The sequence below is a fragment of the Aliidongia dinghuensis genome, from assembly GCF_014643535.1.
Taxonomy (GTDB): Bacteria; Pseudomonadota; Alphaproteobacteria; order ATCC43930; family CGMCC-115725; genus Aliidongia; species Aliidongia dinghuensis.
Genome location: NZ_BMJQ01000006.1, coordinates 338,111 through 383,774, shown reverse-complemented (window position 1 = coordinate 383,774; position 45,664 = coordinate 338,111). Strand labels below are relative to the sequence as shown.

40 protein-coding genes and 1 pseudogene (1 of these 41 only partly in view) are annotated in these 45,664 nt (G+C 67.2%); 15 read left to right on the top strand and 26 right to left on the bottom strand.

The features are described from left to right. From IEY58_RS14070 to IEY58_RS14050, 5 genes and pseudogenes are all read left to right on the top strand, one after another. Nucleotides 1-111 (top strand): annotated as a pseudogene (locus tag IEY58_RS14070) (IS5-like element ISNeu3 family transposase); the annotation flags it as partial. A gap of 178 nt (nt 112-289) precedes the next feature. After that, nucleotides 290-607, top strand: a complete 318-nt coding sequence (locus tag IEY58_RS14065) for a DUF1330 domain-containing protein (RefSeq protein ID WP_189046733.1) — start codon at nt 290-292, stop codon at nt 605-607. A gap of 4 nt (nt 608-611) precedes the next feature. Beyond that, a complete protein-coding gene (locus IEY58_RS14060; protein ID WP_189046731.1) occupies nt 612-1,811 on the top strand; it encodes an aminotransferase-like domain-containing protein in 1,200 nt (399 codons plus the stop codon). A 171-nt stretch (nt 1,812-1,982) separates the two neighbouring features. Continuing rightward, entirely contained in the window at nt 1,983-2,651 is a 669-nt protein-coding gene (locus IEY58_RS14055) for a haloacid dehalogenase type II (protein ID WP_189046729.1), read from the top strand. Nucleotides 2,652-2,680: 29 nt separating this feature from the next. Then, nucleotides 2,681-3,955 carry an NAD(P)/FAD-dependent oxidoreductase gene (locus IEY58_RS14050; protein ID WP_189046727.1) on the top strand — a complete coding sequence of 425 codons (1,275 nt, stop codon included), beginning with the start codon at nt 2,681-2,683 and terminating at the stop codon, nt 3,953-3,955. Nucleotides 3,956-3,982: 27 nt separating this feature from the next. Here IEY58_RS14050 and IEY58_RS14045 read toward each other — a convergent pair whose 3' ends face one another. Genes IEY58_RS14045 through argE form a run of 4 tightly spaced genes read right to left on the bottom strand, consistent with a single transcriptional unit; the run spans nt 3,983 to nt 8,996 of the window. Then, nucleotides 3,983-5,440: an NAD-dependent succinate-semialdehyde dehydrogenase gene (locus tag IEY58_RS14045; RefSeq protein WP_189046725.1), complete on the bottom strand. Its 1,458-nt coding sequence runs from the start codon at nt 5,438-5,440 to the stop codon at nt 3,983-3,985. Between the two features lie 22 nt (nt 5,441-5,462). Next, nucleotides 5,463-6,926 carry an aldehyde dehydrogenase family protein gene (locus IEY58_RS14040; RefSeq protein ID WP_189046723.1) on the bottom strand — a complete coding sequence of 488 codons (1,464 nt, stop codon included), beginning with the start codon at nt 6,924-6,926 and terminating at the stop codon, nt 5,463-5,465. A gap of 25 nt (nt 6,927-6,951) precedes the next feature. Continuing rightward, nucleotides 6,952-7,875, bottom strand: a complete 924-nt coding sequence (locus tag IEY58_RS14035) for a 2-hydroxyacid dehydrogenase (RefSeq protein ID WP_189046722.1) — start codon at nt 7,873-7,875, stop codon at nt 6,952-6,954. Further along, nucleotides 7,872-8,996, bottom strand: a complete 1,125-nt coding sequence (argE, locus tag IEY58_RS14030; protein WP_189046720.1) for an acetylornithine deacetylase — start codon at nt 8,994-8,996, stop codon at nt 7,872-7,874. Before argE ends, IEY58_RS14035 begins: the two co-directional genes overlap by 4 nt. Before the next feature lie 261 nt (nt 8,997-9,257). Between argE and IEY58_RS14025 the strand changes: the two genes are divergently transcribed. Beyond that, nucleotides 9,258-10,154, top strand: coding sequence for a GNAT family N-acetyltransferase (locus IEY58_RS14025; protein WP_229743718.1), 897 nt, complete (start codon nt 9,258-9,260; stop codon nt 10,152-10,154). Nucleotides 10,155-10,201: 47 nt separating this feature from the next. On the opposite strand, the gene IEY58_RS34800 is transcribed toward IEY58_RS14025, so the two are convergent. Beyond that, nucleotides 10,202-10,546: a GNAT family N-acetyltransferase gene (locus tag IEY58_RS34800; protein ID WP_407648398.1), complete on the bottom strand. Its 345-nt coding sequence runs from the start codon at nt 10,544-10,546 to the stop codon at nt 10,202-10,204. Between the two features lie 359 nt (nt 10,547-10,905). Between IEY58_RS34800 and IEY58_RS14015 the strand changes: the two genes are divergently transcribed. From IEY58_RS14015 to tri1, 3 genes are read left to right on the top strand one after another with little or no spacing between them, the layout of a single operon-like run. Then, nucleotides 10,906-11,385 carry a DcrB-related protein gene (locus IEY58_RS14015; protein ID WP_189046713.1) on the top strand — a complete coding sequence of 160 codons (480 nt, stop codon included), beginning with the start codon at nt 10,906-10,908 and terminating at the stop codon, nt 11,383-11,385. 14 nt (nt 11,386-11,399) lie between these two features. After that, complete coding sequence (locus IEY58_RS14010) at nt 11,400-12,731, top strand: PAAR domain-containing protein (protein WP_189046711.1); 1,332 nt, start codon at nt 11,400-11,402, stop codon at nt 12,729-12,731. Continuing rightward, nucleotides 12,728-13,825, top strand: coding sequence for an ADP-ribosylarginine hydrolase Tri1 (gene tri1, locus IEY58_RS14005; RefSeq protein WP_189046709.1), 1,098 nt, complete (start codon nt 12,728-12,730; stop codon nt 13,823-13,825). Before IEY58_RS14010 ends, tri1 begins: the two co-directional genes overlap by 4 nt. Nucleotides 13,826-13,850: 25 nt before the next feature. On the opposite strand, the gene tssG is transcribed toward tri1, so the two are convergent. From tssG to tssA, 8 genes are all read right to left on the bottom strand, one after another. Continuing rightward, a complete protein-coding gene (gene tssG, locus IEY58_RS14000; protein WP_189046707.1) occupies nt 13,851-14,957 on the bottom strand; it encodes a type VI secretion system baseplate subunit TssG in 1,107 nt (368 codons plus the stop codon). A 58-nt stretch (nt 14,958-15,015) separates the two neighbouring features. Next, nucleotides 15,016-16,833: a type VI secretion system baseplate subunit TssF gene (gene tssF / locus IEY58_RS13995; protein WP_189046705.1), complete on the bottom strand. Its 1,818-nt coding sequence runs from the start codon at nt 16,831-16,833 to the stop codon at nt 15,016-15,018. Continuing rightward, nucleotides 16,826-17,317, bottom strand: a complete 492-nt coding sequence (gene tssE / locus IEY58_RS13990) for a type VI secretion system baseplate subunit TssE (RefSeq protein ID WP_189046703.1) — start codon at nt 17,315-17,317, stop codon at nt 16,826-16,828. Before tssE ends, tssF begins: the two co-directional genes overlap by 8 nt. Before the next feature lie 5 nt (nt 17,318-17,322). Further along, nucleotides 17,323-18,117: a type VI secretion system accessory protein TagJ gene (locus tag IEY58_RS13985; protein ID WP_189046701.1), complete on the bottom strand. Its 795-nt coding sequence runs from the start codon at nt 18,115-18,117 to the stop codon at nt 17,323-17,325. Nucleotides 18,118-18,178: 61 nt separating this feature from the next. Next, nucleotides 18,179-19,648, bottom strand: a complete 1,470-nt coding sequence (gene tssC / locus IEY58_RS13980; protein WP_189046699.1) for a type VI secretion system contractile sheath large subunit — start codon at nt 19,646-19,648, stop codon at nt 18,179-18,181. Nucleotides 19,649-19,653: 5 nt separating this feature from the next. Continuing rightward, nucleotides 19,654-21,147, bottom strand: coding sequence for a type VI secretion system contractile sheath large subunit (gene tssC, locus IEY58_RS13975; RefSeq protein ID WP_189046697.1), 1,494 nt, complete (start codon nt 21,145-21,147; stop codon nt 19,654-19,656). Beyond that, nucleotides 21,144-21,650, bottom strand: a complete 507-nt coding sequence (tssB, locus tag IEY58_RS13970; protein WP_189046695.1) for a type VI secretion system contractile sheath small subunit — start codon at nt 21,648-21,650, stop codon at nt 21,144-21,146. The genes tssC (IEY58_RS13975) and tssB overlap by 4 nt, the downstream gene beginning before the upstream one ends. 163 nt (nt 21,651-21,813) lie before the next feature. After that, nucleotides 21,814-22,911, bottom strand: a complete 1,098-nt coding sequence (tssA, locus tag IEY58_RS13965; RefSeq protein ID WP_189046693.1) for a type VI secretion system protein TssA — start codon at nt 22,909-22,911, stop codon at nt 21,814-21,816. A 256-nt stretch (nt 22,912-23,167) separates the two neighbouring features. Here tssA and tssH point away from each other — a divergent pair, with 256 nt between their 5' ends. The 4 genes from tssH to IEY58_RS13945 all read left to right on the top strand — a co-directional run bounded on the left by tssH (nt 23,168) and on the right by IEY58_RS13945 (nt 27,835). Beyond that, nucleotides 23,168-25,846, top strand: coding sequence for a type VI secretion system ATPase TssH (gene tssH / locus IEY58_RS13960; RefSeq protein ID WP_229743717.1), 2,679 nt, complete (start codon nt 23,168-23,170; stop codon nt 25,844-25,846). A gap of 238 nt (nt 25,847-26,084) precedes the next feature. Continuing rightward, a complete protein-coding gene (locus IEY58_RS13955) occupies nt 26,085-26,561 on the top strand; it encodes an Hcp family type VI secretion system effector (protein WP_189046690.1) in 477 nt (158 codons plus the stop codon). 93 nt (nt 26,562-26,654) lie between these two features. Continuing rightward, nucleotides 26,655-27,503, top strand: coding sequence for an RNase A-like domain-containing protein (locus IEY58_RS13950; protein WP_189046688.1), 849 nt, complete (start codon nt 26,655-26,657; stop codon nt 27,501-27,503). Between the two features lie 11 nt (nt 27,504-27,514). Continuing rightward, the gene (locus tag IEY58_RS13945) at nt 27,515-27,835 is read left to right on the top strand and encodes a contact-dependent growth inhibition system immunity protein (RefSeq protein WP_189046686.1); all 321 of its coding nucleotides are present in this window, start codon (nt 27,515-27,517) and stop codon (nt 27,833-27,835) included. Nucleotides 27,836-27,883: 48 nt separating this feature from the next. On the opposite strand, the gene IEY58_RS13940 is transcribed toward IEY58_RS13945, so the two are convergent. From IEY58_RS13940 to IEY58_RS13895, 10 genes are all read right to left on the bottom strand, one after another. Further along, nucleotides 27,884-29,086: a serine/threonine-protein kinase gene (locus IEY58_RS13940; RefSeq protein ID WP_189046684.1), complete on the bottom strand. Its 1,203-nt coding sequence runs from the start codon at nt 29,084-29,086 to the stop codon at nt 27,884-27,886. Next, on the bottom strand, nt 29,076-30,584 hold the full coding sequence (gene tagF, locus IEY58_RS13935; RefSeq protein ID WP_189046682.1) for a type VI secretion system-associated protein TagF: 1,509 nt from the start codon (nt 30,582-30,584) through the stop codon (nt 29,076-29,078). Before tagF ends, IEY58_RS13940 begins: the two co-directional genes overlap by 11 nt. Further along, nucleotides 30,566-34,111 (bottom strand): type VI secretion system membrane subunit TssM, encoded by a 3,546-nt coding sequence (gene tssM / locus IEY58_RS13930; protein ID WP_189046680.1) that lies wholly within the window; start codon nt 34,109-34,111, stop codon nt 30,566-30,568. Before tssM ends, tagF begins: the two co-directional genes overlap by 19 nt. Then, complete coding sequence (gene tssL / locus IEY58_RS13925) at nt 34,108-35,454, bottom strand: type VI secretion system protein TssL, long form (protein ID WP_189046678.1); 1,347 nt, start codon at nt 35,452-35,454, stop codon at nt 34,108-34,110. The genes tssM and tssL overlap by 4 nt, the downstream gene beginning before the upstream one ends. 4 nt (nt 35,455-35,458) lie before the next feature. Beyond that, on the bottom strand, nt 35,459-36,796 hold the full coding sequence (tssK, locus tag IEY58_RS13920) for a type VI secretion system baseplate subunit TssK (protein WP_189046676.1): 1,338 nt from the start codon (nt 36,794-36,796) through the stop codon (nt 35,459-35,461). A 39-nt stretch (nt 36,797-36,835) separates the two neighbouring features. Continuing rightward, nucleotides 36,836-37,306 carry a type VI secretion system lipoprotein TssJ gene (gene tssJ, locus IEY58_RS13915; protein WP_189046674.1) on the bottom strand — a complete coding sequence of 157 codons (471 nt, stop codon included), beginning with the start codon at nt 37,304-37,306 and terminating at the stop codon, nt 36,836-36,838. A gap of 111 nt (nt 37,307-37,417) precedes the next feature. Beyond that, complete coding sequence (gene tagH / locus IEY58_RS13910) at nt 37,418-38,923, bottom strand: type VI secretion system-associated FHA domain protein TagH (RefSeq protein ID WP_189046672.1); 1,506 nt, start codon at nt 38,921-38,923, stop codon at nt 37,418-37,420. A 60-nt stretch (nt 38,924-38,983) separates the two neighbouring features. Further along, complete coding sequence (locus IEY58_RS34360) at nt 38,984-39,511, bottom strand: hypothetical protein (RefSeq protein WP_229743715.1); 528 nt, start codon at nt 39,509-39,511, stop codon at nt 38,984-38,986. A 212-nt stretch (nt 39,512-39,723) separates the two neighbouring features. Then, nucleotides 39,724-40,014: a hypothetical protein gene (locus tag IEY58_RS13900; protein ID WP_229743714.1), complete on the bottom strand. Its 291-nt coding sequence runs from the start codon at nt 40,012-40,014 to the stop codon at nt 39,724-39,726. Nucleotides 40,015-40,219: 205 nt separating this feature from the next. Beyond that, on the bottom strand, nt 40,220-41,437 hold the full coding sequence (locus IEY58_RS13895; RefSeq protein WP_189046670.1) for a hypothetical protein: 1,218 nt from the start codon (nt 41,435-41,437) through the stop codon (nt 40,220-40,222). Nucleotides 41,438-41,767: 330 nt separating this feature from the next. Between IEY58_RS13895 and IEY58_RS13890 the strand changes: the two genes are divergently transcribed. Together IEY58_RS13890 and IEY58_RS13885 are read left to right on the top strand one after the other, a co-directional pair. Continuing rightward, nucleotides 41,768-43,489: a type VI secretion system Vgr family protein gene (locus IEY58_RS13890; protein ID WP_189046668.1), complete on the top strand. Its 1,722-nt coding sequence runs from the start codon at nt 41,768-41,770 to the stop codon at nt 43,487-43,489. 9 nt (nt 43,490-43,498) lie between these two features. Beyond that, entirely contained in the window at nt 43,499-44,017 is a 519-nt protein-coding gene (locus IEY58_RS13885; RefSeq protein ID WP_189046666.1) for a hypothetical protein, read from the top strand. Between the two features lie 46 nt (nt 44,018-44,063). Here the strand turns inward: IEY58_RS13885 and IEY58_RS13880 are convergent, their stop codons facing one another. The 3 genes in view from IEY58_RS13880 to IEY58_RS13870 are tightly spaced (at most 31 nt apart) and all read right to left on the bottom strand, a layout consistent with a single transcriptional unit that may run on beyond the window. Next, a complete protein-coding gene (locus IEY58_RS13880) occupies nt 44,064-44,504 on the bottom strand; it encodes a DoxX family protein (RefSeq protein WP_189046664.1) in 441 nt (146 codons plus the stop codon). 31 nt (nt 44,505-44,535) lie between these two features. After that, entirely contained in the window at nt 44,536-45,390 is an 855-nt protein-coding gene (locus IEY58_RS13875; protein ID WP_189046662.1) for an intradiol ring-cleavage dioxygenase, read from the bottom strand. Continuing rightward, nucleotides 45,383-45,664, bottom strand: partial view of a maleylacetate reductase gene (locus tag IEY58_RS13870; protein WP_189046660.1) — the end only. Its footprint extends 795 nt past the window's final position; only the last 282 of its 1,077 coding nucleotides appear in the window; the start codon falls outside the window, past its right edge; its stop codon occupies nt 45,383-45,385. The genes IEY58_RS13875 and IEY58_RS13870 overlap by 8 nt, the downstream gene beginning before the upstream one ends.

Below are 45,664 nucleotides of genomic sequence, written 5' to 3'. Positions count from 1 at the left end.
TTCTTCAACAAGCTCAAGCACTTCAGGCGCATCGCCACCAGATATGACCGCAGAGCTATCTATTTCCTCGCCGCCCTGCATCTCGCCAGCGCGATGATCTGGATGCGCTGAATGTCGATTCGTCCTAGGATCCGGCGATCGATGGGGTCCAGCTGCATGTTGGAGAGAATCCCTAAAAGATCGAATTCTATTAGACGAAAATAGCGCCATACTGTGTCCATGCGCAAATCTTTGCAGGGACACGCCAAGACTGAAGCAGCTATTCTCTATCGGAAACGAGGAGAGCGCCATGGCTGCCTATCTCATTGTCACCATGACCATCCATGATCCGGAGACCTACCGGAAATACACGGCACTGACGCCGGCCACGCTGGCGCGATACGGCGGCCGCTTCCTCACGCGCGGCGATGAGGTCTCGACGATCGAAGGCCCGGCCTTTACCGAGCGGCTGGTCCTTCTTGAATTCCCGGATCGTGCCGCCGTCATGGCCTGGTATCACGACGCTGACTACCAGAGCGCCGCGGCCTTCAGGCACGCCGCATCGACCGGCCGGATCATCCTGCAGGAAGGCCGCGACAACACCGCCACCCCCGACCCCTTGGTCTGACGCCATGCAACGCCCTGCCTTCGCCCGCTGGCTTGCTCAGACCAACGACGTCACGCAAATCTTCCTGTCTGCCGGGCAGCGGCCCGACCTGATCAACATGGCAGGCGGCTTGCCCGACCCGGCGGTCTGGCCGGTGGCCGAGCTTTCCGCCTTTGCGGCCTCGGCCGTCAGCGACCATCCGACCGAGACGCTTGGCTACGGTCCAATCGAGGGGCTTCCGGCGCTCCGCGACGCGCTCGCGGCACGGTTCAGTACCCCGGAGCTGACGCTCACCCGCGCGAATATATTGATCACGACGGGCGGCATGCAGGCGCTCGACCTGATCGGCAAGGTCCTGCTGGAGGAGGGCAGCCTGATTGCAGCCCAGACGCCGGCCTACTTGGGCGCGCTCGACGCCTGGCGCCCGCACGCGCCGCGCTATCGGACGATGCGGCTCGAGGATCCGGACTTTGCCCCGGCCACCGCCTTCGCCGGGGCGCAGTTCGCCTATACCGTCCCGAACTTCTCCAACCCCACGGGGCGTCTCGTGGGGCTGGACAGCCGGCGCGCCATGGTCGCCGCCGCCGAGACCACGGGCACCTGGCTGGTTGAGGACGATCCCTATGGCGCGCTCTATTACGACGGCGCGCCGCTGCCCCGGATGTTGACCCTGTCCGGTGTCGGGCAGACCGGCACCTACGCCGGGCCGGTGGTCTATCTCGGCACCTTGTCGAAGGAGCTGGCGCCGGGCTTCCGCATCGGCTGGATCATTGCGGCGCCGGAGATGATCGCAGCGCTGACGGCAGCCAAACAGGGCGCCGACATGTGCACCAGCGGCCTATGCCAGCAGATCGCCCTCAAGGCCTTCGAAAGCGGTCTCACCGACCGCATCCTCCCGGATATCCTGTCGCTCTATCGCAGCCGGCGCGACGCGCTGGGCGACGCCATGGCCAGCCATCTGGCCGCCCATCTCGACTGGCAGGTGCCGGTCGGCGGCATGTTCTTCTGGGCGACGGCGAAGGATCCGGCACTTGATACCGACCGCCTGCTGAGGCAGGCCCTCAAGCATGGCGTCTGCATCACGCCCAGCAGCGTGTTCGATCCCCATGGCGAGGACCGGCGCTCGATCCGCATCAATTTCACCCTGAACGCGCCGGAGCGGCTCGCCGAAGGCATCCGGCGGCTCGCGAACGCGATCGAGGCGACGCTGGCACAAACGGACTGAGCCGCCTCCGTCCATCGCGCGGGGGAGACCGAACACTGTGCCGAACGGGCGGCAGGAAACGACACAATCTGCGTTCCGGGCATAAGGATTCGGTCAATCCCGCCGCACTTCTCAGCCGTAGGATGACACCAGCAGAAACGTGGTTGGCTTCCTTGCTGAGGACGAATGCAGATGGCCGCAATCCGCCCCAAATACATCACCTTCGACTGCTACGGCACGCTCACCAATTTCCAGATCGCGGACGTCGCGCGCGAGCTTTACGCAAGCCGGCTCGACGACGCGCAAATGCAGAAGTTCATCGAGGATTTCACCGCCTATCGGCGGGACGAGATCCTGGGCGACTGGAAGCCTTACGGCCAGGTCATCCACAATGCGCTCGAGCGCACCTGCAAGCTGAACGGTGTCGCCTTCCGGCCCGAGGACGGGAAGCTGTGCTACGAGCGGGTGCCGACCTGGGGACCGCATCCGGACGTGCCGGCCGGCCTCGCCAAGGTCGCCAAGGAATTTCCGCTGGTCATCCTGTCGAACGCGTCGAATTCGCAGATCATGTCGAATGTCGAAAAGCTGGGCGCCCCCTTCCATGCCGTCTACACGGCAGAACGGGCTCAGGCCTATAAGCCGCGCTTGAAGGCATTCGAATACATGTTCGACATGCTGGGCTGCGGTCCGGAGGACGTGCTGCATTGCTCCTCGTCCTTCCGCTATGACCTGATGTCGGCGCATGACCTCCGCATCAAGAATAAGGTCTGGGTCAATCGCGGGCACGAGCCGGCCAATCCTTATTACGGCTATGTCGAGATTGCCGACATTTCCGGCCTGCCTGGCGTCGTCGGCCTCTGAAGACGGCTTATAGCGAGGGCTCTGGGCCGATGAAGTTCCTGTCCTACTGGCACGACACCGCGCCGGCCTTCACCGGGGCGGCGCCGGGCCCCGTCGAGGGACATTATGACGTCGCCGTCATCGGCGGCGGCTTTACCGGCCTCGCCGCGGCACGCCAGCTGGCCAAGGCGGGTGCCAAGGTGGTCGTGCTGGAGGCGGAACGTGTCGGCTGGGGCGCCTCGGGCCGCAACGGTGGTCACCTCAACAATGGCCTCGCCCACAGCTATCCGGCGGCCAAAGCGGAGCTGGGCAAGGAGCGTGCGATTGCGCTCTACAAGGCGTTCGACGCCAGCGTCGATACCATCGAGGCGCTGGTCGCCGAGGAAGGCATCGACTGCAATTTCCGGCGTGCCGGCAAGCTCAAGCTGGCGTCGAAGCCCAAGCACTTCGATGCGATCGCCCGCAACTTCGATGAGATCCATGCCGAAGTCGATCCCGACACGGCGTTGCTGTCGGCTGCGGATCTCGCATCCGAGGTCGGTTCGCCGTTCCACGGCGCGATGCTCTACAAGAAGAGCGGCATGATGCACATGGGCCGCTACGCCGTCGGCCTGGCGGAGGCGGCCCGTCGCCATGGCGCCACGATTTTCGAGCGGGCCGCCGTCACCGCCCAGAAGCACGCCGGCGGCCGGCACCAGCTGACGACGGCGCGGGGCAGCCTCAGCGCGGATAATGTCCTCGTCGCGACCGGCGCCTACACGACGGCGAATTTCGGCTATTTCAGACGGCGCATCGTCACGGTCGGCAGCTTCATCATTGCGACGCGGCCTTTGAGCGCCACGGAAATCGCCGCCACCATGCCGGGGAACCGGACCTGCGTCACGTCGATGAACGTCGGCAACTATTTCCGGCTCTCGCCGGACGACCGGCTGATCTTCGGCGGCCGCGCCCGCTTCTCGGCGGTGTCGGACCATCAGTCGGACGCGAAGGGCGGCGCCATCCTCAAGGCCACGCTGGCTGAGATGTTCCCGCAGCTCGCCAGTGTCGAGATCGACTATTGTTGGGGCGGCCTGCTCGACATGACCCAGGACCGCTATCCGCGCGCGGGCTATCACGACGGGGTCTGGTACGCCATGGGCTATTCGGGCCATGGCGCGCAGATATCGACCCATCTCGGCATGATCCTGGCCGACGCCATCCTGGGCCGGGAAGACCGCAATCCGATGAAGGGCGTCGACTGGCCGGCCATCCCCGGCCATTTCGGCAAGCCCTGGTTCCTGCCGCTGGTCGGGCTCTATTACAAGACGCTCGATCGCTTCCAATAGGCCAAATCGTTAAGGCGGTCGTCTCGGTCAGACGAGGCCGCCCATGTGGAAGCTCTTCGTTTCCAGATATTCCTCGATGCCGGCCTGGGCCCCCTCGCGGCCGAGGCCGGACTGCTTGATGCCGCCGAACGGGGCGACCTCGGTCGAGATCGAGCCGGTGTTGAGGCCGACCATGCCGAATTCAAGCGCCTCGCCGACCCGCCAGGCGCGCCGCAGGCTCTCGGTGTAGAAATAGGCCGCGAGCCCGAACGGCGTGCCGTTGGCGATCGCGAGCGCCTCCTCCTCGGTTTCGAAGCGGAAAAGCGGGGCAACGGGCCCGAAGGTTTCCTCATTCGCGAGCAGCATCTCGGTCGTAGCGCCGGTCAGCGCGACAGGCGCCACATATTGTTCGCCCGGGGGGAGAGCGTGTGCGGTCGTCGCGATCTTCGCCCCTTTGGCCAGCGCGTCCGCCACATGCCGGCTGATCTTGTCGACGGCGGCCCTGTTGATCATCGGCCCGATCGCAACGCCGGCTTCGGTGCCTGGGCCAACCTTCATCGCGTTCACATGCGTGCTGAGCTTTCTGGCAAAGGCGTCATAGACACCCGACTGGACCAGAATGCGGTTGGCGCAAACGCAGGTCTGGCCGCCGTTCCGGAATTTCGAGGCGATGGCACCTTCCACGGCGAGGTCAAGATCGGCGTCGTCGAACACGATGAAGGGCGCGTTGCCGCCGAGCTCCAGACTGAGGCGCTTCACGCTGCCCGCGGCACCGCGCATCAAGAGCGAGCCGACGCGCGTCGAGCCGGTGAACGAGATCTTCCGCACGGTCTCGTTCACCATGATCTCGTTGCCGATCTCCGTCGGCATGCCGGTCACGATATTGATGACGCCGGCGGGGATGCCCGCGCGCTCTGCCAGCACGCCCAAGGCCAGCGCCGAATAGGGTGTAAATTCCGACGGCTTGATCACCACGGTGCAGCCGGCGGCGAGCGCCGGGGCCACCTTGCGGGCGATCATCGCATTCGGGAAGTTCCAGGGCGTGATGATGCCGCACACGCCGACCGGCTGTTTCAGGACGACGATGCGGCGATCCGGCGTGGGCGAGGGGATCGTCAGGCCGTTGATGCGGCGCGCCTCCTCGGCGAACCATTTGACGAAGGCGGCGCCATAGCGGATCTCGGCCTTGGCTTCCGCGAGCGGCTTGCCCTGTTCCGTGGTCAGGATCAGGCCGAGGTCGTCGGCATGCGCGATCATCAGGTCGTGCCAGGCCTCGAGCAGTGCCGCGCGCTCGGCGTGGGTCTTCCGCTTCCAGCCCTGATAGGCGGCGCCGGCCGCTTCGATCGCCGCACGGGTTTCGTCGCCGCCCATGTCCGGGACGGTGCCGACGACATCCTGCGTCGCTGGGTCGATCACCGCGACCGTCCTGCCGGATGCGGCCGCGGTCCATTCGCCGCCGATGAGACCCCGCTGGCGAAAGAGGCCAGCGTCTTTCAGATTTCGCATTGGATGTCCTCTTGATCAGCCCTCACAGGCCGATGAGCACGCTCTTGCTCTTGCGGTTGGCGAGATAGGCTTCACGCCCGAGATCCTTGCCGATGCCGGACCGCTTGTAGCCACCGGTCGGCAGGATATGGTCGCGCGACCGGCTGTAGCGGTTGATCCAGATGGTTCCGGCCTGGATCTGCCGGCTCAGGCGGATGGTGCGCGAGAGGTCGCTGGTGTAGAGGCCGGCGGCAAGCCCGTAGGTCGGGTGATCGGCGAGCGCCAGCGCCTCCTCCTCGTCGCGGAAGGTCTGGACCGTCAGCACGGGCCCGAAAATCTCCTCCGTGACCGCCGGGGACGACGGATCGACATTGGCAATCAGCGTCGGCTGGTAGAAATAGCCCTCCCGGTCGATCGGCCCGCCGCCGGTCAGGCAGTCGCCGCCGGCGGCGAGTGCCGCCTGGACGATGCCGTCGATCCGGCTGAGCTGCCGCTCCGAGATGATCGGCGAATATTGCGAGGTCTCGTCCCAGGTCGGGCCGGGGCGGACGTTCTTCATGCGCGCCGCCACCGCTTGCGTCACGGCTTCCGCGACGCTCTCCTCGACGAGGAGCCGGCTGCCGGCGACGCAGGCCTGGCCGGCATTGGCAAGGATGCTGGTGGCGATGGCACTCGCCGCCCGTTCGAGATCCGCATCGGCGAACACGATCTGCGGGCTCTTGCCGCCAAGCTCCAGGGTCATGGGCTTGATGCCGGTGCGGGCGATATTGGCCATGATCGCGGCGCCGGCGCCGGTCGAGCCGGTGAAGCTTACCTTGGCCACGTCTGGATGGCCGGCGATGGCTGCGCCGGTTGTCGGGCCGTCGCCCAGCACGATGTTGATAAGGCCGGCCGGCACGCCCGCCCGGACCGCGAGCTCGGCCAGGTAGACGGTCGAGAACGGCGTCATCTCGGACGGCTTCAGGACCACGGCATTGCCGGCGGCGAGTGCCGGCCCGAGCTTCCAGGCGGCGGTCGCAACGGGCACGTTCCAGGGCGCGATCGCACCGACGACGCCATAAGGCTCGGTCATGATCATGCCGAAGCTCTTGTCGTCCGTCGGCACGAGGTCGCTCGTCTCCTTGTCGGCGAATTCGGCGAAGAAGCGGATCTGCTCGGCGGTGACGGCGATATCGCCCGCGACGAGCAAGCCCACGGGCCGGGTCGACGACAGCGCCTCGATCTTGGCGAGCGTTTCGGCCTCGGCCTCGATCAGGTCCGCCCAGGCCTGCAGCACCTTGGTTCGTTCGCGCGGGCGGACGCCGGCCCAATTGCTCGTCTTCAAGGCCGCCTTGGCGCTCTCGACCGCCTGGTCCACGATCTCGTCGCCAGCCAGCGGGCAGCCGGCATAGGCCTTGCCGTCGGACGGGCGGCGCATGTCGATCGTGCCGTCGGCCGCGATCAGCCGGCCGTCGATGAAGTGGCCGATCGGCAGCGGCAACGTATCGGGATCGAAGCTCAGGCTCATGGGACGTCCTTTCGGCAGCGTTCGGTCAATAGCCGCGCCGGCGATCGACGAGTCCGATCGGGTCGAGGCCGGCGCGGTAGCGCTTGACGTTCTCGACCACGGCGCGGGCGGCGGTCGCCGCCTGGGTGATGCTGGCGACATGCGGGGTCAGGATGATCTTCGGGTGTTGCCAGAAGGCATGGTCCTCCGGCAGCGGCTCGGGGTCCGTCACGTCGACGACGGCGCCCGAGAGCCGGCCGCTGTCGAGGGCGGCGATCAGCGCGTCATGGTCGAGCTGTGGCCCGCGGCCGACGTGAACGAGCGCGCTTCCGGCCGGCAGCCGCGCGAAGAGCTCGGCATTGAGGAAGCCGCGCGTCTCATCCGTCAGCGGCAGCAAGCAGATGAGGATGTCGGCCTCGGCCAACATCGCCGTGAGGCCGGCAGCACCATGGTGGCAGGCGACGCCGTCGATCGCCCGCGGGCTTCGGCTCCAGGCGGCGAGCCCGAAGCCGAACGGCTTCAAGCGCTCCAGCACCGCTTGGGCAAGCATGCCGAGGCCGAGGATGCCGATGCGGCGCTCCGCCGCTTGGATCTGCGGCAGAGGCCGCCACTGCCGAGCGCGCTGCTGGGCGAAATAGGCCGGCATGTTGCGGTGGAGCATGAGGACCGCGCACGCCGCATATTCCTGCATCATGCGCACGATGCCGTCCTCGACCATGCGCACGACCTTGACATGGGCCGGCACAAGATCGAGGCGCAGCTGGTCGACACCGGCGCCGATCGAAAACAGCACTTCGAGATTGCGGTAGCGGGCAAGGTCCGCCGGGACCGTCCAGGTGATCAGGTAGCGCACGGCATCCGGATCGACCGCGGCGGCGTCCATCGCGAAGGGCACATCCGGCAGCGCCTCGGCAAAGGCCTCGGCGAAGACGGCGCCGCGCGTGGCATCCGAATTGAAAAGGAAGGTCATGCGGCACACCGGTGGCCCAGCGCCTCGATCATCCGCTGGCAGGCGGCGAGCTCGCTCGTCAGGATGAATTCGTCGGGCTTGTGCGCGCGGCCGATGTCGCCGGGGCCGCAGATGATCGCCTCGATGCCGGCCGCCTGGTAGAGCCCGGCCTCCGAGCCATAGCTGACGGCGGCGAGCGGCGCCTGGCCGGTCAGTTCCGCCATCACGCCCGCCAGCGACGCGTCCGACGCGAGCGACAGGGCGGGGTAGGCGCTCATGTGCGTCCATTCCGCGTCGACGCCCCTGGAGTGGAGCGCATCGACCGTCGCCTTCACGGGTCTCAGGAGGCCGGCTGGATCGACGCCCGCGATGGCGCGCGCCTCGACCTCGAGCGCGCAATGATCCGGGATGATGTTGATCGCCTGCCCGCCGGCAATGGTGCCGACCTGGAGGGAGGAATAGGCCGGCTCGAACGTGGGATCGAACGGGCCGTGCGTCAGCCGCTCCGCTTCCGCGACGGCCGCATTCAGGACTTCCGCCATCGCGTGAATGGCATTGCGGCCGAGATCGGGGCGCGACGAATGGCCGGCTGAGCCGCGGATCGTCACCCGGGCCGCGGTCTTGCCCTTGTGGGCGCGCACTGCGCGCAGGCTGCTCGGCTCGCCGATGATCGCGCCCAAGGGCTTGGCGCAGAGCCCGGGCAGGCGGGCGATCAGGTGTGGCGCGCCCTGGCAGCCGGCCTCTTCATCATAGGAGAACGCCAGATGGATCGGCCGGCCGATCCGCATGCCCGCGAGCTTCGGCACCGCGGCCAATGCCGCTGCGATGAAGCCCTTCATGTCCGTGGTGCCGCGCCCATAGAGCCGGTCGCCTGCCAGCCGCAGTGTGAAGGGATCAGAGCTCCATTCGGGCTCCTTGGCCGGCACTACGTCCATATGGCCGGACAGCACATAGCCCGGCACCGTGGCCGGGCCGATCGTGGCGAAGAGATTGGCCCGGTCGCCCTCCGGCCCGGTGAGGACGGAAACCCGCGCGCCGTAGCCCTCGAGATAATCCTTGATCCAACCGACGATCGCATCGTTCGGCGTGCCGACGACGGAGGGGAAACCGATCAGCCGGTCCAGAATCTCGATGACGGTCATCAGCACCCTCACGGCGATGCGAACAAGAGCTGAAGCGGTTCGGCACAGGACGAACGGCATTCATCACCCCTTGAAAATTCAAGGCATTGCCGCGCCATTAGATGCCGAATGCGAAACTGATTCGGTTTATTGTTGCGCCGCTTTGCGCCATTCCAGCGAATTGTGCCGGGGCGGCGGCCTATCCTTTGTGCTAATGGGACGGGGCTCGGCACCGGCATGGGCCCGGCCCTCTGGTCAGAATACCGCGTGGGGAGGTACCAAGTGCGGCCGTCCGACAGCCTGAACGTCGACGCCTTTGCGACGCGGGTCGACGACATCCGGGATGTGGAACTGGAACGGCTGCACGCCTTGTCCATCTCCGTCGGCTGGCCGCACCGGGCCGAGGACTGGCGATTTGTGCTGGAGCTCGGCAAAGGCATCGTGGCACTCGACGAGATCGGACGGGTGATCGGGTCGGCCATGTGGTTTACCCATGGCGCGGACTTCGCGACCATCGGCATGGTGATCACTCTGCCGCGCCTGCAGACCAACGGCACCGCCCAATGGCTGATGCAGCATGCCTTGACTGAACTGGCCGGGCGCGATTTGCGGCTGAACGCGACGCGCGCCGCCCGGCGGCTCTATCGGTCCCTGAATTTCCAGCCGGAAAAGACCGTGTTCCAGTGCCAGGGCACGGTACGGCTCACCGGCGACGGGCTCGATACCGCCGTGAACGGGCAGGTGGTGCCGCTAGAGCGCAAAGACCTGCCGGCCGTGATCGCCAGCGACGCGGCGGCATTCGGCGTGCAACGGGACATCCTCGCCGAGCGGCTGTTCGAGCAATCGACCGGCTACGGCCTGTTCCGAGACGGCGTGCTTGCCGCCTTCGCGCTCTGCCGGCCGTTCGGTCGCGGCCATGTCATCGGCCCCGTCGTGGCGGCCAACGACGACGACGCGATCGCCGTCGTGAGACCGCATATCGCGGCGCACGACGGCATGTTCCTACGCCTGGACACGCATTTCAGCACGGGCGACTTCGCCACGCTGCTTTCCCAAAGCGGCCTGCCCGTCTACGACACGGTGCTGACGATGTCGCTCGGCAAGCGCCTGGCCGACTTCGTGCCAAGTGGGCCTGCCCCGCTCGTGACCTACGGCCTCGTGAGCCAGACGCTCGGGTGACGGACTGCCGGGATCGCAAAAGTGTGAGGCCGACCTGCGCGGCAAAGCTACAACACCAGCCTCCACATGTTCGTTGGGCCGTCGTCCGGGCCATCGCGTTGGCCTACTCGGCAAAATCCATTCTTTTCAAGCACGCGTTCGGACGAAGGATTCGCAGCGGCTGTCTCAGCGACCAGAGCCTCTAATGCGCCCTCTTTCCGGGCCGCTTCGATAATCGCTTGGACTGCAAAGGTTGCGTATCCGAGATTCCTCCGGCTCGCAGCGATCCCGTACCCGATCTCGGCTTGGCCTTCCGACGGGGGAGCCTTGTAGCTACACAATCCGACAACTTCGGTGTCTGCGACCACCATCCACGCGCCGCGGCATCCAGCCTCTGCGAGCCGTCTGGTCATCCGGCGAACCAAGTTAAGGACGAATGGTTGGTCAACGCCGCCAGCGGTCGGTATAAGCCCGCCTCGCGTCGGGGCGTTTTCGCTGAGAAGCCAGTCGAAGTCCGCGTCCTGCAACTCAATCAACTTTACCATTTTCTTTCTTTCGACAGGCCTCGCGAATTCGTCGGGAGCGAAGCGCCCGGCTAAATGCCCGGCGAGGCCCTCCAGCACCTCGATCCGATGCCGGATCATCAGCCGGCTGAGCTTACGCGTTTAAATTGTCGACGGCTGGAACCTTCTGTCTGAGCGGGTTGTTCCTCACCGCGGGCATTCGCCCCCATCCTCCCGCCCTGTTCCCCTTGGCAGTCGTTGGATCCGCGATGAGCGACACGGAACATCCGCTCTATTGGCTGAATGAAGGAACCCTGCCGGTCGACGTCCCCGGCGACTGGGAAGATCACACGATCAACGTGCTGCGCGTGCCGGGCCACGGCCATGCCGCGACCAGCCTCGTCGTCACCCGGGAAAAGCTGCCGCTCGGCTGGACCGTGGCGGGCTACGTCCACGACCAGATGCGTCGCCTGGCGGCGGAGCTCAAGGAATTCCAGGTGACCGCGACCGTGCCCATCCTCTATCCGGACCAGCGCTCAGAGGCGATCTGCGCCCGGTGGCGCGCGCCCGAGGGGCCGATGGACCAGGTTATCTGCTGTGTTTCGGCCGGCGGGCAGCGCCTCGTGATCTTCACCGCCACCCATCCGGCGCCCATGCCGGACCCGCTCCGGCGACGGCTGCTGCAGATCATCGCCGGGTTCCGCCCGATCGCCGCGGCGGTCCCGGCGGCCGAAACCGCCCAGGGCTGAGCGCCGGAACGCCCATGGCCGAAATCGGCGCCGCCCGCTTCGACGACCCGGTCGCCCATACCCATGCGCTGGGCGGCTTCATCGCGGGGGCACTCGTCGGCGTCGCGGCCGCGATCGGCGTGGCGCTGGTCGTGGGCGCCGTGGCAACGGCGGTCGCCGCCGAGGTCGCGACCGCCGGGCTTGCGACGCCGCTCGTCGCCGGTGCCGCGGTGACGGTGGGCGAACTCGCCGTCAACCTGGTCGTCGGCGGCTGGCTCACCAGCAAGGCCGAGGAGATTGGCGAGAAACTGGGCGGCGAGAGCTTCGGCTCGCCCAGCGGCAAGATCACGCAAGGCTCGCCCACCGTCATCATCAACGGCAAGGCGGCGGCCCGGGTGAACGACAAGGTGAGCTGCGACGGCAGCACGCTCGCCCAGGGCTCGGACTCGGTCTTCATCAACGGCCTGCCGGCGTCCCGGCTGCACGACAAGATCCATTGCGGCGGCGCCGTGGTCGAGGCGTCGCAGAACGTGTTCATCGGCGGCGGCACCACGACGGTCGGCGAGATCGCGAGCGAGGTGCCGGGCTGGGTGCGCTGGGCCGCGATCATCCTGCCGCTCGTCCCGGCCATCGGCGGCCTCGCCCGCGCCATCGGCCCGGCGCTGGCCGAGATCGAAGCGCAAGGCTTCAGCCGCGCGCTCCAAAGCGGCGCCAAGGCCGTCGCCCGCGCGCTCGAGGACCGGGCGGGCGGGGCCAGGGCGCCGGTCGAAGACTCCGTTCCAGCTGAAAGTTCCGGAGAATCTCTGCCGCCTTCCAAGCCCACCATGCCGCTCTCACAGGCTGTGGGCGAAGATGCAGCGGCTGAATGGACCGCGGCGGGGCGCGCGAATGCGGCTCGGAACGGCGTTGACGTGAGCCACCTGTCGGACGACGAGGTCGGCGCGATTTATGGCTACACCACAAACGAGGGGTATTCGGCGATCAACCCGGCCCTCCGAGGACTGCAGCCGATGACCCCTGAGTTAAGCGCCTTCCAAACACACATAGAGAGCGGGCTCGACAAGCTGCCGCCGTTTTCCGGCACGAGCTTCCGAGGGACGGATTTGCCTCCGAGCGTTCTTGATAACTATCAAGTGGGCGAAACGGTCGCTGATCCAGCCTTTGCCAGCAGTTCCACGACCTCGCCGTTTAGCGGTACGACTAGAATGGAGATGGCCGGCGAAAGCGGTCGCGACATATCGTTCTTGTCCGAATATCCCAAGGAAGCGGAAGTGCTGTTCAAGCCCAATACGCCGTTCTTGGTCACGGATCGGGCAACGATGCCGGATGGCACAACGCTCCTCAAAATGACGGAAACTCCGCATTGATCGATCTCAGGGATCCCACCGAAACCGTCGCAGCCTACGCGCGGCGCTACGATATGTTCCTGCCGCCGACCTCGTACGCCGTTGCCCGACGGATGCAGGATCCGGCGCTGCCGGCCGCGCGAGAGGTCCGTGAAGGGGTGGACCCAGCCATTCCCGTTTGGCTCCTGCCGTCTGCCTATGAGGGCGTGGCGGAAGCGACGCGCAAGGGCCGGGCGGTTGGCGCGTTGCTGGGGTTGGCTGTTGGCGACGCCGTCGGGACGACGCTCGAATTCCGCCGTCGCGACGAGGCTCGAGTGACCGATATGGTCGGCGGCGGCCCGTTCCATTTGCAGCCGGGTGAATGGACCGACGATACGAGCACCGCCCTGTGCCTCGCCGACAGTCTGCTTGCCGAGCGCAGCTTTGTGCCGGCCGATTTTGCCGCCCGGCTCGCGCGCTGGTACCGGAACGGCGAGAACAGTGTGAACGGGCGCTGCTTCGATATCGGCATCACAACGCGCGACGCGCTTGAAGCTTATCTGCAGTCGGGCCGTCCGCAATCGGGCAGTGCCGACCCGAGCAGCGCTGGCAACGGCTCACTCGTGCGCCTAGCGCCGCTCGCGATTTATTACCGTCGGTCGCTGGAACGCGTGTGGACGCTGTCCCAGGCCCAGAGCCGAACGACCCACAATGCCGCCGAGGTGCTCTCGGCTTGCCAGTTCTTCGGCATCCTGCTGTGGCATGCGCTGAACGGGGCCTCGAAGGAGGAGGTGCTGGCGCCGAAGGTTCTGCCGGTTCAGCCTCGGGTCATGATCATCAACGCCGGCGAGTATAAGCAAAAGACGCGCGACCGGATCCGCTCGTCCGGCTATGTCATCGATACGCTCGAGGCCGCCCTATGGTCGGTCTGGACGACCGATAATTTCGAGGATGCGGTGCTGACGGCGGCCAACTTGGCCGACGATGCCGACAGCGTCGCAGCCGCCGCGGGGCAACTGGCCGGGGCGCTCTACGGCGTCGAGGCCATTCCCGAACGTTGGCGGGCGCGAATCGCTTGGCACGACCGTCTGGTCGATATGGCTGCCAAGCTGTTCGATACGGCGCCCGCGGCTTGAGAGACCGACAAAGCCTCCCGCGCCCCTACTCGAACGCGCTCGCGACCACGCGCACCATGCCGTCCGCGTCGAACACGGCGTCGCCGGCGTCGACGAGCGGCGGCAGGGACGTAACCCAGCTGTTCCACCCGAGCCGCGGCCCGCCGGTCATGGCCCCCTCGGATGTGGCCTCCTCGGGCAGGATGCACGGCGGGATCTGGTCCCGCCGGAGCACCAGCTGGATCTCGTAGGAGAAATCCGGCCCGACATAGGTTCTGACCAGGTCGTTGAGCCGCAGGACCGCCGGCCGGCCCGGCAGATATGCCAGGAAATTCGGATATGTCAGCGCGCCCAGCACCACGCGGAAACAGCCCTGCACGTCGAGCATCGCTTCGCCGACGATTGCGTCGACGCCCAGCTGGTTGAAGCTGCCGCCCGCGTCCGTCGCCGGCACGGCGGTCTGTTCCGTGAGCGGTATCGCGACCCGGCGGGCCTGGAACTGCTCGATGCGCACCGGCAGGCCGGTGAAGTCGGCGATGAGCTGTTCCAGCGAGATCGCCGATTTCGGCATCTGGCCGAACAAGCCGGCGTAATAGGCGAGCGGCTCGTCCTCGAGCCTGAGGCGGTTGCGCAGGCTCGGCTGGCCCAAGCCGGCGATGGCATAGAGGATGGCGCGGGCCGGGTCGGTGCCGGCGCGTCCGTGCGTTTCGGTGAGCGCCGGCAGCCGGTATCGGCGCCAGGCCTCGTGAAGCAGCCGGATCAGCCGATCGTTGAACAGGTCGAGGAACTGAGTGAAGGCTGGATTGCGCGCGTGAAGCGCCCGGAGTGCCAGCTCGCTATAGACCTGCGGCAGGGCGCCCAGCGACCCGGTCAGGCCCATGAGGTTGACGATCAGCCGTACGTCGCTCGTTCGATCGTGGGGGCGGCGGCTTTCAAGCCCGCGCACTTCCGTCGGCGGAAAGCTCAACGACTGATGGCTCGAGAAGCGGATGGCGGGCCCGGCCGGCATATCCGCGGTGGCACCCGGATCGTCGCCGGCGTCATTCGGTGCCATCCGGGCGAGGAACTGCTCCAGGATCTGGACTGCACGGAACAGCTCGAACTGCTCTGGCGCCGTCTGCAGCTGGGCGAGCAGCCCCGGGGGCGATGCCACGGGTTGCCCCTCTGGTTGTCCTCCGGGCTGCAGGGCGACCGTGGTCATAGCGTGAGCCTCATAGCGTGAGCCGGGCGCCGGCGCGGGCCGGGAAGCGGCAGACGGGCTCGGCGTGGCCCTTGGCGCGGAGTGTGACGCGGCTGAAGGAATTGATACCGCAATAGAGCGCGAAGAAGCGCTCCAGCACCGCGGCCGGCAGGAACGTGCCGAGCGTGCCGGCCCGTTCGCGGTCGAGCGTCAGGTCGATATCGATGCCGCGACAGATGGCGGGCATGTCGGCGATGGGTGCGCGCGCGGTGCCGCGCCGATGGTCGATGGCGTGCACGCTGTCTATGATCGCCCGCGTCTCCGGCGCTTCCCGTACATCGTAGAGCGCCAGCATTTCCTTGAGCGCGCTCGCAGGCTCCGGACCGTCGAGCAGCGAGAGGTGGTTGAGGCTCAGCTGCGAAATCAGCCGCCAGCGCGCGCCGTCGCCGCTCTGCGGGCGTAGCACGCGGTTGGGCGGCGTGAGGCAGGCCAGGTCGAAGATCGGCGCGGTGCCCGCGGCAAGAATGAAGCGCGGGTGGCTGCCGCCATAGGGCAGGCGCGCCGGCAGGTCGCGGTTGGAGCAGGTCGTCTCGACCGAGACCGTCCAGTCGGCCGGCACCGAGGGATCGAGTGCCAGATCGACGAGCGAGAGATACATTTCGCTCGAGCGTTCCTGGCCGCCGCGTCCTCGCCGCGTGGCGAACCAGTAGTGGCGGCCGGGTGCGCCGCCGCCGTGATGGGTGCCATAGAGCGGCAGGAACTCCGCGCGTTCGCCGGCCGGCGAGGTGGCGCTCACCCGGTCGATCGAATAGATCTCGCGCGCCTGCGGCCGGCGGGCGTCGGCCAGCACGTGATACTCCGTCTGGCTGTGGTCGAGCAGGATCGGCTCGGCCGCCTGCTTGAACAGGTTGACGATTGGCGTGCAGCCGAGCGCGAAAGCCGCGCCGTTGATGAGGCGCGCGCCATCGGGCGGTGGGCAGTCGAGATAGAAGAAGACCTCAAGCTTGTTGCCGGCCTGGCGCAGCGATTTGGCGCTCAAGCCCGAGAGGTCGAAGAACAGGAACTTCTCGGGGAAGGCGAAGAGCTCGGTCAAGAGCCGGTAGCCCAGGAACGAGCGGGGCGAGTAGGGCAGCACGCCCTCGTCCGGCTCGAAGCCGACCGCGCCGATGCGCTCGCGCCCGAGCCGCACTGGGCTCTTATCCTCGGGGCCGTCGGCCAGCGCCACCGACAGGACATGGTTGAACAGGAGCTCGTAGAGCCGGAAAGCGACCTGCGGCTGCAGATTGAGGAAGAAGCGCAGGCGATCGACGCCGAGGTCGGTGAAGGTGACTTCGGGATCGGTGCAGGCGAGCGTCAGGCGCAGGATCGATTTCGCCTCGGCGCCGGCCGGGTTCTCAGGGGCAGGGAAAGGGCGGCCGGCGAGGCTGGCGCTCACCACCTGGACTGGCCAGAGCTCGACCGGCATGGTGGTGCGGAAGCGGCAGGGCTCGCCATCGACCGGCTCGCTCTCGACCTCGGTCAGAGCCGGCACCAGATAGGGCTTGTCGAGCTCGGGCCGGGGGCGGAACTGCAGGATCGCGGTCGATGGCACCGGCGCCAGGTGGTGCGGGTAGAGGACGCTGAGGAGCGCGTCGGTCAGTTCGGGAAAATCGTCGTCGAGCTTGAGGCGCACGCGCGCGGTCAGATACGCGAAGGCTTCGATGAGGCGCGCGACATGGGGATCGTCGACGGCGGTCTGGCTCAAGCGCAGATGGCCCGCGACCTTCGGGTTGGCCGCGGCGAATTCGGCGCTCTGCCGGCGGATGTGGCCAAGTTCCTGGTTGTAGTAGCGCAGGAACGCGTCACTCATGATCAGCCGCCCGGATGGTGAAGTTCTGCGTCGCGGGATCGAGCTGCGAGACGAAGGCGACCGGTTCCGGCGCCGGCTCGACGCGGATCAAGGCATCGATGCGGAAGCGCAAGCGCCGCTCGAGCCCGCCCCGGTCGGCGATCGAGACCGACACCGACGCGAGCCGCGGTTCGAAATGGCGGATGGCCTGCTCGAGGGCGCGGGCGAACGCCTTGCGTTGCGTCTCGGAGCTCAGGTCCCGGGTCGTGAAGTCGGGGATGCCGTAGGCGGGGAGCGCGGTCTTGAGCTCGGCCAGTTCCTTGCCGGCCGCACCCAGCGGCCGCCGGCGGGTATTGAGCAGCCATTCGAGGTCGCGCTGCAACGTCTGCCGGATCGACGCGACGAGCACGCCGCGGGACGGTTTGGCGGTCTTGTTTCCCGTGGGGACTTCGTCGAGCAGCCGGTCGAGCACGGACGGCATGACCGCGGCGGTGGTGCGGGTCATGGCGGTCAGCCGAATTCGATCGTTTCGAGGTCGAGGGCGCCGACGCTCTCCTCGCCCGCGAGAAAGCAGCGCTGGCCCTTGCCGCACACCAAGCCGGGTGCGGCTTCGACCCAGGTGCTCGTCCGCCCGAGCCTGAGCGGATCGTCATCGTCGGGCGCGCCCATGTAGATCGCCGGCAGATAGACCGTGCCGGTGAGATCGTCGGTGAGCTCGAGCTCCGCCTCGCGCCACAAGAGGTCGCGGGGCCGGCGTGGTGCTGCGAAGCGGATGCGGCGGACGGCGTCCAGTGCCACCCAGCGGTAGTCGCCGGCTCCCGTCAGCACCTCGATGAAGCCGCCGTACCGGTCGTCGAGGTCGCGAAAATCCTCGAACGGCCGATCGTTGCATCGGCCGGCCCGCGGCACGCGCGCCGTCTCGGCTTGAGCGAGCAGTTCGCCCGCCCGCGCGGCTTCGCCGAGACGCAATGCCAGGCCGGCCTCGACATAAGGGCGCAGGTCGACGCGGGTTTCGCCCAGGACCTCGGGCAGCCGGCCGGCCTGGTGCCAGTCGCTGCGCGCGGCCTCGGCTCGGACCAGCTTGCGCAACAGAGAGACCCCCATGGCGGCACCGGGATCCTGCGTCCCGATCAGGCCGAAATGCGTATCCGCCCGCTCGAGCTGGCCGGCGAGGCACAGGAGCTCCGCCAGGAGGCCGCGGGCGGCCGTGTCGGCGGGCGCCGCCTTGACGGCCTCGGTCGCCTCTGCGACGGCGGTGGTCAGGTCGCCGTCGGCCAACCGCTCGGAAATGGATGTGCCGGTCATGACGCTCTCTCGTTTCCCCTGGCTCGTTTCCCCGCGGGCCTTGGGTTCAGGAATGGGGACTTCACGAATTGGTGGGTGCGGTAAGCTCGGTCACCAGGCGAAAGGCGGTCGCCACTTCGTCGAGCTGGAAATGCGGCTTCAGATGGACGACGCAGCCGAACGTGCCCGGGCGGCCGGCGATGTCGCGCACCTGGACCTCCGCCTCGCGCAGCGGATAGCGCGCCTTGACCGTCTGCGGCGCATCGTCGTTCGCGACGCAATAGGCTTGGAGCCAGCGCCGCAGATAGTCCTCGAAATCACCGGCGGTCGTGAAGGCGCCGACCTTGTCGCGGCCGATCACCTTGATGTAATGGGCAAAGCGCGACGCGCAGAGCACGTATTGCACCATCGCCGACAGCCGGGCGTTGGCCGATGCGGCGGCACGGTCATAGACGCGCGGCCAATGCAGCGACTGGTTGCTGTAGAAGACGCAGGTCGAGACGTAGCTCGCCTTGGACAAGGGCACGAAGCCGAGCTCGCTCAGCTGCCGTTCCTGCAGGTCCGACAAGAGGACGTCGACCGGCGGCTTGTCCGCGACGCCCGGCCGATCGGTCGCGAAGCCGTCGACGATCGGATCGGGCATGACGCCGCCGCCGTCGAACTCCTCGGGCATGCCGCGCAGATCGGCGAACCAGCCGAAGCGGTCGAACGCCCGCATGGCGACGGCGCCGAACGCGAAGGCGGCGTTGCCCCAGAGATAGGCATCCGCATGGGCGCCCGAGACCTGTTCGCGGAAGCGGAAGCCGTCGATGCGCGACGGGTCGTCCCGATAGGGCTTGCGGATCAGGATGCGCGGCACGGCGAGGCCGACGAACCGCGTATCCTCCTGCTCGCGCAGGCTGCGCCAGCGCAGGAATTCCGGGCCGTCGAACGCGGTGGCGAGATCGATCCCCTTGCCCAGGTCGTCGAACCGTTCGAGGCCGAGCAGCGCCGGCGCGCAGCTGGTGATGAACGGGCAGAAAGCCGCGGCCGCGACGCCGGCGATCGCCTTCAGCGCGCCGACATCGTCCTGCGGCTGCTCGGCCGTCGGCTTATGAGCGACGTAATAGTCGCCGATCAGCAGGCCGAACGGTTCGCCACCGGGCGAACCGAACTCGTCGCTGTAGACCTTCTCGAACAGCTGGCTCTGATCGAACTCGATCGCCCGCTCGACATCGCGGCAAAGCTCGCGCCACGACACGTCGAGCAGCTTGATCTTGAGGCGCTGCATCGGCGCTGCGATGTCGACCAGATATTTGAGGCCGCGCCACGACGCCTCCAGCCGCTGAAAGCGTTGGTCGTGCAGGATCGCATTGACCTGGTCATTGAGCTGCCGGTCGATCGCCGCGATCAGACGATCGATGAGCGCCCGCGTCGCCACCGCGCCCCGGCGTTTCGGCCCCGGGGAAACGTCGCTCGGGTCGGCCGTTTCGGCGTGGCCGGCGGGAGCGACGAGTTCGATCGGTCGGACAGCGTGCGGTCGGGCGGCGTGACCCTCAGGGTGCAACGCCATGAGGCTCACAGCTTTCCGGGAATCCTCGCGACCATGCGCAGGGAGGTCGTGAGTTCTTCCATCTGCAGCCACGGCCTCATCCATGCGATGGCGTTATAGGCGCCGGGCCGGCCCGGGATCTCCTTGACCGATACGCGCGCCTCGCGCAGCGGATAGGAGGCCTTCATCTCTTGCCCGGCGTCCTCGTTCGCGTTGACGTAGTTGTTGATCCACCGGTTGAGCCAGGCCTCGCAGTCGCTCACCTCCAGGAAGGAGCCGATCTTGTCGCGCGCCATGACCTTGAGGTAATGGGCGAAGCGCGAGGTCGCCATGATATAGGGCAGGCGTGCCGAGATCGCGGCGTTGCCCGTCGCCTCGGGCCGGTCGTACTTGAGCGGCTTCTGGGTCGTCTGCGCGCCGAAGAACACGGCATAGTCGGTGTTCTTGTAGTGGCAGAGCGGCAGGAATCCCAACTTGCCCAGCTCCGCGTCGCGCCGGTCGGTGATGCCGATCTCGGTCGGGCATTTCTGGTCGGGGTCGCCGTCGTCGCTCGTGAAGATGTGGGTCGGCAGGTTTTCGACCTTGCCGCCGCCCTCGGCACCCCGGATGGCCGTGCACCAACCGTATTTGGCGAAGGCATCGGTCATGCGCGTGCCCATGACATAGGCGGCGTTCATCCAGCAATATTGCTCGTGCTCGAGGGCGCGGACCTTGCCGTCGGTCTCGACCGGACCTTCCTCGTAGTCGAACTGCTCGATCGGCTTGGTGGCGGCACCATAGGGCAGGCGGGCCAGCACGCGCGGCATGGTGAGCGTCACGAAGCGGCTGTCCTCGGTATCGCGGAAGCCGCGCCACTTCGTATATTCGGTCGACTCGAAGATCTTCTCGAGATCGCGCGGCCGGGCGAGCTCGCGATAGTCCTGGAAGCCGAACAGCTGCGGCGCCGCGGCCGAAATGAACGGCGCGAACGCCGCCGCGGCGACGCTCGACACGCTGCGCAGCACGTCGATGTCTTCCGGGTGGTTGGTGAATTCGTAGTCGCCGATCAGCATGCCGTAGGGCTCGCCGCCTGGTGTCCCGAACTCGTTCTCGTAGATCTTCTTGAACAGCTGGCTCTGGTCGAATTCGACCGCCTTGGCGAGATCCTTGCCGAGCTCGCGCTTCGAGATGTTCAGCGCGCGGATCTTCAGCATGGCGCTGGTCTCGGTATTCATCACCAGGTGATGCAGCCCGCGCCAGGTGCCCTCGAGCTTGAGGAAGTCCTGATGGTGCATGATCTCGGCCAGCTGCTCGGACAGCTTGTCGTCGAGCGCCTTGATCGCCGCGGTCAGCGTGACGGTCAGGTTGCGGCTGTAGGTGACCGTGCCTTCGAGCGCCTGCTCGGTGAGCGTCCGCAGCAGTTCCTCCGCCCGCTCGGGCTCGGTCTGCTTGGTGGCAGTGATCGCCTGATCGAGCAGCGAGGGAGCGGCGGTTTCCGTCAGTATGTCGCGCGATTCGGCCAGTTGTTCGGCGGACATCATTCGCTCTCCTTGCGGCTGCTCAAGTCTTGCGACAGGCGCTTCAACTGCTCGTCGTTCTGCAGAATCCCTTCGAGCAGGTTTTCGAGGTCCTCAGACCGATCGGCCTTGGCCAGAAGATCTCTCAGCTGATTGCGGGTATCGAGCAGCTTCCGGAGTGCCGGGACCTGCTGCACGACGCTGCCGGGCTCGAAATCCTCCATCGACGAGAACTTGAGCTCGACGGGCAGTTCGCTGCCGTCATCGCGCAGGGTATTGGCCACGCGCAGTTTCAGTCCGGGCGTCATCCGCGCGATGACGTCGTCGAAATTGTCGCGGTCGATCTGGATGAACTTCCGATCCTTGAGCGGCTTCAGGGGCTCGCTCGGGCTGCCGGAGAAGTCGGCCAGCACGCCGACGACGAAAGGCAGCTCCTTTTCGACGAGCGCGCCTTCGGTCTCGACTTCGTACTTGATGTGGACGCGAGGTTTGCGGACGCGTTCCAGCTTGTCGTGAATGCTCGCCATGACGTTCCTCGTGCTTCGATCGCAGGCCCAGGGGATCGCAGGCCAAGGGCATGGGCCGACCGCACGGGGCCCCCACCGCGACTATTCCTCCGCCGGCCCAGGAACGACCCGGCAAGGTAGAAAGTTCCGGCACACCGCCGATTTAAGGCGGTAAAGTTTTTCTTCAGCCGTCGAGCTTCGGCCGGATGCCGGCCGCGGTCAGAAACACGCTCCGCGCGTTCTGGTCCGGCAGCAGTTCAGCCAGCAATTCCGGCAGGCTCATGCGTCCCCGGCGGACGAGGTCTTCGAGCGTGTAGGACAGCGGCGAGTGGGGCTCGGTGCGGCGGAAATAGTCCGCGACCTCAAGCAACTGGCGGAATGCCTCCTCGCGCGATCCGATGGGCCCGGCCCCGGCCACAACCGGTGCCGTGCCGTTGACGGTTTCCTCGACAGCCGGTTCCGGCTCCTCCGCGGCGATAGGGGCAGGGACGAGGTCGATCTCGCTCGTCAGGTGGGCGAAGGCATCGGCCACTTCCTCGAGCACGCCGGAAATCGCGGAGGAGGATGGGGCGTTGGGGCCGCAGCGCCCGTTGAGATCGGCGGTCAGGGCGCGGAAGGCTGCGCGCGCCGCCGCCAGGTCCTCGCCGACCTGCCGCAGAAAGTCGGGGGAACTCTGGCGAACCGCGTCCTGCACCTGATCGAACGTCACGCGCACCGGCGGCGGGCGCCGGTTCGTGCCGGTGACCGGCGGGCGGTTCGCGATCGTATAATGCCAAAAGGCGAACGGCCCGGATCCCACCGTCTCGGTCAGGGGAACCTTGCGGATGGCCTGGATCAGGGTGCCTTCCGCGCCCGAGCCGTTGAGGCCGCCCAGAGCCGCCACACGGGCTGCGACGCCGTCTTCGTCGGGTGCCGGGAACAGCGTGTCCCAGTAACGCTCGACCAGGCCGCGCGCGAGATCGAAGCCGTCGCGCAGGCCGGCGAAGCCATGGAGACGCAGGCTCGCCTCGATCAGCCAGGCCGCGACCTCCAGGTCCTTCGCCTGCTCGCTGAGCAACTTCGTGGACAGTTCGTAGACCGTCTGCCAGTGGACGAACGAGGTGCCGGCCTCTTCATCCGCGTCGGCCTGGCGCTCCTGGGCGCGGGCCGTCGCCCGGGCGTCCTTCAGGGCGAAATAGAGCGCTCCGGGCGCACCGTCGCGCCGCGGATCGGCGCCGACCGGCGTTTCGGAGGATATCGGAGCGAGAAGAACGTCAAGATTGAAAACAGGCCGCGCGCCCATGGTACAGAAAGGTCATTGTTGACGATCAATGTACGATTGCGAGGCCGTCGGGGGCCGAGGCACACACCTCTGCCCCATAAGCTAAGCTTGCCTTGATGTGGGCAGGGAAGGCCAGCAAAAAACTTTTGTGACGAGATCGAACTCTCTTACACGCGGAGCGTTAGCCTCACGCTGCACGGCAGCAATGGTTGTACACAATCCAGGGATGCGCCGACAGGTGTAAGGGGGAAACGTGCCGGCCGATCTCAGATCGCTTGTGGAACGATTGAACGAGACGACGCGCAAGGCGCTTGAAGCCGCTGCGGGTCTGGCGCTCGCGCGGACTCATTACGAGATCGATATAGAGCATGTGCTGAGCCGCTTGCTGGACCGGCCCGACAGTGATTTCGCGGCGATCCTCCGGCAGTTCGAGCTTGATCCGGCGGGTATCCAGCGCGGGCTCGATCGGTCGCTCGACGGCTTCAAGACCGGCAACGGCCGGGCGCCCGGCTTTTCGCCGCGGCTGTCGGCCCTGCTGCGCGAAGCCTGGCTGACGGGCTCGCTGCAATTCAGCGCGCGGATGATCCGCTCGGGCCACCTGGTGCTGGCGCTCGTCAGCGAGACGACGATCGGCCGCACGGTGAACGACGTCCTGCCGCTGCTGAACGCGATCCGCGCCGAGCGTCTCGCGGCCGAATTCCCCGCCATCGTCGCCGAGACCGCCGAGCGGGAGCTGACGCCGCAAACCGGTCCGGCGTCGTCCGCCGGGCCGGCGATGCTCACGGCGACGCCCCATCTCGACGCCTATACGATCGATCTCACGGCGGAGGCGCGCGCTGGGCGGATCGACCCGGTCATCGGCCGCGACGCCGAGGTGCGCCAGATCGTCGACATCCTGTCGCGGCGCCGGCAGAACAATCCGATCCTGCTGGGCGAGGCGGGCGTCGGCAAGACGGCGATCGTCGAGAGCTTCGCGCTGCGCATCGCGACCGGCAAGGTGCCGCCGGCGCTGCAAGCCGTCGCGGTCCGCACGCTCGACCTCGGCCTGATGCAGGCCGGTGCCGGCGTCAAGGGCGAGTTCGAGCGCCGCCTCAAGGCGGTGATCCAGGAGGTGAAGTCTTCCGCCCAGCCGGTCGTGCTGTTCATCGACGAGGCGCATCAGCTGATCGGCGCCGGCGGCCAGGCCGGCCAGGGCGATGCGGCGAACCTGCTGAAGCCCGATCTCGCCCGCGGCGAGCTCAGGGTCATCGCGGCGACGACCTGGGGCGAATACAAGAAGTATGTCGAGCGCGACGCGGCACTGACCCGGCGCTTCCAGGTCGTGCGCGTCGAGGAGCCGTCGGAGGCGATGGCGATCGACATCATGCGCGGCCTCGCCGACACGTTCGCGGGCCACCACAAGGTCCGGATCCTCGACGAGGCGGTCCGGGACGCGGTGCGCCTGTCGAAGCGCTACATCCCGGCTCGCCAGCTGCCGGACAAGAGCGTCAGCCTGCTCGACACGGCAGCCTCCATGGTCGCCATGAGCCGGACCGTGCAGCCGGCGGCGCTCGAAGACGTCGAGCGCGAGCAGGAACTGGCCGGACGCGAGCGCGCCACACTCGAACGCGAAGCGGCCGCTGGCGTCGATCATCACGAGGCGCTTCAGGGGCTCAATGAGCGACTGGCGGCGCTCGATGCCCGGCACGACGCCCTGTCGGCGCAATGGAACGAGGAGCGCCAGCTTCTGGAACGGCTCGCGGAGCTGCACGCCGGCCGCTCGGCCGACGAGGCGCCGGACATCGCCCACATCGAGCAGATCAAGGCGACCGAGGCGAAGCTTCGCCAGGTTCAGGGCGACGCACCCCTGCTGCATGACGCGGTCGACGGCCAGGCGGTCGCGAAGATCGTCGCCGGCTGGACCGGCATTCCGGTCGGCCGCATGGTGACGTCCGATATCGAGGCGGCGCTCGACCTCGACCGGCGCCTGGCCGAACGGATCGTCGGCCAGGACCATGCGATCCGCACGATCGCCGACGCGATCCGGACGGCCAAGGCGAAGCTGCTGGACCCGCGCAAGCCGCCGGCCGTGTTCCTGCTGGTCGGCACGAGCGGCGTCGGCAAGACCGAAACGGCGCTGGCGCTCGCCGACATTCTCTATGGCGGCGAGCAGAGCCTGACCGTCATCAACATGTCGGAGTTCAAGGAGGAGCACAAAGTCTCGATGCTCGTGGGCTCGCCACCCGGCTATGTCGGCTACGGCGAGGGCGGCGTCCTGACCGAGGCGGTGCGCCGCCGGCCCTATGGCGTGCTGCTGCTCGACGAGATGGAAAAGGCGCACCCGGGCGTCCAGGACGTGTTCTACCAGGTGTTCGACAAGGGCACGCTGCGCGACGGCGAAGGCCGCGACATCGATTTCCGCAACACGACGATCCTGATGGCCTCGAACGCCGGCACGGAGCTGCTGGCCCAGCTCGCCGCCGATCCGGAGGCGATGCCGGACGGTGCCGCTCTCACGCCGCTCATCCGGCCCGAGCTGCTGAAGCACTTCAAGCCGGCTTTCCTGGGTCGCGTCTCCGTCGTGCCGTACCTGCCGCTCCCGCCGTCGGTGCTTCGCCGCATCGTCGAACTGCAGATCGACAAGATCCGCGCGCGCGTGGCCGAGACTTATCGCGCCACGCTCAAGGTCGAGTCCGCGGTGCTCGACCAGATCGTGGCCCGCTGCAGCGAGACCGACACGGGCGCCCGCGCGATCGAACATATCCTGACGGGTTCGCTCATGCCGGCGCTCTCCCGCCAGTTCCTGACCGCCCTCGCCGATCGGCAGCAGATCGAGCGGGTGACGGTCGGGCTCGGCGCCGATGGCGCCTTCCATGTCCTGGCCGACACTGTCCGCGCCGCCAATATCCCGGCCAACTGGCGCGACCCGGCGCACGCGCCCCAGATGGCGCATGGGGCGGCGCACGGAGCGGTCTAGTTCGTTTGTCGGATCCGGACGCCTGACGCCCCCGGATCCGACCGCTGCTTCGCGGTGCTCACGCCCGAGCAGCAACAGCTGGTTCCCGAGTCTGCCTGCACCTTCGATGCCCACACGGCGGGAAGGTCGTGTCCGCACAATCGTTCGGCGGCACCCGTCTCCTCCTGTGGTTCGACCTCTCGACCGCCGACCGCGCGCCAGACCGGTGCCGGCGGCTCAACAAGCTTGGAGATGCTGTATGCCGATCTATCTGCAACTCGACGGTATCCAGGGCGATGCCACGCACGAAAGCCACAAGCAATGGACCGACATCAAGTCCGTCCAGTGGGGCATTAACCGTCAGATGAACACGCTGGCCGGCTCGTCGGCCAACCGCGAAGGGTCGGAGCCGGAAGTCGGCGAGGTCACGCTGATCAAGACGTCCGACAGCTCGTCGCCGAAGCTGATGACCGAGGCGGCCAGCGGCAATTCGGGCAAGACCGCGAAGATCCATCTGGTGACGAGCGGCAGCCCGGGCGACACCTATCTCGAGTTCACGCTCACCAACGTGCTCGTCTCCGGCTACACGCTCGCCACGAGCGGCGATCGGCCCGAGGAGACCATCGTGCTGAACTTCACCAAGGTGGAGATGAAGTACACGCCCTACGACGCGAGCCACCAGGCACAGTCGCCTGTCATCGCGTCCTACGACCTGGCGACGACCCAGGCCGCCTGACGCCCCTGAGGCGAGGGCCGCGAGCGTGCTCGCGGCCCTTTCCGCCTCGTGTTGCGTCCCTGGGGGCTTGGTTGACCATACGAGGGGGGTGAAATGGCTTCGCTATCCGATACGGATGGCGACGATGGGCTCACCATCGTCCTGTCGCCCGTGCAACTCGCCGCGGTGATGCAGGGGCGTTCGATTTCCGCCAACGAGACCAGTGGCGGCCGTTTCCTGAGCCGTCTCTTCGGTGGGCTGCAGATGATCGGCGGCGCCATCGAACTGGTCGGCGCCGCGGGCCTGTTCCTGGCACCGGAGCCGACGGCGCTCACCAAGGCGGGCGGCGCCGTGCTCGGCGCCAACGGCGTCGACAACACCGCGACGGGCGCATTCGAGCTCTGGACCGGCCGTTCCTATAGCACGCTGACCGAACGGGCGGCCCGGGCCGCTGCCCGCAGCCTCGGCTGCGATCCAGATACGGCCGAGACGGTCGGAATCGTCGTCGACATCGCCGTGCCGGTGGTCGCCGCCGCCGGCCTTGGCGCGGCGCGTGCGCTCGCCGTCCGCGAAGGCATGATCGACTTGAAGGCCGAGGAGGCGGCCGGCGGCCACACGATCGCGCGCCACGTCGGCAAGGACGAGGCGTTCCTGCGCAACCGTCTTGCGACAGAACCGAAGATCCCCGCCGCCGGGACCTTCCGCAGCTTGCCGGAGGCGGAGAAGTTCGTCAGCCGGGCCATTAGCGCAAACGCCAGCCAAATTCAGAGTTGGGCGTCGACGGCAAAGCCAGGTGCGATCCTGCCGCTTCCGATCTACGATGCCGGACAGATCGTCGGCGTCACCATTCCTCGACTGACTGGCACGCTGAAATCAGTCAGCAAAGTGCAGGTGGTGCTGCGGAAGACGGTCGTAGGGCAGAAGGTATACTTTGTACTTACGGCGTATCCTTCACATCTCTGAGGACAGCCGCTGTGGGCTACAGTGAACTGCAAAAGCAATTTTTCAATCTGTTCACTCTCCTCGCGGGGTACCTGAATCAGGATTTCGATATCTTCGGCCCTGATCTGGATGACGCGGTGAATGCCTTTATCGATGTTTCGGATGCCGCGACGATCGCGGAGACTCGAGCGGAGATCGCGCATTTTCTCAAAACTAAGGCCAATGATCTCGACGCGGAGCTGGAACGTCTGAGCGGCGGGCATGCGCAGGAGCCTGGCATGAGCACGCACGCCTACCTTCTCTGGCTCGATGGGCTGCTGGCCGAAGCCCAAGGACGCAAGGACGACGCCTAAGCCATCGGACGACGCCTAAGCCATCGGACGACGCTCAACGGGCGACGATCAGCGCCGGCGGAGCCAGCCGACCCATTTTGCGAGGCCGCGAGGCTCGGGCCGATGGCCGAGTGCCGTTATCGCGCGCGCCTCGGCCAGCAATTGGTCGAGGCCGGCGAGGCGCCGGCGCGGGTCGGGCTCGAGCATGCGTGCAATGAGCGGGCGCAGCCGCTCCGGGGCGGCGTCGAGTGCCGGGACCCGTTGGCGGGCCGCGGCCGCTTCCTCGGCGGTCTGGCCCATCGGCAGCCGCTCGCCGCGCGCCGCCGCCATCAGGGTCAGGCCGAAGGCATAGATGTCGGCCACCGGGCCGACCTTGCCGCCGTAGAGGCCGACCTGCTCCGGGGCGGCGAAGGAATATTTGCCGGCGAAATCGATGCTGACGCCGGTACCGGGTGGGCCGAGACTGCGTGCTACGCCGAAATCGATGATCTTCGCCTGGGCCAAATCGTCGTCGGGCAGCAGGATATTGTCGGGCGCCAGGTCCTGATGGACGATGCCGGCCGCATGCAGCGCCTTGAGGCCGCCGCCGATCCGCTCGATCAGGCGGATGAGATCGCCCAAGCCCAGCGGGCTACGGCGCATCCGCTGTGACAGCGACGGCCCCTCGATCAACTCGAGCAGGATCATCTGCCGGCCGTCCGTGTCGCGCAGCAGGGCCTGGCAGCCGACGATCGCGTCGTGCCGGACGCGCAGCAGCAGCCGCGCCTCCTCCTCGAACAGCTGGGCCAGCTTGTCGTCGTTGCGATATTCCTGGCGCAGCAGCTTCATCGCGTGGTCGGTCTTGAGATCCCGGTGGCGCACCCGATAGATCTCGCCCATGCCGCCGGTCGCGAGCAGTTTGCGGACGATGAAGCTGTTCGCGAGAATGCGCCCCGGCGGCAGGGTGCCGCCTTGCCCGGCCTCGTCGGCGCCGGCCTCGCTCGCGATATAGCGGTCGAGCACGCCGCGCGCGGTAACGAGCAGCTCCGCAACGTTGGTCCGGCCGAGCCCCAGCCGGTGGGCCTCGCCCGTCACCTTGCTGATGAAGGTCGCGAGGTGCCGTTCGAGCTGCTCCTGCGCCGCGTCGTAGGGCGACTGCTCGGTCGGCGCCGGCCCGTCTTCCGCGGCGAGCACGAGCGCGGTGGTTTCCTCCTCAGGCGGGGCCGGGGCCAGGTCGAGGCGGGTGAGCTCGTCGTCCGGCTTCTCGAGCTGCGCCTCGTTCTCAAGTTCCATGCCCGCTCTCCCCAGGATCGGTTTCCTTGATGCGGAGGCCCTCGGGGATTTCGATGACGACTGCGGTCACATTGTCGGGCGCGCCGGACACCAGCGCGTCCTCGATCAGCCGGTCGATCGTGGCACTCGTGGCGGGGACGGAAAGCGCATCGGCGAGCTCGTCCGCCTTCAGCACGCCGCTCAGCCCGTCGCTGCACAACAGGAAGCGATCGCCCGGTTCGAACTGGTCGTGCACGACATCGAGCTCGAGCCGGGCGGCGGCCCCGACCGCGCGCGTGATGGCGGCCGACTTGCCGCTGCCGGCGGCGGCCGGCTGGGAGACATGATCCCGGGTCAGCAGGCGCAGGACGCCCTTGCGGTAGAGATAGATCCGGCTGTCGCCCGCCCAGAGGCAGGTGAAGCCGTTGCCGTAGGTGATGAGGATCGCAACCGTCGAGGCGACGATCGCATTCTCGTCGAGCAGCGCCGCCTTCTCCCGAAGCTTGGCGTTCGCCTCGCCCAAGGCGGCCTGCACGTCGTCGACGAAACTGCCGGCCGACAGCGGCGGCAGGACCTGGTTCAGCTGGTCGACGACCGTGCGGCTGGCGAATTCGCCGGCCTGGTGGCCGCCGACGCCGTCCGCGACCGCCCAGAGGCTGAGGTCCGGCCGCAAGAGATAGGCGTCCTGGTTGCTGGTGCGCTTGGCCCCCGGATGGCTGCGCCCGAAGCTCGGCAGCTCGATCGAGGGCTTCAGCAGCAGGACCGGCACGTCGAGATCGATCGGGATCGACGCCGACGGCCGCTCCCAGCCCCATTCGTCCCATTTGCCGTCCATGAAGGCGGCGAAATTCTGCGGTGCCGGCAGGCCCGGCGCGATCAGCAGGGAGCTGCGCACGCGCTCGGACCCGGTGGTCCACCACAGGCTGAACCGGTTGTCGAAGCCGACCAGCACCTGATCCAGGATCGTGCTGTAGGCCTGCGTCAGCGCCGGATCGTCCGCGAGATCGACCCGGAAGCCGGAACGCTCGGCGCTGCCGGTCGGCAGCTGGCTTTCGTACGCCGGCAGGCCGATCGCCCGCATGGCATTGTCGAACCGGTCGAAATCGAACTCGTCGTCGAGCGAGCTCAGCGCCAGCCGTTCGATCTGGCCGAACCAGTCGTCGGCCGTCCGCATCAGCCGGACCGGCGCCGAGCAGCCGGGCAGCGAGGCGGCGAGTACCAGCGGAAAATAGCGGCCGACCCGGTCGACGCTCGGCATCAGCACGCCCGCGACCGGGATATCGCCGCACAGGCCCGGTCCCATGACGAAGCGCCAGATCGGCGTATCGAGATAGGCGGTCAGCCAGAAATCCTTGAGCTGCCGCTGGCTGGTCGCGATCGAGCGCTGCAGCCATTCGTCGAGCGGCTTCAGGAATTTCGGGTCGAGGCGCCGGGCGATGAAATCGCCGCGCGCCGGCATTTTCCCATAGAAGCCGGGCTCGTGCGCGGCCGTGGGCGGGTTCAGAACGACGTCGGACACCGGAACTGCCTCAAATCCTTGAGGTTGAAGGGATTGAGCACGCTGCTCGTCCGCACGTCGTAGCTCGCGTGCTTGCCGCCGGCCGTGAAGGTGACGCGGAACGTGTCGCTCGACGGGCCTGGCTGCATTTCCGAGGCGTCGAACAGCCGGAACAGGGCCCAAGGTCCGGAATTGGTGCTGCTCGCCTGCCCGCTTGCCGGCGAGGAGAAGGCGACGCGCGTCTGGGCGCCGCCACCGGGCGACGGCCATTGCATTGGCGATGGCCGGGTGGGCCCATGCCGATAGTCGGTATGCTGGCCGTCGAGGTCGATCTGGATCTCCGTCGCCGATGCGTCGAGCTCGACCGGGGTCAGTTCGAAATGGACCAGCGGTTGATTGCCGCTGCCAGCGAAGAAGGCGTCGCGGATCGCGGCCGCATGCTCGAACTCAGCCAGCACGCCGGGCGCGATGCCGAGGTCGGCCGACCCTTCGACATGCTGCCAGCGCCAGGGATGACGCGACGTGTCGACCAGCGGCTTCAGGTTGGCGTTGAAGAAATTGTCGATGAGGCCGTTCGGCGCGAACAGCTTGGCGAAATCGTCGAGCGGCACGTCGTTCGTGCTGTCCTTGAAGAAGGGATAGCGCCGGTTCGTCGCCTTGACGCAGAAATTGCGCACCTCGGAATCCCACAGATCGCCCAGCTGCGAACGGGCGCCGCCGACCGAGATCGACGAGACATTGTTCGCCATGCCGCCGAGCCAACCGTCGAGCGGCGCCGGCAGCCGCCGCGCGTCGGCGGCCATCTGCTGCACGCCGCCGTCGCCCGAACCGTCGGCGACCGCATGGAGCATGGCCTGGCCCTTGACCGGCGAGCGCGAGACGTGGCTCAGCTGCTGATAGACGTTGCCGAGGCTGCGCGTCATGTCGTCGATGGGTGCGGGCGCGCCGTTCGCGGCGGTGACGAGATCCTGGATCGGCTTGAATTTCTGGTCGATCTGCGCCGTGGGCGACGCCGCCGCACCACTCGCCGGTGCCAGGAGTGCGGTCAGGCGCAGCGTCGCCTCGTCCGGCTTGTCGCCGCCGGGCGGGCGACTGATGCTCGTCTCCTTCGCGATGCTTTTCAGCAGCAGGCTCAACGGCGAATCCGGGCCGGACAGGAGATTGAGCTCGGCGATCGCCTGGTCGAGCGACTGCGTCTGGACGAGCTGGACATCGGCGAGCAGGCTCTGCCACTGCGTCAGGTAGTCGTTGAGGTAGAGCGCCAGCACGTCGTGCTTGAAGGCGTCGGTCGAGGCCGTCGCCGCGTCCTCGCCGGCCGTGCCGCCGCGCACCCAGCGCTCCGCCTCGACCTGCTGGGCGACGCCGGACAGCGCCGGCAGGAATACCTCGTAGAAGCCGCGATAGGTGTAGATGCCGGGGATGCCGCTCGCGAGCGGTTTGCCCGAGACACGGGTGAACACCTGGTCGGCGGCCGGGCCGGCGTGATCGATGATACGCCAAGCCGGCAGGTCGCGCGCCGCCTTGCTCTGCCTGATGAGCGCATAGGCGCGATTGGCCGGCGGCACCTGCTGCAGCGTCTTGCGGGCCTGGTCGATGAGGCCGCCGTCGAGCGCGATGTTCGGCAGCGGCGCCTCGGCGAGCGCGTCATAGTGGCTCGCGAGGTCGTTGCGCAGCTGCTCGTTGGCCGGGCCGGGATATGTCGCCGCCCAGTCGACCACCAGCCAGCGGCGCACGAATTCCCGGTCGAACGGCCCCTGGTTGCCGAGCATCAGATAGGCCTTGAGCGCCTCGCTCAGATAGTCGACGTCGTCGATGTGGTCGCGGATCTGACCTTGCAGCCGGGTGAGCAGGCGCGGCAGGAACAGGCCATTGAGCGCCCGGTGATAGACCGCGTCATGCTGGAACAGCAGCTTGTCGCCCTGGTAGAGCCCGACCGTGAGCCAGCTGTTCGGACGCTCGGTCTTGAGCCCGGTCGGCAGCGCGCGCAGCTCGTTGAGCGCCGGGACGGTCCGCGCGATGTCCGTGTCGCTGACGTCGGTCGACGGGATGCCGGCGACCGTCTTCTGGTAGGTCGCGAGCTCGCCGTCGATCTCGGCGATGAGCCGCTCGTTCGCGAGATAGCCGTTCGTCCAGATCGCGGCGAGGCCGATGATCAGCAGGGCGGCGGCGGCATAGGCGGTGATGCGCAGCGCCCGCTGCCGCCGGTCGGCGCGCGGATCGGTCGCGACCATCGCCGCCTCGGCGAAGATGACGTTGCGGAAGAGGCGGGTCAGGAAATAGCTGCGCCCCTGGCCGGGAAAGGCCGGCAGGCGTTGCGGCGTGACACCGAACGCCGACGACATGACGCTCATCATGCGGTCGATCGGCGTGCCGGTCTGGGTGCCGGACGCGAGATAGACGCCGCGCAGGAGCGCGCGCTGCTCGTACCGGGTCGGGCGGAAGATCTCGGTCAGGAGCTCCTGCACCGAATCGCGCAGGCTCGCGATCTGGTTGGGGAAACTGTAGATCAACCCGCGCCGCTCGATGTCGGGCTCCTGCTGCACCCGCTCCAGCAGCTGATCGTTCATCCGGCCGACCAGCTGGTCGAACTCGGCCGGCACCTGGGTGACGATGCCTTCCTCGCCCAGCTCCGCCTTGTCGAGCGGCAGGGTGGCGCCCCAGACCTGCTCGCGCTCGGTCTTGGTATAGGCGTCGAAATACTCGACGAAACCGGCGATCAGGTCGGCCTTGGTGAACAGCACATAGACCGGGAAGCGCAGGCCGAAATGCTCGTAGAGCTCGTTCAGGCGCTGGCGGATGGCCTGGGCATGGCCGAGCCGTTCGGCGGGATCCCGCGCCGCCACGTCCGAAAGGCTGATCACCAGGATGACGCCGTTGATCGGCTGGCGCGGCCGGCTGGACTTGAGCAGGTTGAGGAAGCCCAGCCACGAGGCCTGGTCGATCTGCGGGTCGCTGTCCTGGGTCGTGTAGCGCCCGGCCGTGTCGAGCAGGATCGCCTCTTCGGTGAACCACCAGTCGCAGTTCCGGGTGCCGCCGATGCCCTTGAGCGGATCGCGGCCGAGCGTGTTCGACAGCGGGAACTTGAGGCCCGACGAGAGAAGGGCGGTGGTCTTGCCCGAGCCCGGCGGGCCGATCATGACGTACCAGGGCAGCTGGTAGAGGTAGTCGCGGCCCCAGCGCCGGCCGCTGCCGGTCTTGCGCAGCAGGCCCAGCGCCTCCTGCAGCCGGGTGCGGAGCTGGGCGATCTCCTCGGCCGTCGCATCGCCGGGGCGGTTGGGATCGACCGCGGTCAGGTTCTCGATCATCGCCTTGTTGGCCCGGCGCTTCACCCAGACGACGATCAGGTTGGCGACGAGCCAGACGGCAAACACGACCGCGATGGCGATCAGGCGGGATTCGTCGCTTTCCAGCGGCCGGTAGCCGTGGATGACGATCATGTCGGCGAGGAACCACAGGACCGTCGCGAGGCCGATCGCCCAGATCAGCGACGAGACCCAGCGGCCCTTGAAGCGCGACAGGACCACGCTGAGGATGCTTAACGGATTCATGGTGCTTGGGCTCCGGCCGGGCGAGACAGGGTCGGGCGGGTCAGCATGATGTCGATGCGCCGGTTGGTCTCGCGGCCCTCCGGCGTATCGTTGGACGCGAGCGGTTCCGCATCGGCCCGGCCTTCGGAGGTGACGCGGGTCTTGTCGGCGAGGTGCGCTTTCACCATGTCCGCGACCGCTTCGGCCCGCGCGGTCGACAGGTGCCAGTTCGACGGGAAGCGCACCGTATGGATCGGCACGTTGTCGGTGTGGCCGGTGATCAAGATCTTGCCGGGCTCGCCGTCGAGTGCCTGGGCGATGCGGTCGACCAACCCGTCGTAGCGCTCGTCGATCGTGGCGCTGCCCGACGGGAACATGCCGCTGTTGCGGATGCGCACGGTGACGGTGGCGCCTTCGCCCGAGACCGTCACCAGCTTCTGGTCGATTTCGGGCTTGAGGAACGTCTTCAGGTGATCGAACGCGACATTCTTCGGCGGCGGGGCCGGCAACGCGGGGGCGGCGACATGGATGCTGGGGGTGCCGGTCGGCGGCAGGGTTGCGAGCGTCTTCAGCGTGCCGTCCGAACTGCGGTTGAGCGCGAAGCTGAAGCCCACGATCATGAGCGTGATGATGATCACGCTCGCGGCCACGATCGTCCACAGCTCGACGTAGGAGCGTAAGGGGCGATGCACCGCCTCGATACCGTGCCAATGCGGCGACAGCTCGCGCTCGAAGTCGCCCTGCTGGCGCAACGTGCGATAGAGGCCGTCGCGGATGCGCGCCAGCTCGAGTGCTCCGTGCGGAATGATGCGGAGCCGGCCCTCGAAACCGAGCGACAGGCAGAGATACATGAGCTCAAGCACATCCCGGTTGGCGCCGGGCTCGCGGTGCAGGTGGGTCAGGAGGTCGAAGAAGCGCTCGCCACCGCTGACGTCGAGATGGAAGGTCGACACCATGCTGTTGCGCGTCCAGCTCGAATGATTGCCCCACGGCGTGTTCAGCACGACGTCGTCGAGTGTCGCGCACAGCGCGTAATGGGCGGCGCGCGCCGCCTCGGCCGGAACGCTGGCGGCCAGGACCCGCTTCTCGAAGGTACGGATCTCGGCGATCACCCGTTCGCGCAGCAGGTCCACGTTGCTCTGCTCGACGGAGGCGGTGAGCCGTCGGACCAGGCCCAGGATCGGCCCGGCCGCCGCGACCAGCGGATTGATGCCGCCGGCGGTGAGGTCGGCGACATCCTCCGCCCGGTAGGATGGCGCCGCTTCGACCGGCCGTACCGGGGCCGCACTCGGCCGCCGGCCGCCGGGCGTGGGCTTGACGATGGTTTGCTCGGGTCCGCCCCCGTGGGTGCTGTACAGCGTCATCAGGTCAGCCCTTGATCGCCCAGAGTTCCATTTCGATCTGCGGGAAGTCGCCGGCGAGATGGATGGCGATGCCGCCGGACTTCTGCAGTTGCTTGAAATGCGGGTTGCTGCGGTCGAGGTCGAAATAGACCGAGCCGTTGCGGTACGGCAGCTGGCGCGGCGCCACCGGCAGCGGACGGACGCTGATGCCCGGCAAAGCGACGTTCACCAGCTGGGCGATCTCCTCGACCGGGCCGATCTTGACCTGGTTCGGGAACATGCGCCGGAGATGCTCGATCGGCATGTCGGCCCGCGTCACCAGCACGAACGACGCGTTCGTCAGCAGCGAGCGGTCGGAGATCATGCCGACCTTGATGCCGTAGCGCCGGTCCTGCAGTGGGATCGGCACCGCGGTCTGCTCGAGCACCGCGCTCAGCGACGAGCGCAGGTCGATGAAGATCGGGGCGAAGGAGCTCTGCAAATCGTCGTGCCGATAATCGGGAAAGACGCTCGCCCGCTTGGCTTCGGTCGTGAAGGTCGCGATCTCGCCCGCGATCTCGCAGCACAGCCGATAGAGATCCTCAGGGTGCAGGGACGGCGCGATGCCGACCGCGTGGCGCAGCACCGGCTCGTGCCGGTTCAACGCCTGCAGCAGCAGAAAGTCGGCGATCTCGGCCGAGCCCCTGGCGCTCGGATCGGTGATGCGAGCGGCGAGCGCCTCGGCCCGGTGGCTGATGAGGCCCAAAAGCTCGGTCGCATAGGCGGCGAGCGTCGGCTGGGCGCCGATCGAGAGCGCGGGGGCGATGTATTTGTCGTCGAGCAGGACCGACCGGTCGGCCCGGACGTCGACGACACGGGCGAGGCCGATGCGCTCGTAGCCGCCGAGCGACGCCGAATCCAGCTGATAGCGCAGGCGCAGCTTGCCGACCCGTAAGGTGCTGCGCTGCTCCGTCCCGAGGTTCGCGTCGACGACGGTGCAATCGATCGGCGAAAAGCGCGTGCCGGCGTCCTCCCGGTCCAGCTGGCCGATCTCAGCCTGGCCCGGCTGACGCGCCGGCAGCGTCAGATAGATGACGCTGCCGCGCGCCGTGTCGAACAGCTCGAGCGGCGGCGGGTGATCCGCCTCGTCCGGGATCGCGAAGGGCGTGCCGTCGGGCATGACGCCGCTGCAGCTGTTGAGCGCGAACTTGCCCGTGGCCAGCAGCTCGCGATTGATCGAGAGTTCGGTCACACCCCATGGGAACGGACGCAGATATTCGGTCCGGGCCTTGAGCAGCGCTTCGGCGTAGCGATCGGCCTGCTGGAAATGCTGGACGCGCAGGAACATGCCCTCGCTCCAGACCACCTTGTTATAAGCGTGCATTGCGGGTACCGATCGACCGGGTGGGGAAATAACGGCGGGTCATTTCCTTTCGGTCTCCTCGATCTTCGCGCTGAGCCGGCCGACCGTGACCAGGGTCGAGACGTCGTCGGTCATCGGCATCTGGGTGACCGAGCGCCAATCCGCGTGATCGACGTCGCGATAGCCGGCGACGACGCCCAGATATTTGGCGCCGTCCTTCACCGGCATCTTGATCGTCCGGCTCTCGCCCGGTTGCAGGATGAGCTCGCTGCGATCGAGCATGTCGCCGCCGAGCACGTCCTTGTCGTGGTCGAGCAGCTGGAAAATGTCGCCCTTCGAGAACCGGTCGGTGCCGCTCAGTTCATAGATACGCGTCACGACCGGCGAGGGACGGCCGTAGATGTCCGGATTGACGGTATCGGCCGCGGCGACATTGATCGACAGGGTGGTCGGCGGCTTGGATGCGCAAGCGCCAAGCGACAGAAGTAGCAAGGTTGAGAGCGCGATGCCGCTCGACGGAAAACGTGCCATGCGAGTCCGATGTCCTTCTGCTCGACCTGATGTTCGGTTCGGTCTTATGTCTGGTCCCGGTCTTGTGTCTGGCCCCGGAACCCATCGGCCGGGGCCGTAGTGCTTGGAAAATCAGAGTTTGCGGAACTGGCGCGAATAGGCTTCGGCGAAGCCGCGGCCGACCGGGCTGCCGGTCACCTGCTCGGTCGACATGTCCTCGTGCAACTCCTCGTAGCGGTCCCAGAGGCGCGCCTTGCGGGTCTGCGGCAGCAGGGCATGACCGCCGCCCTTTTCCGCCTGGGCCCGGATCTGCGCTGGCGCCAATTGCTCGAGCTGGGCGGTCAAGGCCGCGCGCAGCCCGGCCATCATCGCGATCTCGTGCGCCTTGACGTCGCGCACGCTCTCGCGGATCGCTTCGGGCGGCTCCATGAAGCCTGGCACGCGGCGGCCGAGCAGGACGGCGAGCGTGCCGTCGAGATTGTTCGAGAACTTGAGCGGATTGTTGTCGCGGGCGCGGACGAGCGTGTGCTCGAGCCGGAATTCGGCCTTGAGCATGGCGCGCGATTCGAGCAGCTCGCGGATGCCGCCGACCGCCTCGCGGAAGGCCTGGCCGATCTTGCGCAGGGTCGCCGCCGGATCGGTCATGTCGAAGGCGTCGATCGGCAGGGCGGCACCGTCGAGAAACGCCTCGATCAGGCGCTGGGCGTCGGCCGGCATCTCGGCCGACGGGGCTGCTGCCGGCGGGCGCGCCTGTGCCAGCGTGTGAGGGGTGGGCGTGTGAGGGGTGACCGTGTGAGGAGCGGGCGCCGGAGGGGGCGGCGGGCTCAGAACCGGCGCCGTCTTGACCCGGGGCGAGACCACCGGCAGGTCGATGACGTCGGCTTCGATGATGCGATGTGACACGGCCGCTTCGTCGGATGCCGGCGTTTCGACGGGTGCTGCGAGGGGCTGGGGCTCCACAGGCAGACGGTCGGCCGCTTCCTTGTGCCAGTCGACCGGCACGGCCGGGCGCAGGATCTCGGGTGCCCGGAAGAAGGTCTCGGTGACCGCAGGATTGTCGCTCGGCCCGGCAAGCGCCATCGGCGTGCCGGCCGTATCGCCCGGCGCGGCGTCGGTGCCGATCCCGGCGCCGGGGAACCCGGTGATGGGCTCGAACGGGGCCGCCGCCGGCTTCTCGTCCGACACGGTCGGCTTCGACCAGGCGAAGCGCGATGCGGACGCGCCGAAGAAGCTCGGCGCGATGATCGTCTCGCCCGTCGCGGCCGGCGGCGGAGGCTCGACGATCAGGGTGCGGGGGGCCGCACTCGCTGCCAGCTCGCCGCTGATCTCGATGCGGACGACGCAGGTCGAGAGATTGAGGATGTCGCCGTTCGCAAGCGGATGAGAATTCCCGCGGCCGACCGGTGCCGACGAATCCCCGACATAGACGCCGTTGGTGCTGGTATCGACGATGAGGTAGCCGGTCTCCGACCGTTCGATCCGGCAATGGTGTTTCGAAAGATGGCGTTGCGCGTCGAGCAGCACCCAGTCGTTGTCGGGCCCCCGGCCGATCGTAAAGGCCGGGCCCGTACAGATGCGCGTCTCGCCCTCGATCACGCTGCAGTCACCGGGGTCGAGCACGCGTAGTTGAAGGCTCATGCGTTCCTCACCGATGTTCCCTGGCGCGGGCTGCGCGACAGGGTTGAGGTCCCGACTAATTCATCGCCGATGCAAGCGGTCCAGCGCTCCGGATCGGCACAAACGCACCGACAGCGACAGGTTGACCGACGCAGGCGTTCGCAAACACCTCAGATTGCATTTTGTCCCGGCGCGAAGATTCTTTTTTGCTGCGCGTGTAAGTTGTGGATTTTGGTCGCGCAGATCTGCTCTCAGGGATATCGGAGAATGGGACCGGGCGGCTCCCATTCGTTCGGCAGGGAGCGCGGGTCGAGCCAGCGCACACGGCGCAAGGCGCAAGGCGCGGAACAGCACGAAGAAGGCGATCAGTTCCAGAGCCGAGATAATGAACTGCGTGATCGCCGTGTCAGGGGCGAGAGGGGCCAGCTGCCGGGGCGCGTCGGCGGTGAATGCGTAGATCGCGACACCCAGAAGCGGCAGATAGCAAGCGGCTGCGCCATACGCGCTCCAACGAAACAGTCGGACCGCCCAGAGCTTGCCGGCACCCATGCCGCCGGCAACCGTTATGATGAATGCCGTGGTCAGTGGCCAGCCGACCAAGAAGGGCAAGTGGTGCTCGGTGCCCACAAAGGAGGGGAGGAACAGGGGGCTTACGCAGAAGGTCGTGATGAGAAGCAAATACCAGGCGCCAGCCGCGGGCCACGCTGCGCGCGGCGCCCTGCGCGGGCGGTTTCCGGGTCGTGCCGATCCTGCCCCCCCGCCGGCTCGTGGGTGAATGGGGCGCTTGGGATGCGGATTGGCAGCCCGGTGCTTGCGCTTGGTCACGGGAAGCGAACGGGGCGCCCCGGCGGCTCCCATTCCTTGGGCAGGGACCGCGGGTCGAGCCAGCGCACCCGGCGGAAGGCGCGGAACAGCACGAACAGGGCGACCGCCTCCACGGCCAAGAAGATGAACCCTACGATCGCCGAGTCGGGGGCGAGAGGATCCTGCTGGCGCGGTGCGTCGCCGACGAACGCATAGATCGCGGCGCCCAAGAGTGGCAGATAGCAAGCGACGGCGGCATAGACGCTCCAGCGGAATAGCCGGACGGCCCAGAGTTTGCCTGAGCCCATCCCGCCGAGCACTGTTAGCCCAAGCGCCGCAGCTACAGGCCAGCCGACCATGAAGAAAGCACCGTGTTCACTGCCGGTCAAATATGGCAGAAACTCAGTGATTTCGACGCAGGTCATACCGATCAGCAGATACCAGGCTGCGACCGCGGGTAATACCGCGCGTGGTGCACCGCGAGGGCGGTTTCCAGGCTGTGCCATTTCTATCTCATTGTTTCGCTGCGGCTGCATTGTGGCTGACCGCGACCTGGAAGCTCATCTGGGCATGGGACGGGGGACGGCGCTCGGCGCCCTTCGGGATCAGCAAATTCATGGGATTGTGCGCCGAAGGGTTGGCGCCGAGAGGATGCGGCGACTGGGATGTCTGGCCTGCGGGCGCATGCTCCGGCCCGCCATGCGACAAGTCTTGCAAGTAGTCGGGCGGCTCTACGGCGTAAAGCCCTTGGGCGTAGATGGAGCCGGCATAGGCTGGCAGCTCGAGCACGCGTAGGCGGATGAATTCGCGCTGCGCATCGGCCAGCCGTTCCTGCGCCGCCTTGAGGGCGCGTGCGAGCTTGTTGGCGCGAGCGTGCATGCGCTGCACCTTGGTCTTGATGTTGTTCTGGCCGAGCTTGCTCGCGTGCGCCTCTTGATAGGCATCGTTTGCCGCGCGCTGGGCGTTGAGCGCTTCTTCGCCGGCATCGACCACTTCGCGTGTCTCCTGCACTTCCCTTGTCGTTTTGGTGATGCTGGCCACCGCGCGCGGCCCACTCGCGACCAGATCCGGTAGAAGCAGCAGTGGGCAGATGAGTTCGATTATCTTGTAGTCCCGGCTATTCTCGATCTGCTTCTTGCGGACTTCGTCACCCTTAATTTCGGCCACAAACATGCGGCCGTCTTCGGCGAGTAGGGCCAGCGATGCGAAGCCCGCGAGCACCGCCAAAGCGGGGAGAAGCGTTACGCCGGCACCTACCATGGCAAAGCCCGCCACCACGCCCGCGACCAAGCCGAAGACATCGCCCACGACGGCGGCGCCGTCGAAGGCGGTCTTATGGCCCTCGACGAACTCGTGGATGCTGGTCCAGCCCTCCTTCAGCCACTTTGCCTCCTGCTGGCCCATGGCGAGCTGGGCTTCGGACTGCCGCATCTGCTGCTCGCCGAGCGTCGTCATGCTGTTCTCGAAGAAGCGCTCGATCTTCTGCCAGACGCCACCGGCCGGCGGGGACGGCGGCGGGGGCGGCAGCTCGGCGCGGCAGGTTGCGACGAGCACGAGCCCGCTGCCGTCGGCATCGTAGAACGGCTGCTGCAGATAGGCGGCGCCGATGCCGTCGCAGAAGATCACGCCGGTTCCGGGGCCGATCACCTGGGCGGCGAAGGCGCTGAGGCAGGTGCGCGCTTCCGCCTCGTTGAGATAAGGGCCCCAGAAGGTCGGTTTGGGCGGCGCCATCTTGCGGGTTCCCTCCATGTGCCGGCGTCCCATGTGCCGGCCTTCCATATGCCGGCGTCCCATGTGGCGTCGAAGCCATCGGAGTGAACGGCGATCTTGTCGTTTCGCTCCATGATTGTGCGTGGAAATCGGCGAAACCGGCACGAGGCATTCCGCGCAAGTTGTCGCATGGCGCGGGGCGGTTGCCCTTTTGTGACAAGCCTAGGGTGGCGTTGCGATGCCCTTCGAACGCGGCATGGTTTTGTCGCAGGTGCTGGAACCTTTGCAGCGTCGGGTTGTTTCCCCAACCGCGGATTGAACGCGTCGCGGCTGGGGCTGAGGGGCACGGGGATGGACGGATTTGTGCAGGACGATCGGGTTCTGACGATCGACACGCCGCTGGGCCCCAACATGCTCTTGGCAGAAAGCTTCGGCGGGCAGGAAGCGATTTCCAGCCTGTTCTCGTTCCACGCCCAGGTACGGTCCGTCGACGAGAGCTTCGAGCCGCGGCAACTGATCGCCAAGCAGGTCACGGTCAACCTGCGCCTCAGCGAGGGCGAGTACCGCTCGTTCAACGGTTATGTGGAATCGGTGAGTGCCGGCTACGCCGCGTCGCGCGGCCAGCGCCACTATCGCTTGAGCATCGTCCCCTGGCTCTGGTTCCTCGGCCGCACCAGCGACTGCCGGATCTTCCAGAACAAGACGGTGCCGAACATCCTCGAGACGATCTTCGGCGAGCTCGGCTACAAGGACTATGACTTCTCGCGGATGACCAAGAGCTGCAGCCAACGCGACTATTGCGTCCAGTACCGGGAAACCGACCTCAACTTCGTCCTCCGGCTGCTGCAGGAGGAAGGGCTCTATTTCTACTTCCGGCACGAGGCCAAGCGGCACGTGCTGGTGGTGGGCTACCAGACAGCCGGCTACAGCACCGGCACCGAGCCCATCCTGCCGTTCTCGACCGGCTCGTCGGAGACCAACTACATCGCGGAATGGCAACGGCGCTATGCCTACCAGGCGACCGCCTGGGCGCGGCAGGACTATAATTTCGAGACGAACCGCACAAGCCTGCTCGAGCGGACGCCGACCAAGTCGGATTATCAGCAGCATCCGGACCACGAATATTTCGATTATCCGGGGCTGCACGACGACAAGGGCGCCGGTGCCGACGCGACGAAGCTCGCCATGCAGGCGGAGGAGGTCGCGCGCGAGATGATCCACGGCGGCGGCACCTGCCGCTCGATCGCGCCGGGCGACCGCTTCACGCTGTCGGGCCATCCGGTCGAGTCCGAGAACGGCAGCTACGTCGTGCTGTCGGCGACCCATCAGGCGACCGGGGCGAGCTACGAGACCGGCTCGCACAGCGGCATGGGCTATCAGAACAGCTTCAGCTGCATCCCGTCGAAGACCCCGTTCGTGCCGCGCCGGACCGTGCCGCGGCCGGTGATCTCCGGCCTGCAGACGGCCGTGGTGGTCGGCCCGCAAGGGGCGGAAATCCACACCAACGCCAATGGCCAGGTGAAGGTGCAGTTCCACTGGGATCGGCGCGGCACCTCTAACGAGCACAGTTCCTGCTGGATCCGCGTGGCGCAGAGCTGGGCCGGAGCCAGCTTCGGCAGCCAGGTCATTCCGCGCATCGGCATGGAGGTGGCGGTGGGATTCCTGGAGGGCAATCCCGACCGGCCGATGGTCGTGGGCCTGGTGCCGAATGCCGAGACCAAGACCCATCTGGGTCTGCCAGGCCAGATGACCCAGACCAGCCTCCGCTCGCGCAGCTCGCCCGGCGGCGGCGGCTACAACGAGCTGACGATGGAGGACAAGACCGGCAACGAGGAGGTCTTCCTCAAAGCCCAGAAGGATTTCTCGACGGTGGTGACCAACAACTGCTTCGTGCAGGTCGGCAATGCCTCCGTCCAGACTGCCGAGCATCTGATCGTCCTGCAGGTCGGCAAGAGCCTGATCCAGATGACGCCCGATTACATCGTTCTGCAGAGCAACGGCAGCACGATTACGCTCGACGCGTCGGGGATCGCCCAGGACGGTGCCAAGATCTGGCTGAACAGCAAGGAATAGGAAGCCCGCATGCTCTCGGTCGGCGATATGGTCCAGCCCGGCGCCATCGGCGCCTCCTATGGCATGAGTTCCTACACCGTTGTCCCCGGCACCACGCCGGGTTCCGCCGCGTTGCCCAGCGTTCCGACACCGGGCGCGCTGCTCCAGTCCGCGGTCCCGGACCCGTCGGCCGCAACCGGCCTCGGCGCGGCGGCAGCGCCGGGTCAGGCCGATCCGACGGCGCTTGCGGCCAGCGCCATGCCGGCCGGCGGGGCCCTGCCGACAGCTGGTGCACCAATCCCCGGAGCGTCGATCCCCGGAGCTTCAATCCCCGGAGCATCAATCCCCGGAGCTTCGATCCCCGGGGCATCGACGCCATCATTGCCGGCTATGCCGGCGGCAGCGCCCGTCGACCCGGCGAACCTCCCTTCGCTCGATGGCGCGAGCCCGGCGATCACCGCCGCGCCGAATCCATCGGGCGATGCCAGCGGAGCCCCGAGCCGCCTGCAGACGATCGCGGGGCTCGTGAGTGACGTCGTCGGCGGCTGACGCCCTCAGCTGAAGACGATGTCAACGACCGGCCTTGAGCGTTCGCCTAGCGGCGGGGGCCGAGCGCGAAGGGGCCGGGGCCGAAGGTGGCGATCAGGCCCATGAGCCCGATAAGCCCCAGGTTCTTCAGGAAATTGATGGTCTGCGCCGTGACCTGCGCCTCGGGCGCTGCCCAGAAATTGTGGAACATCAGCGTCACGGCGATCGTGAACGGGATCAGGATCATGGCCGCCGGACGCGCGAACAGGCCGAGGAGGACCGCAAGGCCACAGCCGAGTTCGACCGAGAGCGCACCGGCGGCAAGCAGGACGCCGAAGCCGTCGGCCCCGCCGGGCAGCCGTGCCGCGGTCGCGTGGAAGGCGAGCAGCTTGCCCGCGCCGCTATAGAGAAACAGCGGGGCCAGCAGCACGCGGGCCGTCAGCAAGGTCCAGGCCGCCGTGGCCGGCGTGCTTGCCGTGGTATCGCCGAAATCTTCCGTGGTTGTCATTGCACCGCTCCTGTTCGAGATGGTTTGCAGCTCATTTGCCGTCGAGGCGCTTCAGCCCGAAGTCGTAGGCGAGATGACGATGGTCGCGATCGATCGGGAGACCGGCCGGGCGGCGGGCGAATTCCGTGATCAGGCTGTTCTTGACGCCGAACACCGCGTCGGAATCGAGGTAGGGGCTGTCGGCGGCGAAGACATGCGTGATGAGCGTCTCGTGGCCGTCGGCGGCGATCATGAAATGCACGTGCGCCGGCCGGTTCGGATGACGCTCGGTCGCCGCCAGCATCTGGCCGACCGGGCCGTCGTGCGGGATCGGGTAATAGGCCGGCATGATCGAGCGGAACCAGAACCGCCCGGCCGCGTCGGTCCGGAACCGGGCGCGCAGCAGCGGACCGTCGAGATCCTGTTGCTGCACGTCGTAATAGCCGTCGCTGTCCGACTGCCACATGTCGACGATGGCACCGCCAAGCGGCGTGCCGTCGCTCGACGAAACCGTGCCCTCGACCAGGAGCGGCTCGTCCGCGATGCCGTTCGAGACGTCGGCGCCGAGCGGCAGCTCGGGCGGGCCTTCGACATAGAACGGTCCCAGCACGGTCGTCTCGGTGGCGCCCTCGGGCATGCGATGGTTGATCGCGTCGACCAGCATCGAAATGCCGAGCGTGTCCGACAGCAGGATGAATTCCTGGCGCTTGTCGGTGCACATCTGGCCGGTGCGGGTCAGAAAGTCGATGGCGAAGGACCATTCCTCGAACGTCGGTTCGACGTCGCGCACGAAATCGTGCAGGTGGCGCACCAGGCTGGCCATGATCTGCTTGAGGCGCGGATCGGTCGCGGCTTCGAATTGCTCGATCACGGCCGCGGTGATGTTGGTCTCGTCGAAGTCACGCATGGCAATTGTCCTCGCTCGGCCGGATGCCCCGGAACGCGTTGCCGAGCAGGGCCCGAATTGCCGGTTCGCTCAGCGGACGGGGATTGGGATAGGGTGCGGCGACCGCAAGAGCCGCGGCGCGGTCGAGATCGCTCTCCTCGAGGCCCAACGCCGCGAGTGCGGTCGGCGCGCCCAGCCGTTGGGCCAGATCGAACAGGCCCCCGGCTGCGTCCGCCGCGCCGAGCGCTTGGGCAATGCGCGCCATGGCGTCCGGTGCGGCCGGCGCGTTGTAGCG

What these genes read in the sequence shown, in the direction of transcription:
- IEY58_RS14065 (WP_189046733.1), top strand. Translation starts at nt 290, where the DNA reads ATGGCTGCCTATCTCATTGTCACCATGACCATCCATGATCCGGAGACC.
- IEY58_RS13985 (WP_189046701.1), bottom strand. Translation starts at nt 18,117, where the DNA reads ATGACCGGCACATCCATTTCCGAGCGGTTGGCCGACGGCGACCTGACC.
- IEY58_RS13895 (WP_189046670.1), bottom strand. Translation starts at nt 41,437, where the DNA reads ATGGCGCCGCCCAAACCGACCTTCTGGGGCCCTTATCTCAACGAGGCG.
- IEY58_RS14055 (WP_189046729.1), top strand. Translation starts at nt 1,983, where the DNA reads ATGGCCGCAATCCGCCCCAAATACATCACCTTCGACTGCTACGGCACG.
- IEY58_RS14060 (WP_189046731.1), top strand. Translation starts at nt 612, where the DNA reads ATGCAACGCCCTGCCTTCGCCCGCTGGCTTGCTCAGACCAACGACGTC.
- tssB (WP_189046695.1), bottom strand. Translation starts at nt 21,650, where the DNA reads ATGGCGAGCATTCACGACAAGCTGGAACGCGTCCGCAAACCTCGCGTC.
- tssE (WP_189046703.1), bottom strand. Translation starts at nt 17,317, where the DNA reads ATGACCCGCACCACCGCCGCGGTCATGCCGTCCGTGCTCGACCGGCTG.
- tssA (WP_189046693.1), bottom strand. Translation starts at nt 22,911, where the DNA reads ATGGGCGCGCGGCCTGTTTTCAATCTTGACGTTCTTCTCGCTCCGATA.
- IEY58_RS14015 (WP_189046713.1), top strand. Translation starts at nt 10,906, where the DNA reads ATGAGCGACACGGAACATCCGCTCTATTGGCTGAATGAAGGAACCCTG.
- IEY58_RS13890 (WP_189046668.1), top strand. Translation starts at nt 41,768, where the DNA reads ATGGACGGATTTGTGCAGGACGATCGGGTTCTGACGATCGACACGCCG.
- tssJ (WP_189046674.1), bottom strand. Translation starts at nt 37,306, where the DNA reads ATGGCACGTTTTCCGTCGAGCGGCATCGCGCTCTCAACCTTGCTACTT.
- IEY58_RS14035 (WP_189046722.1), bottom strand. Translation starts at nt 7,875, where the DNA reads ATGACCTTCCTTTTCAATTCGGATGCCACGCGCGGCGCCGTCTTCGCC.
- tssM (WP_189046680.1), bottom strand. Translation starts at nt 34,111, where the DNA reads ATGAATCCGTTAAGCATCCTCAGCGTGGTCCTGTCGCGCTTCAAGGGC.
- IEY58_RS13940 (WP_189046684.1), bottom strand. Translation starts at nt 29,086, where the DNA reads ATGGAACTTGAGAACGAGGCGCAGCTCGAGAAGCCGGACGACGAGCTC.
- IEY58_RS13880 (WP_189046664.1), bottom strand. Translation starts at nt 44,504, where the DNA reads ATGACAACCACGGAAGATTTCGGCGATACCACGGCAAGCACGCCGGCC.
- IEY58_RS13950 (WP_189046688.1), top strand. Translation starts at nt 26,655, where the DNA reads ATGGCTTCGCTATCCGATACGGATGGCGACGATGGGCTCACCATCGTC.
- tagH (WP_189046672.1), bottom strand. Translation starts at nt 38,923, where the DNA reads ATGAGCCTTCAACTACGCGTGCTCGACCCCGGTGACTGCAGCGTGATC.
- tssC (WP_189046699.1), bottom strand. Translation starts at nt 19,648, where the DNA reads ATGGCGTTGCACCCTGAGGGTCACGCCGCCCGACCGCACGCTGTCCGA.
- argE (WP_189046720.1), bottom strand. Translation starts at nt 8,996, where the DNA reads ATGACCGTCATCGAGATTCTGGACCGGCTGATCGGTTTCCCCTCCGTC.
- IEY58_RS14045 (WP_189046725.1), bottom strand. Translation starts at nt 5,440, where the DNA reads ATGCGAAATCTGAAAGACGCTGGCCTCTTTCGCCAGCGGGGTCTCATC.
- IEY58_RS13955 (WP_189046690.1), top strand. Translation starts at nt 26,085, where the DNA reads ATGCCGATCTATCTGCAACTCGACGGTATCCAGGGCGATGCCACGCAC.
- IEY58_RS34800 (WP_407648398.1), bottom strand. Translation starts at nt 10,546, where the DNA reads ATGACCAGACGGCTCGCAGAGGCTGGATGCCGCGGCGCGTGGATGGTG.
- IEY58_RS14010 (WP_189046711.1), top strand. Translation starts at nt 11,400, where the DNA reads ATGGCCGAAATCGGCGCCGCCCGCTTCGACGACCCGGTCGCCCATACC.
- tssK (WP_189046676.1), bottom strand. Translation starts at nt 36,796, where the DNA reads ATGCACGCTTATAACAAGGTGGTCTGGAGCGAGGGCATGTTCCTGCGC.
- IEY58_RS14040 (WP_189046723.1), bottom strand. Translation starts at nt 6,926, where the DNA reads ATGAGCCTGAGCTTCGATCCCGATACGTTGCCGCTGCCGATCGGCCAC.
- tssF (WP_189046705.1), bottom strand. Translation starts at nt 16,833, where the DNA reads ATGAGTGACGCGTTCCTGCGCTACTACAACCAGGAACTTGGCCACATC.
- IEY58_RS13900 (WP_229743714.1), bottom strand. Translation starts at nt 40,014, where the DNA reads ATGGGCTCAGGCAAACTCTGGGCCGTCCGGCTATTCCGCTGGAGCGTC.
- tssC (WP_189046697.1), bottom strand. Translation starts at nt 21,147, where the DNA reads ATGATGTCCGCCGAACAACTGGCCGAATCGCGCGACATACTGACGGAA.
- IEY58_RS13875 (WP_189046662.1), bottom strand. Translation starts at nt 45,390, where the DNA reads ATGCGTGACTTCGACGAGACCAACATCACCGCGGCCGTGATCGAGCAA.
- tssL (WP_189046678.1), bottom strand. Translation starts at nt 35,454, where the DNA reads ATGACGCTGTACAGCACCCACGGGGGCGGACCCGAGCAAACCATCGTC.
- IEY58_RS14050 (WP_189046727.1), top strand. Translation starts at nt 2,681, where the DNA reads ATGAAGTTCCTGTCCTACTGGCACGACACCGCGCCGGCCTTCACCGGG.
- IEY58_RS13885 (WP_189046666.1), top strand. Translation starts at nt 43,499, where the DNA reads ATGCTCTCGGTCGGCGATATGGTCCAGCCCGGCGCCATCGGCGCCTCC.